At 67.2% G+C, this 56,622-nt stretch carries 57 protein-coding genes and 1 pseudogene (1 of these 58 only partly in view); 35 read left to right on the top strand and 23 right to left on the bottom strand.

Annotated features, from left to right (window positions below):
* Positions 1–214, top strand: partial view of an SDR family NAD(P)-dependent oxidoreductase gene (locus DTA22_RS28955; RefSeq protein ID WP_037237881.1) — the final stretch only. 533 nt of this gene lie to the left of the window's left edge; only the last 214 of its 747 coding nucleotides appear in the window; the start codon falls outside the window, past its left edge; it ends in the stop codon at positions 212–214.
* Positions 215–562: 348 nt separating this feature from the next.
* On the opposite strand, the gene DTA22_RS28950 is transcribed toward DTA22_RS28955, so the two are convergent.
* Together DTA22_RS28950 and DTA22_RS28945 are read right to left on the bottom strand one after the other, a co-directional pair.
* On the bottom strand, positions 563–1,747 hold the full coding sequence (locus tag DTA22_RS28950; protein WP_112301751.1) for a L,D-transpeptidase: 1,185 nt from the start codon (positions 1,745–1,747) through the stop codon (positions 563–565).
* Between the two features lie 32 nt (positions 1,748–1,779).
* Complete coding sequence (locus DTA22_RS28945; RefSeq protein WP_112301750.1) at positions 1,780–2,871, bottom strand: UDP-N-acetylmuramate dehydrogenase; 1,092 nt, start codon at positions 2,869–2,871, stop codon at positions 1,780–1,782.
* Positions 2,872–2,897: 26 nt separating this feature from the next.
* On the opposite strand from DTA22_RS28945, the gene DTA22_RS28940 reads away from it, so the two are divergent.
* From DTA22_RS28940 to DTA22_RS28925, 4 genes are all read left to right on the top strand, one after another.
* Positions 2,898–3,395: a DUF2505 domain-containing protein gene (locus DTA22_RS28940; RefSeq protein WP_112301749.1), complete on the top strand. Its 498-nt coding sequence runs from the start codon at positions 2,898–2,900 to the stop codon at positions 3,393–3,395.
* Between the two features lie 51 nt (positions 3,396–3,446).
* Positions 3,447–3,947, top strand: coding sequence for a DUF2505 domain-containing protein (locus DTA22_RS28935; protein WP_005560412.1), 501 nt, complete (start codon positions 3,447–3,449; stop codon positions 3,945–3,947).
* A 21-nt stretch (positions 3,948–3,968) separates the two neighbouring features.
* The gene (locus tag DTA22_RS28930) at positions 3,969–4,766 is read left to right on the top strand and encodes a hypothetical protein (RefSeq protein WP_037237886.1); all 798 of its coding nucleotides are present in this window, start codon (positions 3,969–3,971) and stop codon (positions 4,764–4,766) included.
* Between the two features lie 337 nt (positions 4,767–5,103).
* Positions 5,104–6,651, top strand: a complete 1,548-nt coding sequence (locus DTA22_RS28925) for a TROVE domain-containing protein (RefSeq protein WP_112301910.1) — start codon at positions 5,104–5,106, stop codon at positions 6,649–6,651.
* 18 nt (positions 6,652–6,669) lie between these two features.
* Here the strand turns inward: DTA22_RS28925 and DTA22_RS28920 are convergent, their stop codons facing one another.
* Positions 6,670–7,287, bottom strand: coding sequence for a type IV toxin-antitoxin system AbiEi family antitoxin domain-containing protein (locus tag DTA22_RS28920; RefSeq protein ID WP_037237890.1), 618 nt, complete (start codon positions 7,285–7,287; stop codon positions 6,670–6,672).
* 113 nt (positions 7,288–7,400) lie between these two features.
* On the opposite strand from DTA22_RS28920, the gene DTA22_RS28915 reads away from it, so the two are divergent.
* Entirely contained in the window at positions 7,401–8,168 is a 768-nt protein-coding gene (locus tag DTA22_RS28915; protein WP_037237892.1) for an LmeA family phospholipid-binding protein, read from the top strand.
* 12 nt (positions 8,169–8,180) lie between these two features.
* On the opposite strand, the gene deoC is transcribed toward DTA22_RS28915, so the two are convergent.
* Positions 8,181–8,846, bottom strand: a complete 666-nt coding sequence (gene deoC, locus DTA22_RS28910; protein ID WP_112301748.1) for a deoxyribose-phosphate aldolase — start codon at positions 8,844–8,846, stop codon at positions 8,181–8,183.
* A 57-nt stretch (positions 8,847–8,903) separates the two neighbouring features.
* Between deoC and DTA22_RS28905 the strand changes: the two genes are divergently transcribed.
* Both DTA22_RS28905 and purU read left to right on the top strand, forming a co-directional pair.
* Complete coding sequence (locus DTA22_RS28905; RefSeq protein WP_112301747.1) at positions 8,904–9,737, top strand: class I SAM-dependent methyltransferase; 834 nt, start codon at positions 8,904–8,906, stop codon at positions 9,735–9,737.
* A 13-nt stretch (positions 9,738–9,750) separates the two neighbouring features.
* Positions 9,751–10,635, top strand: coding sequence for a formyltetrahydrofolate deformylase (gene purU / locus DTA22_RS28900; protein ID WP_009474774.1), 885 nt, complete (start codon positions 9,751–9,753; stop codon positions 10,633–10,635).
* Here purU and DTA22_RS28895 read toward each other — a convergent pair.
* On the bottom strand, positions 10,628–11,320 hold the full coding sequence (locus DTA22_RS28895) for a GntR family transcriptional regulator (RefSeq protein WP_037237897.1): 693 nt from the start codon (positions 11,318–11,320) through the stop codon (positions 10,628–10,630). The two genes, purU and DTA22_RS28895, sit on opposite strands and share 8 nt — an antisense overlap.
* Before the next feature lie 193 nt (positions 11,321–11,513).
* Here DTA22_RS28895 and DTA22_RS28890 point away from each other — a divergent pair, with 193 nt between their 5' ends.
* Genes DTA22_RS28890 through DTA22_RS28880 form a run of 3 tightly spaced genes read left to right on the top strand, consistent with a single transcriptional unit; the run spans position 11,514 to position 14,417 of the window.
* Positions 11,514–12,266 (top strand): HpcH/HpaI aldolase family protein, encoded by a 753-nt coding sequence (locus DTA22_RS28890; RefSeq protein ID WP_112301746.1) that lies wholly within the window; start codon positions 11,514–11,516, stop codon positions 12,264–12,266.
* Positions 12,263–13,615, top strand: a complete 1,353-nt coding sequence (locus DTA22_RS28885; RefSeq protein ID WP_112301745.1) for an MFS transporter — start codon at positions 12,263–12,265, stop codon at positions 13,613–13,615. Before DTA22_RS28890 ends, DTA22_RS28885 begins: the two co-directional genes overlap by 4 nt.
* A 1-nt stretch (position 13,616) precedes the next feature.
* Complete coding sequence (locus tag DTA22_RS28880) at positions 13,617–14,417, top strand: carbon-nitrogen hydrolase family protein (RefSeq protein ID WP_112301744.1); 801 nt, start codon at positions 13,617–13,619, stop codon at positions 14,415–14,417.
* A gap of 70 nt (positions 14,418–14,487) precedes the next feature.
* Here the strand turns inward: DTA22_RS28880 and DTA22_RS28875 are convergent, their stop codons facing one another.
* The 7 genes from DTA22_RS28875 to DTA22_RS28845 all read right to left on the bottom strand — a co-directional run bounded on the left by DTA22_RS28875 (position 14,488) and on the right by DTA22_RS28845 (position 19,695).
* Positions 14,488–15,519: an alpha/beta fold hydrolase gene (locus DTA22_RS28875; RefSeq protein WP_112301743.1), complete on the bottom strand. Its 1,032-nt coding sequence runs from the start codon at positions 15,517–15,519 to the stop codon at positions 14,488–14,490.
* Positions 15,520–15,521: 2 nt separating this feature from the next.
* Complete coding sequence (locus tag DTA22_RS28870; RefSeq protein ID WP_112301742.1) at positions 15,522–16,307, bottom strand: MerR family transcriptional regulator; 786 nt, start codon at positions 16,305–16,307, stop codon at positions 15,522–15,524.
* Positions 16,307–16,516, bottom strand: coding sequence for a hypothetical protein (locus DTA22_RS28865; RefSeq protein WP_112301741.1), 210 nt, complete (start codon positions 16,514–16,516; stop codon positions 16,307–16,309). Before DTA22_RS28865 ends, DTA22_RS28870 begins: the two co-directional genes overlap by 1 nt.
* 108 nt (positions 16,517–16,624) lie before the next feature.
* Positions 16,625–16,918 carry a DUF2516 family protein gene (locus DTA22_RS28860; protein ID WP_005251878.1) on the bottom strand — a complete coding sequence of 98 codons (294 nt, stop codon included), beginning with the start codon at positions 16,916–16,918 and terminating at the stop codon, positions 16,625–16,627.
* Between the two features lie 72 nt (positions 16,919–16,990).
* Positions 16,991–17,821, bottom strand: a complete 831-nt coding sequence (gene tadA / locus DTA22_RS28855) for a major lipid droplet protein TadA (RefSeq protein WP_112301740.1) — start codon at positions 17,819–17,821, stop codon at positions 16,991–16,993.
* Positions 17,814–18,320 carry a helix-turn-helix domain-containing protein gene (locus DTA22_RS28850; RefSeq protein ID WP_005261063.1) on the bottom strand — a complete coding sequence of 169 codons (507 nt, stop codon included), beginning with the start codon at positions 18,318–18,320 and terminating at the stop codon, positions 17,814–17,816. The genes tadA and DTA22_RS28850 overlap by 8 nt, the downstream gene beginning before the upstream one ends.
* Positions 18,321–18,423: 103 nt before the next feature.
* Positions 18,424–19,695: a DUF445 domain-containing protein gene (locus DTA22_RS28845; RefSeq protein ID WP_037237978.1), complete on the bottom strand. Its 1,272-nt coding sequence runs from the start codon at positions 19,693–19,695 to the stop codon at positions 18,424–18,426.
* Between the two features lie 190 nt (positions 19,696–19,885).
* Between DTA22_RS28845 and DTA22_RS28840 the strand changes: the two genes are divergently transcribed.
* Complete coding sequence (locus tag DTA22_RS28840; RefSeq protein ID WP_210752718.1) at positions 19,886–20,581, top strand: TetR/AcrR family transcriptional regulator; 696 nt, start codon at positions 19,886–19,888, stop codon at positions 20,579–20,581.
* A gap of 48 nt (positions 20,582–20,629) precedes the next feature.
* On the top strand, positions 20,630–20,938 hold the full coding sequence (locus DTA22_RS28835) for a DUF4873 domain-containing protein (RefSeq protein ID WP_112301739.1): 309 nt from the start codon (positions 20,630–20,632) through the stop codon (positions 20,936–20,938).
* Here the strand turns inward: DTA22_RS28835 and DTA22_RS28830 are convergent.
* Complete coding sequence (locus DTA22_RS28830) at positions 20,925–22,400, bottom strand: flavin-containing monooxygenase (RefSeq protein WP_112301909.1); 1,476 nt, start codon at positions 22,398–22,400, stop codon at positions 20,925–20,927. The two genes, DTA22_RS28835 and DTA22_RS28830, sit on opposite strands and share 14 nt — an antisense overlap.
* Positions 22,401–22,435: 35 nt before the next feature.
* On the opposite strand from DTA22_RS28830, the gene DTA22_RS28825 reads away from it, so the two are divergent.
* Positions 22,436–23,296, top strand: coding sequence for a polyphosphate kinase 2 family protein (locus tag DTA22_RS28825; RefSeq protein WP_112301738.1), 861 nt, complete (start codon positions 22,436–22,438; stop codon positions 23,294–23,296).
* Positions 23,297–23,317: 21 nt separating this feature from the next.
* Here DTA22_RS28825 and DTA22_RS28820 read toward each other — a convergent pair whose 3' ends face one another.
* Positions 23,318–23,548 carry a hypothetical protein gene (locus DTA22_RS28820; RefSeq protein ID WP_012689035.1) on the bottom strand — a complete coding sequence of 77 codons (231 nt, stop codon included), beginning with the start codon at positions 23,546–23,548 and terminating at the stop codon, positions 23,318–23,320.
* Positions 23,549–23,644: 96 nt separating this feature from the next.
* Here DTA22_RS28820 and DTA22_RS28815 point away from each other — a divergent pair, with 96 nt between their 5' ends.
* The 3 genes from DTA22_RS28815 (at position 23,645) to DTA22_RS28810 (ending at position 25,763) form a co-directional block, all read left to right on the top strand.
* Complete coding sequence (locus DTA22_RS28815) at positions 23,645–24,202, top strand: DUF2231 domain-containing protein (RefSeq protein WP_037237920.1); 558 nt, start codon at positions 23,645–23,647, stop codon at positions 24,200–24,202.
* Positions 24,203–24,218: 16 nt separating this feature from the next.
* Positions 24,219–24,374, top strand: coding sequence for a DUF6131 family protein (locus DTA22_RS36370; protein WP_005251863.1), 156 nt, complete (start codon positions 24,219–24,221; stop codon positions 24,372–24,374).
* Between the two features lie 174 nt (positions 24,375–24,548).
* On the top strand, positions 24,549–25,763 hold the full coding sequence (locus tag DTA22_RS28810) for a glycosyltransferase (RefSeq protein ID WP_409372734.1): 1,215 nt from the start codon (positions 24,549–24,551) through the stop codon (positions 25,761–25,763).
* Between the two features lie 22 nt (positions 25,764–25,785).
* On the opposite strand, the gene DTA22_RS28805 is transcribed toward DTA22_RS28810, so the two are convergent.
* Positions 25,786–26,094 carry an STAS domain-containing protein gene (locus DTA22_RS28805; protein ID WP_255221643.1) on the bottom strand — a complete coding sequence of 103 codons (309 nt, stop codon included), beginning with the start codon at positions 26,092–26,094 and terminating at the stop codon, positions 25,786–25,788.
* A gap of 358 nt (positions 26,095–26,452) precedes the next feature.
* Complete coding sequence (locus DTA22_RS28800) at positions 26,453–27,217, bottom strand: GAF and ANTAR domain-containing protein (RefSeq protein WP_037237926.1); 765 nt, start codon at positions 27,215–27,217, stop codon at positions 26,453–26,455.
* A gap of 221 nt (positions 27,218–27,438) precedes the next feature.
* On the opposite strand from DTA22_RS28800, the gene DTA22_RS28795 reads away from it, so the two are divergent.
* Together DTA22_RS28795 and DTA22_RS28790 are read left to right on the top strand one after the other, a co-directional pair.
* On the top strand, positions 27,439–27,873 hold the full coding sequence (locus tag DTA22_RS28795) for an ATP-binding protein (RefSeq protein WP_112301736.1): 435 nt from the start codon (positions 27,439–27,441) through the stop codon (positions 27,871–27,873).
* Complete coding sequence (locus tag DTA22_RS28790; RefSeq protein WP_037237929.1) at positions 27,870–28,667, top strand: RNA polymerase sigma factor SigF; 798 nt, start codon at positions 27,870–27,872, stop codon at positions 28,665–28,667. Before DTA22_RS28795 ends, DTA22_RS28790 begins: the two co-directional genes overlap by 4 nt.
* A gap of 1 nt (position 28,668) precedes the next feature.
* Here DTA22_RS28790 and DTA22_RS28785 read toward each other — a convergent pair whose 3' ends face one another.
* The 4 genes from DTA22_RS28785 to aceA all read right to left on the bottom strand — a co-directional run bounded on the left by DTA22_RS28785 (position 28,669) and on the right by aceA (position 34,515).
* Positions 28,669–29,709, bottom strand: a complete 1,041-nt coding sequence (locus DTA22_RS28785; protein ID WP_112301735.1) for an NAD(P)-dependent alcohol dehydrogenase — start codon at positions 29,707–29,709, stop codon at positions 28,669–28,671.
* An 82-nt stretch (positions 29,710–29,791) separates the two neighbouring features.
* Positions 29,792–32,086, bottom strand: coding sequence for a 5-methyltetrahydropteroyltriglutamate--homocysteine S-methyltransferase (gene metE / locus DTA22_RS28780; protein WP_112301734.1), 2,295 nt, complete (start codon positions 32,084–32,086; stop codon positions 29,792–29,794).
* Between the two features lie 123 nt (positions 32,087–32,209).
* The gene (locus tag DTA22_RS28775; RefSeq protein WP_005261077.1) at positions 32,210–33,106 is read right to left on the bottom strand and encodes a 3-hydroxybutyryl-CoA dehydrogenase; all 897 of its coding nucleotides are present in this window, start codon (positions 33,104–33,106) and stop codon (positions 32,210–32,212) included.
* A 119-nt stretch (positions 33,107–33,225) separates the two neighbouring features.
* Positions 33,226–34,515: an isocitrate lyase gene (gene aceA, locus DTA22_RS28770; protein ID WP_037237932.1), complete on the bottom strand. Its 1,290-nt coding sequence runs from the start codon at positions 34,513–34,515 to the stop codon at positions 33,226–33,228.
* A 332-nt stretch (positions 34,516–34,847) separates the two neighbouring features.
* On the opposite strand from aceA, the gene DTA22_RS28765 reads away from it, so the two are divergent.
* From DTA22_RS28765 to atzF, 14 genes are all read left to right on the top strand, one after another.
* Positions 34,848–35,207 (top strand): FmdB family zinc ribbon protein, encoded by a 360-nt coding sequence (locus tag DTA22_RS28765; protein ID WP_112301733.1) that lies wholly within the window; start codon positions 34,848–34,850, stop codon positions 35,205–35,207.
* A 21-nt stretch (positions 35,208–35,228) separates the two neighbouring features.
* Complete coding sequence (gene fmdA / locus DTA22_RS28760; protein ID WP_037237936.1) at positions 35,229–36,488, top strand: formamidase; 1,260 nt, start codon at positions 35,229–35,231, stop codon at positions 36,486–36,488.
* Positions 36,489–36,627: 139 nt separating this feature from the next.
* Positions 36,628–38,040: an acetate metabolism transcriptional regulator RamB gene (gene ramB, locus DTA22_RS28755; protein WP_007301354.1), complete on the top strand. Its 1,413-nt coding sequence runs from the start codon at positions 36,628–36,630 to the stop codon at positions 38,038–38,040.
* Between the two features lie 261 nt (positions 38,041–38,301).
* Positions 38,302–39,555 carry an urea ABC transporter substrate-binding protein gene (gene urtA, locus DTA22_RS28750; RefSeq protein ID WP_112301732.1) on the top strand — a complete coding sequence of 418 codons (1,254 nt, stop codon included), beginning with the start codon at positions 38,302–38,304 and terminating at the stop codon, positions 39,553–39,555.
* A gap of 44 nt (positions 39,556–39,599) precedes the next feature.
* Complete coding sequence (urtB, locus tag DTA22_RS28745) at positions 39,600–40,484, top strand: urea ABC transporter permease subunit UrtB (RefSeq protein ID WP_005251836.1); 885 nt, start codon at positions 39,600–39,602, stop codon at positions 40,482–40,484.
* Positions 40,481–41,599 carry an urea ABC transporter permease subunit UrtC gene (gene urtC / locus DTA22_RS28740; RefSeq protein ID WP_112301731.1) on the top strand — a complete coding sequence of 373 codons (1,119 nt, stop codon included), beginning with the start codon at positions 40,481–40,483 and terminating at the stop codon, positions 41,597–41,599. The genes urtB and urtC overlap by 4 nt, the downstream gene beginning before the upstream one ends.
* A complete protein-coding gene (gene urtD / locus DTA22_RS28735) occupies positions 41,596–42,441 on the top strand; it encodes an urea ABC transporter ATP-binding protein UrtD (protein ID WP_037237940.1) in 846 nt (281 codons plus the stop codon). The genes urtC and urtD overlap by 4 nt, the downstream gene beginning before the upstream one ends.
* The gene (gene urtE, locus DTA22_RS28730; protein WP_112301730.1) at positions 42,428–43,141 is read left to right on the top strand and encodes an urea ABC transporter ATP-binding subunit UrtE; all 714 of its coding nucleotides are present in this window, start codon (positions 42,428–42,430) and stop codon (positions 43,139–43,141) included. Before urtD ends, urtE begins: the two co-directional genes overlap by 14 nt.
* Positions 43,141–43,839 (top strand): GntR family transcriptional regulator, encoded by a 699-nt coding sequence (locus DTA22_RS28725; RefSeq protein WP_005251830.1) that lies wholly within the window; start codon positions 43,141–43,143, stop codon positions 43,837–43,839. Before urtE ends, DTA22_RS28725 begins: the two co-directional genes overlap by 1 nt.
* A 99-nt stretch (positions 43,840–43,938) precedes the next feature.
* Complete coding sequence (locus DTA22_RS28720) at positions 43,939–44,775, top strand: SDR family NAD(P)-dependent oxidoreductase (RefSeq protein WP_037237944.1); 837 nt, start codon at positions 43,939–43,941, stop codon at positions 44,773–44,775.
* On the top strand, positions 44,772–45,305 hold the full coding sequence (locus DTA22_RS28715; protein ID WP_037237946.1) for a carboxymuconolactone decarboxylase family protein: 534 nt from the start codon (positions 44,772–44,774) through the stop codon (positions 45,303–45,305). The genes DTA22_RS28720 and DTA22_RS28715 overlap by 4 nt, the downstream gene beginning before the upstream one ends.
* A 33-nt stretch (positions 45,306–45,338) precedes the next feature.
* Entirely contained in the window at positions 45,339–46,778 is a 1,440-nt protein-coding gene (locus DTA22_RS28710) for a short-chain fatty acid transporter (protein WP_112301729.1), read from the top strand.
* Positions 46,779–46,870: 92 nt separating this feature from the next.
* Positions 46,871–50,521 (top strand): urea carboxylase, encoded by a 3,651-nt coding sequence (uca, locus tag DTA22_RS28705; protein ID WP_112301728.1) that lies wholly within the window; start codon positions 46,871–46,873, stop codon positions 50,519–50,521.
* Complete coding sequence (gene atzF / locus DTA22_RS28700; protein ID WP_112301727.1) at positions 50,521–52,266, top strand: allophanate hydrolase; 1,746 nt, start codon at positions 50,521–50,523, stop codon at positions 52,264–52,266. The genes uca and atzF overlap by 1 nt, the downstream gene beginning before the upstream one ends.
* Here the strand turns inward: atzF and DTA22_RS28695 are convergent.
* Positions 52,263–53,120 carry an SDR family oxidoreductase gene (locus tag DTA22_RS28695; protein WP_112301726.1) on the bottom strand — a complete coding sequence of 286 codons (858 nt, stop codon included), beginning with the start codon at positions 53,118–53,120 and terminating at the stop codon, positions 52,263–52,265. The two genes, atzF and DTA22_RS28695, sit on opposite strands and share 4 nt — an antisense overlap.
* 122 nt (positions 53,121–53,242) lie before the next feature.
* Between DTA22_RS28695 and DTA22_RS28690 the strand changes: the two genes are divergently transcribed.
* Positions 53,243–53,653, top strand: coding sequence for a winged helix-turn-helix transcriptional regulator (locus DTA22_RS28690; protein WP_037237956.1), 411 nt, complete (start codon positions 53,243–53,245; stop codon positions 53,651–53,653).
* Here DTA22_RS28690 and DTA22_RS28685 read toward each other — a convergent pair.
* Positions 53,646–54,095: a DUF5709 domain-containing protein gene (locus DTA22_RS28685; protein ID WP_112301725.1), complete on the bottom strand. Its 450-nt coding sequence runs from the start codon at positions 54,093–54,095 to the stop codon at positions 53,646–53,648. The two genes, DTA22_RS28690 and DTA22_RS28685, sit on opposite strands and share 8 nt — an antisense overlap.
* 112 nt (positions 54,096–54,207) lie before the next feature.
* Positions 54,208–55,608: a dihydrolipoyl dehydrogenase gene (gene lpdA / locus DTA22_RS28680; RefSeq protein WP_011594956.1), complete on the bottom strand. Its 1,401-nt coding sequence runs from the start codon at positions 55,606–55,608 to the stop codon at positions 54,208–54,210.
* Between the two features lie 124 nt (positions 55,609–55,732).
* Between lpdA and DTA22_RS28675 the strand changes: the two are divergent.
* Positions 55,733–56,622, top strand: a pseudogene (locus DTA22_RS28675) (S9 family peptidase); the annotation flags it as partial.

Here is a 56,622-nt window from a genome sequence, read left to right as displayed (position 1 = left end):
TGGCGCGGTGGAAACCGAGTTCTCGCTGGTGCGATTCGAAGGCGACCAGGAGCGTGCCGACAAGGTCTACGAGGGAATCACCCCGCTCGTCGCCGCGGATGTTGCGGACGTCGTCGGGTTCGTCGCGTCGCGACCCTCCCATGTGAACATCGACCAGATCGTCGTCAAGCCACGAGATCAGGCTTCGTCCGGGCGTTTTCACCGCACGACGTAGACGCGTTCGCGGCGGTCCGCCGGTCCTGGTGTTCGAGCACCAGGACCACGGTCCACAGTCCCGCCACGATCGTCACGACCCCCAGCAACATCCATCCCATCCCACAGCCCCCTGCCGATCAACGACTTTCGACCGAAACGGACTGTCGGGGTCGTCCGTCGACCCCTCGACAGCGGACGACTCCCCACAGTTGTGTGAACCGAGAACACGCCGCCATTGACGCGTCCTCATTCAGGTAGACGCGGCGGCCCCGGTTTCGGTTCCACCGGGTGCGAAAAAAAGTTCGTCGACCGGGTCAGGCACCGCACGTGAGTGGCAATGGGTGCCCGGGCACCCATTGCCACTCACCTATGCGAGGGCGGAGAGAGACTGCCATTCGGGCCAGCTGACGGCCCAGTCGTAGATGTCGCCGTCGGCGGCCGAGAGGTCGATGGACGTTCCGGTCACCTCGACGGGATCGCCGTACATCGCGGTGCCGAAGTACTGCTGGGCGTCCTCGAGGGACAGGTTGATGCAGCCGTTGGTGACGTTCGACGAACCCTGGACGCCGATGGTCTCGGGGTTCGCGTGGATGAACTCACCGTTGTTGGAGATGCGGACCGCCCAGCGCTCGCGCACGTTCTCGTAGAACGGCGGGTTGGACATGAGGAAGTCCTCGTGCTTCTCGGTCACCATGTGGATGCCGCTGCGGGTGACGTTGCGGGCCTCGTTGCCTTCGCCGTAGCTGACGGGGATGTCCATGATGGTCTCGCCGCCGCGCACCACCTGCATGCGGTGGCTCGGCGCGTTCGCGATCACGATCTGGCTGCGCCCGACGGTGAAGTTCAGCGACAGGTCCTCCGCGCCGAACGCTCCGTCGCCGAAGTCCAGTCCGTACAGCTTGGCGTCGAGGCTCACGGTGGTGCCGGGCGCCCAGTAGTTCTGCGGGCGCCAGTGTGCGCGCGACCCGTTGTCGTCGGGCAGCCACGCCCACGAGCCGGGTGTGGGCGGGTTGGTCGTGACGGTCATCGCCTTCTCGACCGCCGCCTTGTCCTCGATCGACTCGTGGAACTGGACGATGATCGGGGCAGCGATCCCCACTTCCTGACCGTCGCCGATGTTGAGGGTGGCGCCGATCGTCTCGTCGGGCTCGACCGTGGTGAAGCTGCCGTCGACGGCGACGGACTTGCCGTCCGTGCCGAGCGCCGTGCCCTTCCACGTGTACGTGGCGCCGTAGCCCAGCGCCTCCCCGACGGTGAACGTGGTCCGGTCGGGTGACAGCACACCCTGCACGGCACGCCCCTCGGCGTTGACGAGGGAGATGTCGGTGAATGTGCCCTGCGACGCGGTCGCGGAGATCGGCGCCACCGGATTGACGTCCTCGGTGCCCGACGCCGGATTCTGGGTGACCTCGACCGCAGGCTCGGGCGGCGCGGTGGCGGTTCCCGACTCGGTGCCGACCGTGCATCCGGTCAGCAGAACGAGAAACGCGATCAGCGCCGTCGCGATCAGCGCGACGCGCGACCGACTTGTCCGAGAACCCAGTTCATGCACAGCTAACAGGTTACCTGCGCTACGGACCTGTCTCAGATCGCGCAGCCCACCGTCACGGGTTCGGGTTCGAGCCGGACACCGAACGCCGACTGGACGCCGTCCCGGACATCGCGAGCCAATGCCAGCAGGTCTTCGCTCTTCGCGGCACCTCGATTGGTCAACGCGAGCGTGTGCTTGGTCGACAGCCGCGCGACTGCGTTCTCGCCGGGATACCCCTTCGAGAAGCCGGCCCGCTCGATCAGCCACCCCGCAGACAACTTTGTTCCACCGTCGGCCGGGTACTGCGGAACGACGGCGTCGCCGAGGCGGGTCTCGATCGCGGCGAGGACACCCGCCAACTCGCCGTCGGGCACGACGGGGTTGGTGAAGAAGGAGCCCGCGCTCCAGGTGTCGTAATCCTCGGGATCGAGCACCATGCCCTTGCCCCGCCGCAGGTCCAGCACGGCGTCGCGGACCTGCGCCGACGGCAACCGGTCGCCCTCGGCACCGTTCAGCGCCGCGACCAGTTCGCGGTAGCGCAGCGGCTCGCCGAGCCCGTCGGGATGCACGGTCAGTTCCACGGCCAGCACCAGGGCCGCATCGGAATGCTTGAGGACGCTCGTGCGGTAACCGAGACCGAGAGCCTCGGGTTCGACCCAGCGCGACTCACCGGTGCGTCGATCGAGGAGGTGGACCCGCCGCAGCATCGACCCCACCTCGACGCCGTACGCGCCGACGTTCTGCACCGGGGTGGCCCCGGTGGAGCCGGGAATCCCCGACAGGCATTCGAGCCCGCCCAGCTCGGCGGCGACGGTCTGCGCGACCACCTGGTCCCACTCGGCGCCTGCCTCGGCAGTGACGAATCCCTCCTCCAGACCGACGGTGGTGTTGCACACACGCACGACCACACCGTCGAATCCGTCGTCCCCGACCACCAGATTGGAGCCGCCGGCGAGGATCAGCGTCGGGATGTGCGCGGCGTCGAGCAGCCGCACCACGTCGACGAGGACCTGCGTGGTCGGACACTCCGCCACGATCCGCGCCGGCCCGCCCACGCGCAGCGTGGTCATCCCCGACAGTTCGAGGTTCTCGGACACGAAGGCGCCCGAATCGACGAGTTGACTGACAATGCTCACGTCCCACACAACCGCAAACGGTAGCCTCACGGATCGTGAGTCGCCGCATCGAGCATTCGTCGTCCTATGCGTTTCCCGTCGCCCAGGTCCATGCGGGCCTGATCACCGAGCAGTACTGGCGCGACCGTCTCGACCGGGTCGGAGGACCGGGGGCAACCCTGGAAGAGGTCACGACCGGCCCGGGCACCATCTCGGTGGCCATGTCGCAGTCGATTCCCGCCGAGCACCTGCCCAGCATCGTCTCGAAGGTCCGGTCGGGCGATCTCGTGATCAAGCGCACGGAGACGTGGGGCACGCTCGACCGCGATCACGCCGAGGGCACGTTCACGGCCGAAGTCCAGGGTGCGCCCGCGACGATCTCGGGAACCCAGACCCTGACGGCTACCGGTTCCGGGTCGAACGTGCAGGTCGAGGGCAAGGCCGACGTGAGGATCCCGCTGATCGGCGGCAAGATCGAGAGCGCGATCGCGGACGAGGTCCTGCGCCTGATCGAGAAAGAGCAGGGCTTCACGCAGCAGTGGCTCGGGGCCTGACCTGGGGCGGGTGTCCCTTGTGTTCTGTCACAGCCGGTAACCTTGGCGATCATGGCTCGCCGCATCGACTACTCAGCCCGTTACAAGCACACCCCGAAAGAGGTGTACAACGCGTTCACCAACCGTGACTACTGGGATGCGCGCATCGAGGAGATGCGGAAGTACTCCGAGAACCACATCGAGCACTTCGACGTGAACGACGACGGGATCGACATCGTCCTGCACCACATCCTGCCGCGGTCGGAACTCCCCGAGATCGCGCAGACCGTGATGAAGAAGGACATGGTCATCACGCGCAAGGAGTCGTACACGCCCTTCGGTGAGCCGACCACGGGCACGTACGAAGCGTCGATCCCCGCGGGCCCGGGCAGCCTTACGGGCACCATGAAGTTGTTCGCCACCGAGACGGGCTGCACGTTCCGTACCTCGTCCGAGGCCAAGGTGTACCTGCCGTTCATCGGCGGGAAGCTGGAGCAGCTGATGCTCGTCAATCTCATCGACCTCTTCCGCGCCGAGGCCGAGATCACCGAAACGTGGTTGTCGCAGCACTAGAAACCACCGCACGGATTTCCCATGACTTCAGCGACGCTGAAGCGGCCTCACGGTGTCATCACCCGGGGTACGACAGGCATCAATCGGCTGCGCCGCAGCGACCGCTGGCTCGTCCACGACGCGCTGGTGCGCCGGACGCTGCACGCTTCCGCCGACCCGCTCGTCGTCGACCTCGGGTACGGCGCCCGGCCGCACACCACGTTCGAGCTCGCCGACCGGCTGACGGCCGTGCGCGGCGACCGCCGGGTGGTCGGGCTCGAGATCGATCCCGAGCGTGTGGTCGAGAGCCGGAACGGAGTCAGTTTCGCCCGCGGCGGGTTCGAGCTCTCCGGACTGCGCCCCGTCCTGGTCCGTGCGTTCAACGTGCTGCGGCAGTATCCCGAGGATGCGGTCGGGCCGGCGTGGGCGCGGATGCAGTCCGGGCTCGCACCGGGTGGGCTGATCGTCGACGGCACGTGTGACGAGCTGGGCCGCCGCTGCGCGTGGGTGCTGCTGGACGCCACCCGCCCGCTGTCGCTGACGCTGGCGTGGGATCCGTTCGCCGTGGACAGGCCGTCGGACATCGCCGAACGGCTGCCCAAGGCGCTGATCCATCGCAATGTCCCGGGTGAGCCGGTCCACGCCCTCCTCGCGGCTGCGGATCGCGCGTGGGCCACCGCGGCGCCGCACGGCTCGTTCGGACCGCGGGTGCGGTGGCGGGCCGCCCTCGAACTGCTGCGCGCGCAGGGACTTCCCGTGCAACCCCAGCGCCGCCGGCTCCGCGACAACATCCTCACCGTTCCCTGGGACGTGGTCGCGCCCGGTTCCGGCACGAATTAATTCACGCGACATCCCCCGACGCGCCCCGTAGAGTCACTTCACGAAACATGTTGTGCCGGTGCGCAGGCGAGGGCTACTTCGACTGTGGATCGCGTGGTCGCCGGTTCGAATCCGGTCAGGGACGCGGGTCCCTGTAGCTCAGTGGTAGAGCGCGTCCGTGCCTCCGCCGACTCCGAACTCGGCACGACATGCGTGCGCGCCACCCGGTGCGTAGACGACGGATACTTCTCAGGTGAAGTGCGCAAGCACGCGGTTCGACTCCGCACCCCGTCGTCGCCTCGACCTCGGGTGGCGCGCACCCTCGGGCACCGACACCTCCCGGAAGGAGGAACACCCCATGAGCAAGTTCAACCTGAAGACGCTGCGCCGCAACAAGGTACAGAGCCCGATCACGTCGGAAACGCAACCGGCCGGCCGCACGTTCGAGGGCGGCAGCGGCTACGCCCGCGACGCGAAGAGCGAGTTGTTCCTCCTCGCGGTCACCAACATGGTGGGTGAGCACACGTTCTACGAGTCGGCTCCGGACCGCGACGACCGGTTCGTCGAACTCATCCACGAGGTCACGCTGTCGGACCCGGAGTGGGCCGCCCGCCTGATCGGGTGGCTGCGCCGCGACGCGCATCTGCGTTCGGCGTCGGTGGTGGCCGCAGCCGAGTTCGTCCGGGCCCGGCTGGGCGCCGGTCTGCACGGCGGCAACCGCGCCGTCATCTCCTCGGCGCTGGAGCGGGCCGACGAGCCGGGTGAGATCCTCGCCTACTGGATTGCGCGCCACGGTCGTTCGATCCCGAAGCCGGTCAAGCGCGGTGTCGCCGACGCCGCCGTCCGCCTGTACTCGGAACACTCACTGCTGAAGTGGGATTCCGATGCCAGGGACGTCCGCTTCGGCGACGTCCTCGAGCTCACCCATGCGGCACCGTCGGCGACGTGGCAGGGCGAGCTGTTCCGGCACGCGATCGATCGGCGGCAGGGACGCGAGAACCCGGTCCCCACCGGCCTGCGGATGCTCACGGAACGGGCGGCGCTGGCGGCGCTCCCGCCGGAGGATCGGCGTGCCGTCCTCCGGACCCCGGAGCGGCTGTCGGCGGCCGGCATGACGTGGGAGACGCTCGCCGGCTGGCTGCAGGGGCCGATGGATGCCGCGGCATGGCAGGCGGTGATCCCGTCCATGGGATACATGGCGCTTCTTCGCAACCTGCGGAACTTCGACGAGGCCGGGATCCCCGACCACGTCGCGGAACAGGTGGCGGCCCGGATCTCCGATCCGGGTGAGGTCGCGAAGTCGCGGCAGCTGCCGATGCGGTTCCTCGCGGCCTACCGGAACGCGCCGAGCCTGCGGTGGGGACATGCTCTCGAGCGTGCGCTCGGGGCGTCGCTGTCCGCGGTCCCGTCGCTACCCGGCCGCACCCTGGTGCTCGTCGATCGGTCCGGATCGATGTTCTACAGCCGCGTCTCGGCGCGGTCGGATCTGACGCGGGCGGACGCGGCCGCCGTGTTCGGCACCGTACTGGCGGCGCGGGCCGAGCGGGCGAACCTGGTCGAGTTCGGCACGGACAGCCGGTACGTGCCGTTCAAGCACCAGCCGGTGCTGCGGGTCGTCGACAGTTTCGGCGACCTGGGCGGCACGGACACGGCGTCGGCGGTGCGGAAGCACTACCGCGACCACCATCGCGTCGTCATCGTCACCGACGAGCAGGCGGCGTGGGGCGATCCGACCCGGCACGTCCCGGCCGACGTCCCCGTGTACACGTGGAACGTGGCGGGCTACCGCCACGGACACGGACCGACGGGGTCCGCGAACCGCCACACGTTCGGCGGACTGTCGGACGCGGGATTCTCGATGATCCCGCTCCTGGAGGGCACCCGGAACGGCGAGTGGCCGTTCTGATCCCGGAACGGTGACCGGTCAGGTGCAGGTGGCCAGTGCGTGTTCGACGCGCTGCGCCACCTGCGCCGGCAGCGAACCGCACTCCCCGTGCAGCGCTCGCGCATTCAGTCGCCCGATCGCGACGCCGTCGGCGACCACCTCGTCGAGCAGTTCCTGCGAGATGCCGCTCGCGGCGAGGTCGAGTGCCGTGCACAGCGGTGTCGTGATGCGCAGGGGGCCGACCTGCTCGCAGTCCTCCGGGCGTAGCGATCGCCGGTGCAGCGCCAACTGCTGCGTCGGCGACGGAGGTGACAGCACCGTCGAGAGGTGGATGAACCGCGGGTACAGGTGCCCGAGCCCGTGAAGTTCGGCGGCACTCTGGTGGGAGACCGCGGCAGCGGCACCGAACCAGGTGCACCACTTCGCGAACTCCTCGAGATCGGAGTGCGGACAATCCTTCAAGCGGAACAGATCTCGCTCGACCTTGACCCACGAACCGTCGGCGACGCGCTCGCCGATCTCGTCAGAGGCGAAACCGAGGCGCAGCACTTGCGCAGTGGTGAAGAAACCCGCCTGAGCCGTCGCGACGCGCGTCAGTTCTTCACCGACACCTTCGCGCTCCGGGTCACCGGGACGTGGAGCCAACCATCCGGACATTCCCCTAGATTACTGGGCAATTGTGGCACGCATCACAATTTCTGCGGATCCCGACGACACGCCTCCGACGCATTCACAGAATTTGTTCAGAGTTGTCGGGAAGAATCGCTGCAATGGCAGCCCGAACGAACTCCGCACCCCGAAGTAACCGTGTGCTCGTCATCTCCCTTGTCGTCATCGCCGCGCTCGTGGCGGTCCTCGTCGGCGGCGAACTCTACGTGCGCAACAGAGTGAAGACCTGCATGGCAGACCAGTTCGAGAGCCAACTCGGCTCGCAGGTGGACGTGGGGCTGAGCTGGAAGCCGGTCCTGCTCCAGTCGGTCGACAAGAACGTCCCGTACATCACCATCGACAGCGACGACACCAAGTTCGGCCCCGCGCAGGGAATGCAGGTGCACGCTCAGGTCAACGACATCCGGATCGAGAACACCGCGGACAGCAGCGGCACCATCGGCAGTTCCGACGCGGACATCACCTGGTCGACCGCGGGCATCCTCGCGACGCTGCAGCAGCAGGCGTTCGGTTCGCTCATCAGCGGTGTCACCGCCGATTCCAATGCCGGGACGTTGAGGTTCTCCGTCGGCCCGGCCGGGCTCGCGGATCTGACCGTCAAACCGGAGGTCGTGAACGGGACCGTCAAGGTGCAGACGGTGGGTGCGGAGATCCTCGGTTTCGGTCTTCCCACCGATCTCGTCGACGGGGTCGTCCAGACCCTGACCTCGAGCCTGCAGACCTACCCTCTGGGCATGCAGCCGACATCGCTGAAGGTCACCGACGACGCCATCGAGATCACCCTCGAAGGCGGCGCCTACACGATGCCTGCCGCCGGCACCCAGCAACAGCAGCAGGAACAGCAGAGCAGCTGCGGCCTCCTGGTCTGATCGCCCGCCGGGTCAGTCGGGCAGCCCGTCCAGGACGGCACGGGTTCCCGACAGTCCCAGCCGCGTCGCACCGGCCGCGATCATGTCGAGCGCGGCCTGCGCGGTGCGGATCCCCCCGCTCGCCTTCACACCGATCCGCCCGCCGACGGTCTGCGCCATCAGCCGCACCGCCTCCACGGTCGCTCCCCCGGCGGGATGGAACCCGGTGGACGTCTTCACGAAGTTCGCGCCGGCCCGTTCGGCGGCCCGGCATGCTTCCACGATCGCCTCGTCGCTGAGGGCGGCGGTCTCGAGGATCACCTTCAGGACGGTGTGATCGCCGACTGCCTCGCGGACGGTGAGGACGTCGGCCAGCACCGCGTTGAAATCGCCGGCGACGGCGGCACCGATGTCGATCACCATGTCGATCTCCTGCGCACCCTGATCCACGGCGAGCCGGGCCTCGGCCCCCTTGACCAGCGAGTGGTGCTTTCCCGACGGGAACCCGACCACGGCAGCGGTCACCAGACCGGGCGCCTTGACCGGCAGCATCGACGGCGACACGCAGACGGCGAGCACACCGAGGGAGCGCGCCTCGTCGATCAGCGCCTTCACGTCGTCGGTGGTGGCCTCGGGCTTGAGGAGCGTGTGGTCGACGAGGTCGGCCACCTGGGAGCGGGTCAGTGCAACGTCGGACATACCTGTGAGCTTCGCACAATGCCTTCCGGGGCTTGCGGCACGGCCTAGCATCGCCGTATGAGTGATCCGGGATCGATCTTCGACGAGGCGCGGCTGGAATTCGACCGGCTGACGACGGCCGTGTGGGCGCCGGCCGGGCAGTCACTCGTCTTCCAGCTCGGACTGCGTCCCGGCGATGCCGTCCTCGACGTGTGCTGCGGCGCAGGGTCTTCGGCGCTCCCCGCGGCCGCTGCCGTGGGACCGTCGGGACTCGTCCACGGCGTCGACCTGGCCGACGAACTCCTCGAGCAGGGGCGGCTGAAGGCATCGGAGCGCGGACTGCAGAACGTCGAGTTCGTCTGCGCGGACGCCACCACCTGGGAGCCGCCGAGCACGGTCCCGGAAGCGGGCTACGACGCGCTCGCCTGCTCGTACGGCGTGTTCTTCCTGCCCCACATGGATGCCGATTTCACCCGGCTCGCGGGCCTCGTCCGTCCCGGCGGGAAGGTCGGGATGACGGTGTGGCGGCGGGGGGCGCTGCGCGACTTCGCGGACGCATTCCACGACGCCGTGGCCCGGCATCGGGAACCCGAGCCCGAACCGGCCGGGTCGCCGTTCGATCCCCTCGAGCGCATCGACACCCCGGACGCGCTCCACCAGTGGCTGGGCGAGCTGGGCGCCCACTCGACCGAGGTACGGGAGCTGTCCAACATCATTCCCGCGACCCCGGAGTTCTCCTGGGACCTCGTCCTGGGTGGGAACTTCCGCCGCGCGCTCGCCCCGTTCGACGACCGGACGGTCGAGCAGATTCGCCTCGATCTCCTGCAGTTGCTCACCGAGCGCGCGATTCACGACGTCGACGCGAGCACCCTCGTCGGCACCGCCGTGGTGAACGGCCGGAGCGCGACCTGAAAGACTGTTGACCATGAGCGCTGCTTCGACCGAGGATCACCGGTACGTTCTTTCTCTCGGCTGCCCCGACCGCACCGGCATCGTCGCCCGGATCTCGACGTTCCTCGCCGAGGTAGGCGGCTGGATCGTCGAGGCGGCGTACCACGCGGACGCCGACACCGGCTGGTTCTTCACTCGTCAGGCTGTCCGTGCGTCTTCGGTCGACATGTCGATCGAGGAACTCAGGGAGCGATTCGCGGCCGTCGCCGCCGAACTCGGACCCGAGACCGAGTGGACGGTATCCGACACCGGTGAGCGCAAGCGGGTGGTGCTGCTGGTGAGCAAGGAGGCACACTGCCTCCACGACCTGCTCGGCCGCGCGGCCGGCGGCGAGTTGCCCGCCGACATCTGCGCGGTGATCGGCAACCACCGCGACCTCGAGACCGTCACGCGGCAGCACGGCATCGACTTCCATCACGTCCCGTTCCCGAAGGACCCCGCCGAACGCGGGCCCGCGTTCGAGCAGGTGCGCGAACTGGTCGACGCCCACGACCCCGATGCCGTCGTGCTGGCGCGTTTCATGCAGGTGCTGCCGTCGGAACTGTGCGAGCACTGGGCCGGCCGGGCGATCAACATCCACCACAGCTTCCTGCCGTCCTTCGTCGGCGCCCGCCCGTACCACCAGGCCTTCGCCCGCGGTGTGAAGCTGATCGGCGCCACCTGCCACTACGTGACGGCCGAACTGGACGCGGGTCCCATCATCGAGCAGGACGTGATCCGCGTCGACCACGCCGACGAGGTCGCGGACATGGTCCGGCAGGGTCGAGACATCGAGAAGCTCGTGCTGTCCCGCGGCCTGCGCTGGCATCTCGAGGACCGCGTCCTCGTGCACGGTCGTAAGACGGTGGTGTTCAGCTAGTTTCGTCGTCCCGCAACTGGGACGGCAGCAATGCCATCACTTCCGGGACGGGCCGGAGGTGGGCGGTGAGGATCTCCAGCGCCTTGTCTGCGTCGACGGCGTCGAGTGCGGCGACGAGCGCCCGGTGCTGGGCGTTGATGGTGCCGAGCCGCTGGGGTCCGACGTTCAGCGCGCGGACGGCGACGCGCTGCTGCCGTGATCGCAGCGAATCGTAGAGTTCGGTCAGCACCGAATTCTGCGCGGCGCTGACCATGGTCAGGTGGAATTCGCGGTCGAGGCCGGACACCGCGAACCAGTCCTGCTCGCGTCCCGCGGCTTCCATCGGCTCGATCAGATCGACCATGTGCGCGGGTGCGCCGACTCCCCGCGCGCACAGGGTGGACACCGCGTGGCCCTCGATCAGCAGCCGGGTCTGGTAGACCTCTTCGAGTTCGCGGGCGGTGACCGTGCGCACCTGCGCACCCTTGCGCGGAAGCAGCGTGATGAACCGTTCGGCGGCAAGGCGGTGAAACGCTTCGCGCACCGGAGTGCGTGACACTCCCATCGTCCCCGAGACCCAGAGTTCGTCGAGGAATCGGCCGCCTTCGATGGACCCGCGGATGATCTCGTCCCGCAACCAGACGTAGACCCGATCTCGTGCCGGTCCGGATTCACCGGTGGGCCCGGCGAGCGTCGATGCCGACATCGCGATCCCTTCGTCAGACGGCCCATCGGATTGACGGACTCGTAACAAATTGATCATACAAGCTATGGACACACCAAGGATCCTCTGTGTATACATGAAGTATATAAATCGGATGTGCGAGCGGTCACAACGCCGTAACCGCCAGTAGCCATCCGTTCCGGAACGGGACCCCCAGAAAAAGGAGACCACCAGCATGTACAGCACCCCCGCCGATCGGCGTTACGCGATCTGGCTGTCCGACCCGAGCTTCGCCGCAGCGGAGATCGCGCGCGGCATCGGCTACGGCGCCGTGGTCCTCGACATCGAGCACGGATCCTTCGACCTCGCGGATCTCGAACGGTTCATCCCGTTCCTGCGCAGCATCGGCATGGAGGTCCTGGCGAAAGTACTCGGGCCCGAACGCGGCCCCATCCAGCAGGCACTGGACTTCGGCGCGACAGCTGTCGTCATCCCCCACATCGAAAATGCGGCTCACGCAAAGGAAGTCACGGCATTCGCGAAGTTCCCTCCACTCGGCGACCGGAGTTTCGCGGGCGGCCGCACCACCAACTACGGCGGTTTCACCGACGAGTGGGTCACGGAGCAGGATTCGTTCACCCGCTGCTACCCGATGATCGAGGACGCCGGAGCGATCGAGAACATCGCCGAGATCCTGGCACTCGACACCGTCGACGGCGTGTTCGTCGGACCGTCGGACCTCTCCCTCCGCCGCGAACGCGGGGCATACTCACGCGAGGAGGGTGACTTCACCGACCTCGCCGCGGTGGCCACGGCCGCCGCCGAGGCGGGTAAGCCCTGGGTGCTCCCGGCATGGAGCGTGGAAGAGAAGGAGTTCGCGGTGCAGCACGGGGCCGACCAGATGGCGCTGATCATGCAGCACGGTGCGCTCGCCGCAGGATTCGCGGCACCGTTCGAGCAGATCAAGCAGATCAGGGAGTCACGATGACGACCCAGACGTCGGGACCGGTATCCCCCGACCGCGCGGAAGCGGCGGCCCACCCCGGCGTGGGCCGTGCCCGGTGGACCATCGCCGGCGTTCTCGGGGTCGGAATGTTCGTCAACTACATCGACCGCGTCAACCTCTCGATCGCCGCCCCGGAGATCATGCGGGACTTCGATATCAGTGCGTCGCAGATGGGCATGGTGTCCTCGGCGTTCCTCTGGACGTACGCGATGCTCCAGATGCCGATCGGATCGTTCATCGACAAGATCGGCGTCCGCTGGGTCAACCGGGCCGCGGCGTTCCTGTGGGCGGTCGCCTCGTTCGCGTCCGCGGCCGCGGGTGGTCTCGGCATGCTTCTCGTCGCCCGTCTGGTCCTCGGCATCGGCGAGGCGCCGACGGTGCCCGCGGGGTGGAAGGCGATCGGTCAGTGGTTCCCGCGGCAGGAGCGCGGAACCGCGACGGCCATCTTCGACGGGTGCGCAAAGATCTCCAACGTGATCGGCATCCCGATCATGGCCTTCCTCGTCACCACGTTCAGTTGGCACGCGGCGTTCATCTTCACCGGCATCCTGTCCGTCGGCTACCTGGCCGTGTGGTGGCTGCTCTACCTCACCCCGAAGCAGGCACTCGCCAAGGGACGTCTCAGCCAGGCGGAATTCGACTTCATCCGAGCCGGCGGTGCGGAGGACGAAGACGCCGAGACGGCCGGGTCTCTGAACGGACTCGGTTATCTCCTGCGCCGACGCAAGACTTGGGGCCTGGCCCTCGGCTACGCGTCGTACACCTACGCGTACTACGTCCTGCTCACCTGGCTGCCGGCCTATCTGGAGAAGCAGTTCGGTGTGAACCTGCTCAAGGGCGGCATTTACACGATGATTCCGTGGCTGGTCGCCGTCATCGCGCAGTTCCTCATCGCGGGCATCCTGATGGACCGATGGCTGGCCCGAACCGGCGACGTCACCAAGGTCCGTCGAACCGTGCTGGTGGTCAGCCTGCTCGCGTCCCTCGCGGTGACGGGCGCCGCGTACGCGGGATCGATCGCCGTCGCGCTGATCTTCCTGTCGATCGGCGCAGCCGGACTGGCGGTGTCCGTTCCCGCGGGTTCCAGCATCGTCGCCCTGATCGCCCCGCAGGGGTACACCGGATCGCTCGGCGGAATCGTCAACTTCATCGCCAATCTCCTCGGGATCGCGGCGCCCATCGTGACCGGCATGGTGGTCGACTCCACGGGCTCGTTCGCGGGTGCCTTCATCGCGACCGGAGCGGTCTTGATCGGCGGAATCTTCTGTTACACCGTGGTGCTCGGCAAGATCGAACGAATGCCCGCACCCGTCACTTCGGAAAGGCACTGACATGGTCGACATCGCAATCGCACAGTTCGCACCGGGTTCGGACAAGCAGGACAACCTCGGCCGGATCGCGAAGTTCGCCGAGGAGGCGGCGGCGGGGGGCGCCCGGGTACTGGCCGCACCCGAATACGCGATGTTCACGGTTCCGACCATGGACGAGCGGTTCGTGGACTCCGCGGAATCCCTGGACGGCGAGTTCGTCACCGGGCTCCGCGGGATCGCTGCCCGGCACGGGTTGACCCTCGTCGCGGGGATCAACGAAGCGATCCCGGGCGAGCGCCGCATCTTCAACACCCTCGTCGCGGTCGCCCCCGACGGCAGTATCGCCGCCGCATATCGGAAGCTGCACCTGTACGACGCATTCGGTTACACGGAGTCGGACTTCGTGCAGGCCGGCGCGATCGGCGACCCCGAGACGTTCACCGTCGACGGCGTGACGTTCGGCATGCAGACGTGCTACGACCTGCGGTTCCCGGAGGTGACCCGACGCATCGTCGACGCGGGCGCGGACGTCCTGGTCCTGCCCGCCGAGTGGGTGCCCGGCCCGCTCAAGGAAGACCACTGGACCACACTCGTCCGCGCCCGTGCCATCGAGAACACCATCTACGTCGCCGCGGCCGATCAGAGCGCCCCGGCAGGTTCGGGTGCGTCGATGATCGTGGATCCGATGGGGGTGGTGATCGCGTCCCTCGGCGAACGGGTCGGGACGGCGATCGGCGCCGTCTCCCCCGAGCGCATCGCAGAGGTCCGTGCCAAGAATCCGGCGCTGTCGCTGCGCCGCTTCGGCGTGGTCGCCAACCAGTAGATTCCGACGGATTCGTCAGGCTCACACACCATTGCGTGTGAGCCTGACGAATTCGCGGGCAACTGTCGGATCAGAGGTTGCGGAGCCGGACGATTTCCTTGTCGAACTCGTCGATGCTCTCGACGGAACTCATGTGGCCGACACCGGGCAGGACGATCAGCCGCTCGAGGTGACCCGCCTCGTCCAGGACACGAGCGAGCTTGCGGGCGTGGACCGGTGGGGTCAGCCGGTCCATGGAACCGACGAGCACCGTGGTCGGGACTTCGAGGTTGTCGAGAGCCTCGTGGATGTCGAGGCCGCTGAGCGCGGCACCCCAACCGCCGCGGATGCGCGGCTTGCAGTCCCGGACGATGTTCTCGCAGAACTGGACTTCGGCGCGGGAGGCGTTCGGCGACATCGACACGTACTGGAGTGCGCGCGTCATCACCGGCGACGACACCAACGGGACCGGGGTGCTCAGGACGGCGCGTCCGACCGGAACCGGCACTCGCGGAAAACGATTCGGCAGCGGGATGACGGTGGTCTCGGCGATGAGCCGGTCGCAGGCGGTGCTGGCGAGCAGAACAGCCGACGCGTACTTCTTCACCTCGTCGGGGTGCCTGCCGGCCCACGCCATGATGCTCATGCCACCCATGCTGTGACCCACGAGCACGGCCTTCTTGTCGTCACGCACCGTCGCCTTCAGCACCTCCGACAGGTCGTCGGCGAGGACGTCGGGGCCGAGCGGGAGCGAGCCGACCGTGCTGCGGCCGTGCCCGCGCTGGTCGTAGGTGATGACCCGGTACTCGCCCGCGAGCGCGTTCACCTGCGGGTACCAGTATTCGGTGGAACAGGTCCAACCATGGCTCAGCACAATGGGATCACCGTCCACCGGCCCGTAGGCGCGGACGTACAGCGTGGCCCCGTCGTCGGTGAGGATCTCCGTCACGTCCGGGCGCAGGTTCGGGGTGCGCAGCAGCTCGTTCGGCGCCACCTCGGTCGACAACGTCAACCCACGGGTGGCGCGCTTGTGGCGGATCGCCGCTGCCGCGGCGACGACGGTGCCCACTCCGGCTGCGCCGGCGAGTGCCCGGAAGGCGATGGTGCGCGAACTGCTGGTCATTCCTACCCCTGTCCTGTCCAACTTGCTCTGTCGGTGTCTGTGCTCGTCGCCGGACTAGGCGTCTCAGCGAGTTGCCTGGCCGCCCGTTCGAGCGCCTTCGAGATCTGCTCCTCCATCGCCTCGTCGAACAGCGACTGGACGGCGTCGTGCGCGAGGGGACGCATCTGGTCGACGAGCCGCGCGATGTCCGAGACCGTCGACTCGTCGAGTTCGAGCGGCTCACCCTCGGCGGCGAGGTAGCGGTCGGCGACGACGGCGACGAACCGCGCGGCGACGTCCGAGAGGTCTTGCCGCACCGCCGCGGTCTGTTCGAGGACGTCTTCGAGCGGGATGCCGGCGTCGACGAGTACCTGCGCCGCCTCGACCAGTCGCGGATCGTTCACCGCGTAGTCGTCCCCGGCGGGAACGAGCACACCCAGTTCGGTTCCCCGGGCGATGTTTGCCTCGGTGGTCTGCCCACCGAACATGCGTTTCAGCTCGGCGATCGTGAGGCGGGCCGCTCGCCTGCGCTTCTTCCACCGGCTACCCGGGTCGTCGGTCTCCAGAACGTCCTTGACCTGGAGTCCGTAGTGCGCAGCCGTGAGGAGTTCACTGATGGTGGCGAACGTGTAGCCGCGATCGAGCATGCGCCCGATCAGGTGCAGCCGGGCGAGATGCGATTCGTTGTACCACCCCGTGCGCCCCTGCTTCCGTGGCGGCGGAAGCAGTCCGCGGTCCTGGTAGACGCGCACGTTGCGCACGCTCACCCGCGCCTCGCGTGCAAGGTCGTCGATCCGGTATTCCTTCATCAGACGATGTGCGCCCGTCGGAGCAGCAGCCGGGACGGGCCGCCGACGAGTCCCACCTCGTCGAGAAATTCGATGGTCTTCGAGCGGCCCTCACACAGCGTGTCGTGGTAGTGCCGGATCGACTTCGCGGCGCTCCTCGCCTGGTCCACGTGGAGACCCGCGGCCGGGTGGGCATCGCTCGCCGAGTCACGCATGTGGATCACGGACATGTCAGCTCCTCGGTAGCCGTGTCACCACAATAGCATTGTCACAATGTCCATTGTCATCGTCTGGGCGCGCGAGGTCTGCGCCTTCGCGTGCTCATGGGGTGGGAGCGGCTACCAGCGAGGCCCGCGCTGCACGTCGTCGACGCGCGGGCGCACGTCCACGAGGTAGACGCACACCGCGACGACCGCGACGATGCCGAACAACTGCACGGCGGGGAACAGCAGGAGGACGAGGAACGCGACGGCGAGAATGCTCAGCCAGATCGGTTTGCTCAACTTGTCCACCGCGGTGAACGCGTCTTTGCGCTGGCGAGCCGCGTGGAACAGCGCGTATGCAGCACCGCCCAGGGCGACGATGCGAATCACCAACAAGATCACCGAGACGACGCCGTCAACTTGAATCACAGCCCCATCCTACGAGGTCGACACGCAAACGGCCCCCGCACCGAACGTGCGGGGGCCGAAAAGCGTGAAGGATCAAGCCTTCTTGGCCGGAGCAGCCTTCTTGGCCGGAGTGGCGGCCTTCTTGGCCGGAGCCGGGGCGGGAGTTGCCGCAGCCTTGGCCGGAGCAGCCTTCTTGGCGGGAGCGGCATGCTTGGCCGGGGCAGCCTTGTCGGCGCGAGCCTGGACGTCGGCCGCGGTGGCGGTGACGCGATCGGCAGCGTCCTTCGACGCTTCCTCGGCCTGGTCGCCCAGGTCGAGAACCTTCAGGGCAGCCTCGTCGCCGGCGTCGGCGATGGCCTCGCCGAGTCCCTCGGCGGTGTCGGAGATGCGACCCGAAGCGCGGCCCGCGAGCTTCGCGGCCTGCTCGCCGACGGCGCGCGTCTGGCGTGCAACGGTGCCGAGAGCTTCCTCGGTCAGCTCGACGGCGTCGCCGAAGGCGGTCTCGGCGCGGCCGATGCCCTCCTCGACGACCGGCTGCTTGCGGATGCGCTCGACGGTGTCCTCGCCACGCTCGGCGAGAGACGTGTACAGGTCGGATGCGACCTTCAGGTAGGCCTCGGCGACCTTGCGCAGCTCGTCGGCGGTGAACTTCTCACGCAGCTCGGCAAGCTCCTCGGGCAGCTCGGACGGCAGTCCGGCGAGACGGTCGCGAAGGTTCTCGACACCCTCGGTGACCTCTTCCTGGAGTCCGGCGATGCGCTCCTTGGCGCCGCCGACGCGCTCCTCGACGTCACCCTGGGTGGACTCGGCGCGCGAGCGGACCTGGGCGACGACGTCGGCCACGGCCTGCACGACAACGTCTCCGGCGCCTACGGCCGCGTACAGCGAGGTCTTGACGCTGTCGATGGTCTTCTGGTCAGTCATCGGCTTTCTCCTGTTCAACGGTGGGGGGTTCTGGTTCCGGCGTCTGGGAATCAGAACGCTGGTGTTCTTCTGTCCGAAGCTCGGACGTCCGGGATTCGGCCGCTTCCGCCGATTCGTTCTCACGACAGAACGACTCGTAGATCTCGAGCAGCACTTGCTTCTGCCGCTCGGTAATGGCCGTATCCGCGAGCAGAGCGTCACGGAGGGGACCGTGTGGCCGCTGCTCGAGGTAACCCGCCTGGACGTACAGGACCTCCGAAGACACCCGGAGACCCTTGGCTATCTGCCCAAGCACCTCGGCCGAGGGCTTGCGCAACCCACGCTCGATCTGACTCAGATACGGATTACTGACACCGGCCAGCTGCGCCAGCTGCCGCATCGACACCTGGGCCGCTTCGCGCTGGGCACGAATGAAACCTCCGATGTCGTGAGCGGCGTTGCTGACTACGCGAGCTGCCAGATCTCCTGCACCGGCCGCGTCGCGATCATCGCTTGCCATCAGTCCTCCGTGTTGCTGGGCAGAACCAAGCCTAAAGCAGGGTGCTAGCAATTGCAAGCACTCTGTTAGCACCCAGCTAGCGGACCCTCCGCCGAGGCGATGGTCAGCCGAACATCAACGTCGAGAACGTGTAGATCAGCAGGCCCGCGATCGAACCGACCACGGTGCCGTTTATGCGGATGAACTGGAGGTCCCGTCCCACCTGCAGCTCGATCTTCTTGGACGCCTCCTCGGCGTCCCAGCGCTCGACGGTGTCGGAGATGATCCCGGTGATCTCGTCGGTGTAGTGGACGACGACGTAGCGCGTGCCGGCGAGTACCCACCCGTCGACCTTCGTCCTCAGCTCGTGGTCGTCGCGCAGCCGTTCGCCGAACCGCACGACGTTCTCCGCGACCTTCGTGCGCAGCGTGCTGTTCGGGTCGTCGACGGATTCCATGATCAGGCGCTTGGCGACCGTCCACGTCGCCGCGGCGAGGCCGGTCACCTCCTCGCGGCCCATGATCTCTGCCTTGATCTTCTCGGCCTTCTCCATGGTCGCCGGGTCGTTCTGCAGGTCGTCGGCGAAGTCGACGAGGAAGCGGTTGGCCGCCTGCCGCACCTCGTGCTCCGGGTTGGATCGCACCTTCCAGGTGAATTCGACGAGCTCGCGGTGGATCTTCTCGCCGAGCATGGCGTCGACGAACTTGGGCGACCAGGCGGGCGAATCGCGGCTGACGATCCGGTCGATGGTCTCCTGGCTCCCGAGCGCCCACTGGTGCGCCCGCTCGGCGAGCAGATCCAGGATCGGCAGCTGCCGGTTCTCGCGCAGGAGTTCGCCGAGCACGCGCCCGATCGGCGGCCCCCACTGGGGCTCGGCCAGCCTGCGCACCAGTGTGCTGTCGATGATCTGCTGCACGTCCTCGTCGCGAAGGATCTCGACGAAGCCGCGCAGGATGGTGGCCGTCTCGGCAGCGACGCGCGCGGCATGCTTGGGCTGCGCCATCCACGTGCCCAGCCGCAGCGGGATCTCCGCGGCCTCCACCTTGGCGGACACCACTTCGGGGGCGAGAAAGTTCTGGCCGACGAAGTTGCTGAGGCTCGCCCCCAGCTGGTCCTTCTTGCGCTTGATGATCGCGGTGTGCGGGATCGGCAACCCGAGCGGATGCCGGAACAGGGCCGTCACCGCGAACCAGTCGGCCAGCGCACCGACCATGCCTGCCTCCGACGCGGCCCGCACGTAGCCGACCCACGCCCCCGCACCCCGCGATTCCTGCCACCTGCACACCAGGTAGACCACGGTGGCGAACACGAGGAAGCCCGTCGCGACAGCCTTCATCTTGCGGAGATCGCGGCGCTTCGCGTCGTCGTCGAAGGCGGAAAGGCTCAATTGGTCCACAGACGCCATTGTGCCCAAGGTCGGCGTGGAGGCGGCTGCCCAGCCGCCGGACGCGCGCCCGCACAGACGGCGTTGTGCCGGGCGACAAGACCCGAGCACTAAGCTGACAGGAGATCGCGACACGAAACGGATGTGAAGAGAGTCAGTGGCGAACGACGGCGTGAAGGATCCTGAGCAGGTGACCGACTCGATGACGAAGCTGGACAAGGCAGCAAAGCCGGATGGGCGCAAGCGCCGCTGGCGTGAGCACAAGATCGCACGCCGAGAAGAACTCGTCGACGGCACGATCGCCGCCATCCGCCTGCGTGGACGGGACATCGGGATGGACGAGATCGCATCCGAGATCGGTGTCTCCAAGACGGTGCTGTACCGCTATTTCGCGGACAAGAGCGACCTGACGAACGCGACCATGGCGCGCTACGTGGAAACCACGCTCGCCCCGCGGATCTACGAGGCCATCGGCGGAGATCTCGACGACTTCGAGCTGACCCGCGCCACCATCACGGCGTATGTCGAGACGGTGGCGTCGGATCCCGACGTCTACCTCTACATCATGGCCAACGGTTCCGGCCCCGGCCGCGAGACGGTCGCCGACTCGGAACGGATGATCGCGGAGGTGCTCTCCACCGTGCTCGGCGAGCGGCTGCGGCAGATGGAGATGGACTCCGGCGGCGCCGTCCCCTGGGCGTACGGAATCGTCGGCGGTGTGCAGCTGGCGACGCACTGGTGGATCTCCAACCGGTCGATGTCGGTCGAGGATCTGATCAACTACCTCACGATGATGACCTGGGGTGGCGTCACCGGCATCGCTGCCGTCAACGGCTCACCTGCGCGATTCAACGCGATCCCGCACCCGCTGCTGCCGCCCGCGGCCGAGGCCGACTGAGCCCGATCCTTTCTTGTGTAACTGACAGTTACAGGTAAGCTTGCCCGTGTGAACGAACACGAGGAAGAAGAAGGGGGCTACCGCGGCCCCGCCGACGTCGTCGTCGGCGACCGTCCCGCCGTGACCGTGCAGGTCCAGTTGGCGGGAAACTTCGAACCCATCAGCGGTCGGTACGTCTGGCACGGCCGCGTCCGCACCCTGACGGACGCCCTCGGTGTAGCTGCAGACCTGTCCGCGGGCACGGAATTGCAGATCACCAGCCCGGAAGGAACGGCGACAGCCCGGATCACCGGGGTGGACCTCTGGGGAAGCCATCTCGTCGACGGAGTGACGCCCCCGCCGTTCAGCCGGGTGTGAACTCGAAGTCCGCCGGTTCCACCGACCGCGTCCGCCGCCAGTAGCGCACGGTCGAACCCGGCCAGATCGTGCGGTTGACGCCGTGCGAATCCAGGTACCAGCTCATGCACCCGCCGGTGGACCACACGCCCTGTGCCAATTTCCGTTGGATGTCGGTATTGAAGCGGCTCTGCACCGCGGGCCGGACGACGGCGGAATCGGCGCCGCGCCGGTCGACGAGATCCATCAGTTCCAATGCATAACGAATCTGCGCCTCGATCATGAAGACCACCGAATTGTGACCGAGCCCGGTGTTGGGTCCGAAGAGGAAGAACGCGTTGGGGTAACCCGCGACGGTGATACCGAGGTGGGTGCGGATCCCGTGCTCCTCCCATTCGTCGGCGAGGCGCCTGCCCCCGGCCCCGGTGAGCTCGACATTGTCGAACCCGTCGGTGACGTGGAATCCGGTGGCGTAGATGATCGCGTCCACGGCCCGCTCCACCCCGTCTCCCGCGACGATGCTGTGCGGGCGGACCGTGTCGATACCTTCGGTGATCACGACCGTCTTCGGTGAGATCAGCGCCGGGTAGTACACGTCCGACCCGAGGATCCGCTTGCAACCGATGCGATAGGACGGGGTCAGCTTCCGGCGCAGTTCGGGATCGGTGACCGTCCTGTTCAGGTTCCTCCGCGCCGCGCTCTCGATCGGCCGCATCAGCCGGGAGTGCCCGTTGAACCCGAGCGCGAGCGATTCGTATGTCCAGTAGACCGCGGTACGCACCATCCGACGGACCAGCGGGACCCGGCCGAACAGGCGCCGCGCCTCCGGCGGAATGCCGAAGTTCAAGCCAGGTATCACCCAGGGCGGCGTCCGCTGGTACACCTGCAACTCGGCGACGTCGCCCACGATCTCGGGAACGAACTGGACGGCGCTGGCGCCCGTGCCGATCACCGCGACCTTCTTGCCCCGCAGGTCGTAGTCGTGGTTCCACTCCGCCGAGTGGAATGCCGTGCCCTCGAACGTGTCGGCGCCGGGCAGATCCGGGATGTTCGGAATGTGGAGGGCACCGATCCCCGACACCACGAACTGGGCGACGTACTCGTCGCCCGACTCGGTGCGGACATGCCACCGTCGCTGTTCGGCGTCCCAGTTCCCGCCCGTCATCGTGCGGCCGAAATGGATGTTGCGCCGCAGGTCGTACTTGTCGGCCAGGCCGCGCAGATAGTCGAAGATCTCCTCCTGACCCGACCACATCCGCGTCCAGTCCGAGTTCGGCTCGAACGAGAACGAGTACAGGTGCGAGGGGACGTCACACGCACAACCCGGGTACGTGTTCTCCCGCCAGGTGCCGCCGACCTCCTGCGCCTTCTCCAGCAGAATGAAGTCGTCGCGTCCCCGCTTACGCAGCTGGATGGCCGTGCCCAGACCGGAGAAGCCCGTCCCGATCACCAGGACACGACACCGATGCACCTTGCCGCCCACCACTCCATGTAACGCTCCTGTGGCACTGTTTGCACATGGCAGACAAGGCACGCGGACTCTGGAAGACGCCGGCGATCGAGGTCCTGCGGGCGCGCCCCGGTCAGCGGATCGCCGAACTCGACTGCGGGAGCACACCCGGATTCGTGGGCGGCAAGTCGGACGGGCTCGCGCTGTTCGAGGAGCGCGGGACGGTGCTGTCGTCCCTCCAGGAGAAGCTCTACGCCAACGGACGATCCGGCGACAGCCGGTCGGTGCTCCTCGTGCTCCAGGGCATGGACACCGCGGGTAAAGGCGGGATGGTCCGCCACGTCATCGGACACGTGGATCCGCAGGGCGTGGATCACGCGTCGTTCGGCGTGCCCACCCCCGAGGAGAAGGGCCACCACTTCCTGTGGCGAATCGACAGGGCCCTGCCCCGCGGCGGGCAACTCGGTGTGTTCGACCGATCGCACTACGAGGACGTGCTGGTGGTCCGGGTTCACGATCTCGTGCCCGAGGAAATCTGGAGCGGCCGCTACGACGAGATCAACCAATTCGAGAAGGAACTCGTCGCCGGCGGCACGACGCTGGTGAAGGTCGCGATGTTTGTGTCGCTCGACGAACAGAAGTCACGGCTGCTCGAACGGTTGGAACGCCGGGACAAGTACTGGAAGTACAACCCCTCGGACGTCGACGAACGCAGGCTGTGGCCCGCGTACCAGGACGCGTATCAGGCGATGCTCGACGAGACGTCGACCGATTACGCGCCGTGGTACGTGGTTCCGTGCGACCGCAAGTGGTACAGCCGGATCGCGGTCACCGAACTGCTGATCGACGCCCTGGAGAAGCTCGACCTCGATTGGCCGCCCGCCGCTTTCGACATCGAAGCGGAGAAGCGGAGGCTCGCGGAATCCTGAGGACGCCCGGAAATGCCGCCGTCAGAAGAGGTGCGGCGTTTCGTGGTGCAGCCTGTGATCGTGACGCACGGTGCCGCCGTACAGCGCCATCGCTCCGGCCAGCGCGACGACGCACAGAGATCCGGAGATCACCGCCCAGCCGCCCTGCCCCGAGCCTGCGGCGACGAGGAACCCGCCGAGACAGACCACCGACAACAACACGAGAGCGAAGCTGACCCAAGCAGCGAAGAGATTGAGTTTCACGGCACTCACCTCACCTTCGAGAACGTGGTCCCGACGCTACGCCCGACCTGCATCGACGACAAGGTAGGCCGGTTTTCTTCGCGCTGCCCTGGGTAACCGGGATTCATGAACCTCGAGAGCCTGTTCCGGAAGGCGGAATCCGCCGGGTTCCTCGACGGCGGCAGCCGGTTCCTGCAACAGCGGATCCGGGGGGCGCTCGGGTCGACCGGCGCGGGCGCGGTGTTGCGCGGATCCTGGCTCGGCCACCCGGTGCATCCCGTTCTCGTCAGCCTCCCCATCGGGGCGTGGGTCGGCGCGACCGTCTTCGATCTGGCACTGCGCGATCACGTCGGCGCACGCAGGCTGATCGGCCTGGGACTGCTCGCCGCTCCCCCGACGTTGGTGACCGGCTGGGCGGACTGGGCCGAACGCGATACGCGTCAGCGCCGCGTCGGCTTGATCCACGCCGAGGCCAACGCCATCGGCATCACGGCCATGCTCGCGTCCTATCTTCGCCGCAGGCACGGAACGGACGCACGCGCTGTCGTCACGAGCACCGCGGGACTACTCGCGATCGGCGTCGGCGGCGCGCTCGGCGGGCATCTGACCTACGCAATGGGCGCAGGAGTCGACGGGGTGCGGGAGGATCCGGGATCGGACACTCTCCTCGCCCCGGTGGGATGAAGAATCGAGGAACGTCATGATCGTGCTCGGACTGATCTTGCTCCTGATCGGATGGCTCACCGGTCTCACCTGGCTGTGGACCATCGGCATCATCCTCCTGGTGATCGGCGCGATCCTGTGGATTCTCGGCGCCACCGGGCGTGCGGTCGGCGGCAGGCGGCGTTGGTATTAGAACGCAACACCGGCCGGCCCGTGCCACCTGTCCTGTGACAGAGTGCTAGCCGGTCGGTTTACAAACCCGAAGTTCGGGAATCCCCGTGGCATGACGGCCACTCATCGCGAACCCAGACCTCCCGTGTGCGGCGGGCAGACGATGAGAACGGCAGCCGTCGGCAACTCGAGACGATTGAGGATTTCGATGGTCTCGGCCAACGCCAGTCCTCTCGACGTCTCGGACGGCGCCGACGTCGGGGGGCAGAGCATTCACCTCGCCGAACTGTCGGCCGCCCTCACGCGAGAGGGGCACGACGTCACCGTCTACACCCGGGCGGACAGCGCGGACGCCCCGGAGCGGGTCACCACCCCGGGCGGGTACACCGTCGTGCACGTGCCGGTCGGGCCGGCGCGCCGGATGTCCGAGGCCGAGATCCTGCCGCTGATGGGGGCATTCGGCAGCTTCCTCAAGACCGAATGGGAATCCGAACGGCCCGACATCGTCCACGCCCACTACTGGATGTCCGGGATCGCGACGCAACTCGCCGCCCGCACGCTCGGCATTCCGGTGGTCCAGACGTTCCACGCGCTGGGAGTGGTCGAGCAGCGATTCGAGCGCGCGGATTCGTCGAGCACCCACAACCGAATTCACTTGGAACAGTTGATCGCCCGCGGAGCCACCCGGGTGGTGGCGACCTGCACCGACGAGGTCTTCGAACTCTCCCACCTCGGCCTGCCGCGCTCGCGGACGTCCGTGGTTCCGTCCGGCGTCGACGTCGCCGAGTTCACGCCCGACGGCCGCGCCGACGAGAAGGGCAAACGTCATCGCCTCGTCATGGTCGGCCGGCTGGCGCCGAGCAAGGGGTTCGACACCGCCATCGAGGCGCTCATCCACTTCCCCGACACCGAACTCGTCATCGCGGGCGGGCCGGCCGCAGACGACGTCGCCGACGACCCCGAAGCATCGCGACTGCTGACGCTGGCCCGCGAGGCGAAGGTGCGCAACCGGGTACGGATCGTCGGGCGCGTGCCGAGAAACGCCATGCCCTCGTTGCTGCGCTCGGCGGATGCCGTCGTGTGCACCCCGTGGTACGAGCCGTTCGGCATGGTTCCGCTCGAGGCGATGGCTTGCGGCACCCCGGTGGTGGCGTCCGCCGTCGGGGGTATGCGGGACACGGTGGTCGACGGCATCACCGGACGCCTCATCTCACCGCGCAACCCGGTCCGCCTGGCCGAGGCCCTGCGACAGATCTTCGACGACGACGCCCTGCGCACGGGATACGGCATGGCGGGCTGCGATCGCGCCCGCGCCCGCTACTCGTGGGACCGGGTCGCCACCGACACCCTCCGTGCCTACGGCCGCTGCGTGTCGGCCCCTCCGCGCACGAGTCGAACCGGCGCCCACTGACGTCGGGCGCCGGTTCGGACGGTCAGGCCGTTCGGCCGTGCCAGGCCCCGAGGGCACTGTCCACGGAAGCGAAGCAGGGGTAGCTCGACTCCTGACCCGCGGCTCTGAGCAGCCGATACACCGGCCGGCCGCAGATCATCGCCCACGTCCGCCCGTCCCGGACGTTCGTCGCGTGCACAGTGTCGAGCACCGACAAACCCGCGGTTCCGATGAAATCCACCTTCGACATGTCGAGGATGAACTGCCCCTCGGGCGAGATCCGCGTGCACACGTAGTCGCGGAACTCCGGTGCACTGAACAGGTCGATCTCGCCTCGCACCCCTACCAACATCACCCCGGAACCGAGTCGCTCGGAAGTGAATTCCGCGCTCGCACAGCGTGTCGGAGCGGAACCGACGGCCGAGAGCGTTACCCTCGGCTTGTACGTGGTACCGAACTCCGTGCCCGAACACGCCATTTCAGGTTCTGGGACCCCTGGACCAACAGACATGGCTCACCCCATCTCGAACATTGAGTGGGGAAGCGGAGCACCTGCAGACAGACCCGACCTCGGACACATGACACCGTCTGCTACGGCAGCGCTTCCCGACATCGGCTGTGTGTTCAACCTCGATTCGAGACTACTCCCGCCTGTGATGTGTCACAAGGAAATAACAGATACTCGAGCTCTCATTTGCCCTGGTGAGCGATTACAAACCGTTACGCACGGTTGTACGCGCCGAAACAGCCGCGACGACACGTTCTGCGACGACGCGCAGTTTGACGTTCTCCCGCTGCGAACGCGTGACGAGGACGTCGAACGCGGTCTCGGCGTCGAGACCTCGCAACGCCATCACGATTCCCTTGGCCTGGTCGATGACGGCGCGGGACCGGAGGGCGATACGAAGTTGCTCGATCAGATTCCTCGCCTCGCTGTACCGCCGCGCGGTGCGCACCGCGACCGCCGCCGCCTCGACGTACAGCTCGAGCACGGACTCGTCCATTTGGTGGAAGGCGTGCGGCAGCACTCCGTACAGATTCAGCGCGGCGGACTGCTCGGCGACAGGCAGGGGTATCGACAGATAACTGTGGATGCCGGCCGGTTCGGAGTTCGCGGCGTACGCCGGCCACCTCTCGTGCGCGGCGGCACGGTCGGCCCGCACGGTGTCGCGGGAGCGTACGGCGTCGAGTGCCGGGCCCTCGCCGAAGCGGTACTGCAACTCATCGAGATCCATGACCTCGTCCGGCGTCGCGGCCACCGTGACGGGGCCCGTCGCCCGGAGAACGGTGATCGAGGCCATCGCCGCGCCCGGGAACGCCTGGACCACCCGGCGGCACAGCGTGTGCAGCACGACGTCGGTCTCGTCCTCCGGCTCGAGCAACTCGAGCACGGAGTCGAGCGACACGGCGACCGCGTCGGCGTCCGCGGTCTCGACGTCACTCGTCAACGTGTGCAGGTGAATCTCGTCAGGCATCCCACTCGTCTCCCGTGACCACCATGACCCTGCCGAGGGCCTCAGGAACGCTGATCGTGCCGCCAACACTACCCGGGCAAACGTACTGATCGGACTGGTTTGATCGGTCCTGTTCTGCGGTATTCCACCTGCGGTGTCGCCGGATCGCTACCCTGACTTCTCAGCAGCGCGAGCCGACCCACCGCCCGCCGACAGCACGGTACGCCCGACCCGGAGGTCTCATGGCCATCGCCAAGACAATCGAACCCGACCAGGATCACACACATCCCGTCGTCGAACTGCGCGTGCGAGCAACGCCCGATCAGCTCTCCGTACTGCGCGCCCTGGCAGCAACCGTTGCCATCCACGAAGATTTCGACCTCGACTCCATCGCCGACATCAAACTGGCCATGGACGAGATCTGTACCCAGCTGATCGTCCGCGCGACACCGGGCGCGGTCCTGGTGTGCCGGCTGCAGTATCTCGACGACACCCTGCGAGTCGACGTATCGAGCACCACCACCTCGGTCGACTCCCTCGGCGAGCGCTCGTTCGCCTGGCACGTCCTCAACGCCCTCACCGATTCGGTCGATCTGAAACAGGAGCCCGACCCCGCCACCGCGGGTTTCGTGACCACCATGGAATTCACCAAGGTGAAGAACGGCCTGAGTCTGTGACGTCCCATACTCACAGTGGGGGGCACACGGCCCGTTGGCCGGACGAGTATCAGGACGTCACAGCACTCTTCGAACAGATGGCCGCCCTCGACCTGCACGATCCCCGGCGCAGCAGGCTGCGCGACGCCGTCGTGACGCGCTGTCTTCCCCTCGCCGAGCACATCGCCCGCCGTTTCGACGGCCGCGGCGAGGCGCACGACGATCTGGTTCAGGTCGCGCGCCTCGGGCTGGTCAACTCGGTGGACCGGTTCGACGTCGAGCGGGGATCCGACTTCGTGTCGTTCGCCGTCCCCACCATCATGGGTGAGGTGCGACGCCACTTCCGCGACACCGGGTGGGCCGTTCGAGTACCCCGCCGGATGAAGGAACTGCACCTCGCGCTCAGCCAGGCCGTCGCCGAACTGTCCCAGAGCCTCGGCCACGCCCCCACCGTCAGCGAACTCGCCGAACACCTGGACCTCGAACAGGAGGAGGTGGCGCAGGGACTCCTCGCCGGCAACGCCTATCAGACCGTCTCCGTCGACAACACGTCGTCGGACCGGACCGGCGAGCTGTCCATGGTGGAGACGCTCGGCGACTACGACGCCGCGATGGACGACGTCGAGAATCACGAAACCCTGCGGCCCCTGCTCCAATCGCTGCCCGAACGGGAGCGGACCGTCCTCATGCTGCGGTTCTTCGGCAACATGACACAGACCCAGATCGCCGACCGAGTCGGTATCTCGCAGATGCACGTGTCCCGCCTGCTGGCGAAGACACTGGCATCACTGCGAGATCAACTCGGCGACGCGTAGGTCAGATCGTTGCCGTGTCGATCACGAATCGGTACCGCACGTCGCTGCCGACCACGCGGTCGTACGCGCCGTCGATCTCGTCCGCCGAGATCACCTCGATCTCGGCACCGATGCCGTGCTCGGCGCAGAAGTTCAGCATCTCCTGCGTCTGAGCGATGCCGCCCACCATCGAACCGGCCAGGCTGCGGCGGTTGGCTGCGAGACTGAACGCGCGCACCTCGATGGGCTTCTCCGGCAACCCCAGTTCGACGAGGGTGCCGTTGATCGCGAGCATCGACAGGTACGCGTCGATGTCGAGATTCACCGAGACGGTGTTGACGATGAGGTCGAATTCTCCGCGCAACTGCCTGAACGTGGTCGGATCCGAGGTGGGGTAGTAATGGTCGGCACCGAATTTCAGGCCGTCGTCCTTCTTGCCGAGCGACTGGCTGAGCACCGTGACCTCGGCTCCCATCGCGTGCGCGATCTTCACACCGACGTGTCCGAGGCCGCCCATCCCGATGACGGCGACCTTCTTGCCCGGTCCGGCTCCCCAGTGTGCGAGCGGTGAGTACAGGGTGATCCCCGCGCAGAGCAGCGGCGCAGCGACGTCCAGTTCCAGGCCGTCGGGGATCGACAGGACGAATCGTTCGGTCACGACGATGTGCGTCGAATAGCCGCCCTGCGTCCACTCGCCGTCGCGCCCCTTGGCGTTGTACGTGCCGGTCACCCGGTTGGCGCAGTACTGCTCCTCGTCGGCCCGGCAGGCGTCGCATTCGCCGCAGGAGTCGACGAAGCAGCCGACACCGACCCGGTCGCCGACCCGGTGCGTCGTGACGTCGGAACCCACCGCGCTCACCACGCCCGCGATCTCGTGACCGGGCACGACCGGATAGTGCGTGCTGCCCCACTCGTTGCGGGCGGTATGGATGTCGGAGTGGCAGATGCCGGCGTACTTGATCTCGATGAGCACGTCGAGCGGTCCGAGCTCGCGGCGTTCGATGGTGGTTTTCTCGAAGGAGCCTTCGCTGGACGTGACTGCGTATGCGGCTGCGGTAACCATGCTTACATGCCTACATGTTTGCGCGACCGAACGCACGTTCGGGGCCACCGCTGACGCGGTGACCCCGAACACGCCTGAGGAATCAGTCCTCGAATTCTTCCTTCTCGGACCGCCGGCGCAGGCGCCTCGCCGCCGCCACCATATTGCGCAGCGACGGCTCGAGCTGCCAGTAGTGACGCGTCTTCAGACCACCGTCGGGGTTGGCCCACAACCGCTCGAGCGAGACCGACTCGCTCGCCTCCGTGAGCAGTTCGTCCAACTCGTCGATGTCCGGAATCCGGGCCGACCGACTCTCGTACACGCCCGGACCGACGCCGTGGGTCAGCGCCCGCTCCTTGATGGCACCGAGCACCCACGTGATGGAGCGCGTCGCCACGATCGCCGTCACGTCCGCATCGAGCCGTTCGATGGCGTCGACCACCGACGCCCGGCTCGTGTACGTCAGATGCGTGTGGATCTGCGTCTCCGGCTTCGCCCCGCCCGTCGCGAGACGGAAGGCGTCGACCGCCCATTCGAGATAGGCCTCGCGGCCGTTCTCGCGCAACGGCAGCAATTCCCGGATCGCCGGCTCGTCGACCTGGATGATCGCGATACCCGCAGCCTCGAGGTCGGCGATCTCGTCACGGATCACCAGCGCCAACTGATCGGCCGTCTCGTACAGCGGCTGATCCTGGCGGACGAACGACCGCGCGATCATCGTCACCGGACCCGTGAGCATGCCCTTGACCGGCTTGTCCGTCAGCGACTGCGCGTACGAGATCCACTCGACGGTCATCGGCTTCGGCCGCGACACGTCCCCGTAGAGGATCGGCGGACGTGTACACCGCGAGCCGTAAGCCTGCACCCAGCCGTTGTGGGTGAAGGCATACCCCTCGAGAAGCTCCGCGAAGTACTGCACCATGTCGTTGCGTTCGTGCTCACCGTGCACGAAGACGTCGAGACCGATGTCCTCCTGCAACCGGATCGTGCTTTCGATCTCGGCCTGGATCCGCTTGTAGTACTCGTCCCACTCGAGGCGACCCTCACCCAGCTCGTACCTCGCCTGCCGGATCGCATCCGTCTGCGGGAACGAGCCCAGCGTCGTCGCAGGAACCAGCGGCAGGTTCAGGCGCTCCTGCTGGGCGACCCGCCGCTCCTCGTACGGAACCCGGACGCGGTCGCCCGGCTTGATCGCGTTGACCCGTGCGCGCACCGCATGCTTGAGCTTGAAGTGCACCGACGTGGGACGCTTGCGCCACTTGTCGGACGGACCCTCGGTGAGCGCCTTGGCCAGCGACACCACCTCGCCGACCTTCTGCTTCGCGAACGCGAGCCGGTCCGCGACATCACCGGGGATGTCGTACTCGGACAACACGTCGTACGGCACGTGCAGCAACGACGTCGACGTCGAGACCACGAGATCCGGCACGACATCCTTCAGCGTGTTCAGGTACGTCAACGTGTTGTACCGGTCGACGCGCCACACGTTGCGGCCGTCGACGACACCGGCGTAGATGCGCTTGCGCTTCATGCCCGGGATCTTCGCCAGCTCGTCGGCGCTCAGCCGGTGACTGACGAGGTCGAGGCCGAGAGCCTCCACCTTGGTGGCGGCGAGAATGGCGAGGGCCTCCCCGAGATGCCCGTACGGACCGGTGACGAGGATGCGGGGACGCAGCGGTGCGTGCGACAGCGTCTCGTACGCCTTGGCCAGCGCGCCCAATTCTTCCGGTGTGCGGTCCTCGGTGAACGACGGCTCGTCCAGCTGGACGCACGTGGCGCCGGCCTTCGCGAGCTGCTCGAACAGCCGCTCGTACTCCGGCAGCAGCTTGTCCAGCAGGTCGAGGGTCGAGAAGCCGTGCCGCTTCGACGTCGGACCGACCTTCGACAGCAGGAGCAGCGACACGGGTCCCAGCACGACGGGACGCAGTTCGATCCCGCGCGCCTTCGCCCGCTCGAACTCGTCCATCACGGTCTCGGACCGCAGCGAGAACTCGGTGTTCTCGTCGAGTTCGGGCTGACGGTAGTGGTAGTTGGTGCCGAAGAACCGCACCAGTTCGAGCGGCGGGAAGTCCGGCCGGCCACGTGCCATCGTGAAGTAGAAGTCCAGCGGATCGAGCTGGCTCCCGAGCGCTGTGAACCGCTCGGGCACGGCACCGAACAGCAGCGCGTTGTCGAGTACGTGGTCGTAGTAGGAGAACGTGTTGCCCGGGACCTGGGTCAGACCGGTCGCGGCGAGCTCACTCCACGTCTCCTCCTGGAGGTCCCGGGCGACGGCGACGAGTTCTTCCTTCGTGCTCGTGCCGTGCCAGTAGGACTCGAGGGCACGCTTGAGTTCGCGGCGAGGTCCGATGCGGGGATACCCCAGGATGCTGGATCCGTATGCTGCGGTGCTGGACATGCGGTCGACCTTTCTGGGCTCAGTCCAGTGGCTGAGAATGCCTCTGGGCTCGATGCACCTGTGCGCCTCTCACAACCGCCAGTGGTCGTGAAAGGCGCACAGGTGTAGTCGCCTACCTACCTACTAGCTGGCCTTCTTGCTGGCACGGCCGTTGTCGCCGTACTCGTAGAAGCCCGCGCCGGACTTCTTGCCGACCAACCCGGCCTCGACCATGCGCAGCAGCAGCGGCGGCGCCGAGTACAGGGGCTCCTTGAACTCTTCGTACATGGAGTCGGCGATCGACTTGACCGTGTCCAGGCCCACCAGGTCGGTCAGCGCGAGCGGACCCATCGGGTGTGCGAGGCCGAGAACCGTTGCCTTGTCGATGTCTTCCTTGGTGGCGAACCCGGACTCCACCATGCGGATCGCGGAGAGCAGGTACGGCACCAGGAGGGCGTTGACGACGAATCCGGAGCGGTCCGCGGAACGGACGACCTGCTTGCCCAGCACATCGCTCGCGAACGCCTCGGCCCGCTCGGACACCGACTTGCTCGTCTTGAGCGTGGTCACCAACTCGACGAGGGGAAGCACCGGAACGGGGTTGAAGAAGTGCATCCCGATGACCCGTTCCGGGGACTTCGTGGCGATGCCCAGCTTCATGATCGGGATCGACGACGTGTTGGACGCCAGCACGGCGTTCGGATCCGTCACGACCTGGTCGAGTTCGGTGAAGATCTCGCTCTTCACCTTCTCGTCCTCGACGACGGCCTCCACGACGAGCTGCCGGTCCGCGAAATCACCGAGATCGGAGGTGAACCGCAACCGCCAGGCAGCCTGCTCACGTTCCCGCTCGGTGATCTTGCCGCTGCTCACTCCGCGGTCGAGCGAACGCAGGATGCGCGAACGTCCCGCCGCCGCAAGTTCGCGGGTCTGCTCGAACACCAGAACGTCGACGTGCGCGCGAGCGCACACCTCTGCGATTCCGGCACCCATGATCCCGGCGCCGATCACGCCGACGCGCTGAATCTTTTCGCTGGTCACGTCAGCTCCTTTTCGTCTAGTGGAGTCGTCGCCCGGGGAGGGGCCCTGTTACAGGCCCCTCCCCGGGGTCGGGTTGATCAGGTGAAACCTTGATCGGTCGAAGCCTTGGAGGACAAGGCTCAGTGGAACTGACCCTCTTCGGTGGAGCCCTTCAGGGCAGCCGTCGAGGTGTTGGGGTCGACCGTGGTGGCGATGCTGTCGAAGTAGCCGGCACCGACCTCACGCTGGTGCTTGATGGCGGTGAAGCCACGCTCCTCGGCGGCCTTGAACTCGCGCTCCTGCAGGTCGACGAAGGCGGTCATGCCCTCGCGGGCGTAGCCGTGCGCCAGGTCGAACATGCCGTAGTTGAGCGAGTGGAAGCCGGCCAGGGTGATGAACTGGAACTTGAAGCCCATCGCGCCGAGCTCCTTCTGGAACTTCGCGATGGTCGAGTCGTCCAGGTGCGCCTTCCAGTTGAAGGACGGCGAGCAGTTGTAGGCGAGCAGCTGGTCCGGGAACTCGCTGCGAACGGACTCGGCGAACTTCTTGGCGACCTCGAGGTCCGGCACGCCGGTCTCCATCCAGATGAGGTCGGCGTACGGGGCGTAGGCCTTGGCGCGAGCGATGCAGGGCTCGATGCCGTTCTTGACACCGAAGAAGCCCTCGGCGGTGCGGGTTCCGTCCAGGAACTGCTGGTCGCGCTCGTCGACGTCGGACGTGATGAGGGTCGCGGCCTCGGCATCGGTGCGGGCGATGACCACGGTGGGAACGTCCGCGACGTCGGCGGCGAGGCGAGCCGAGGTCAGGGTGCGGATGTGCTGCTGCGTGGGGATGAGCACCTTGCCACCGAGGTGGCCGCACTTCTTCTCCGACGCGAGCTGGTCTTCCCAGTGCGAACCGGCGACGCCGGCCGCGATCATGGCCTTCTGCAGCTCGTAGACGTTGAGAGCGCCACCGAAGCCTGCTTCGCCGTCGGCGACGATCGGGGCGAGCCAGTTGTCGACGGAGGTGTCACCCTCGACCTTGGCGATCTCGTCGGCGCGCAGCAGCGCGTTGTTGATGCGGCGCACGACCTGCGGGACCGAGTTGGCCGGGTAGAGGCTCTGGTCCGGGTAGGTGTGTCCGGACAGGTTCGCGTCACCGGCGACCTGCCAACCGGACAGGTAGATGGCCTTGAGGCCTGCACGGACCTGCTGAACGGCCTGGTTACCGGTCAGCGCGCCCAGCGAGTTGATGTAGTCCTCGTTGTTCACGAGGTCCCAGAGGATCTCGGAACCACGGCGTGCGAGGGTCTGCTCTTCGACAACGGTGCCCTGGAGCTTGGTGACCTGCTCCGCCGTGTAGTTGCGGGTTACTCCCTTCCAGCGCGGGTTGGTGTCCCAATCCTGCTGGATTTCAGCTGCGGTCTTCGGGGTGCCGGTGGTCGACATCAAGACTCCACTCTCTTCGATCTGCTGGTCCGGTACGGATGTACTGCTTCACATCCTTGCCAGGCCCTTCGTATGTACTTACCGAGAATGACACAAGCAAAAAGTGCCGTCTACCTGTTGCTACTGCCAATCTTGGCTAGCTTTTCACAGCCGATTGCAAAGACTGTTAATAAAGTTCGGCGCCACACCTGCCCGATCGGAGAGGAAAAATACTCGCCAGTAGCAAAAAGCCGCAGGTGGTGAACCAAATGCACGCAACTCGCCGTACACAGATATTTCCGCCCCTGCGACCCTCGCCTTCCCGCCGCGGCACACCCCTCGACGCGCCCGTTGTGACTGCAATCACCAATCAGGTCGGTTACCGTGACCTCGAATGGTCTCCTCCGGCGAAGGGCACCACGATGCCGCTGTACGAATACCGATGCGCCGCCGACTGCGGCCCGTTCGAGCGGTCGTTCCCGATGGCCGACGTACCCGGCACCACCCGCTGCCCCCGGTGCGACCGCGACGCCGTCCGGCGCGTGTCCCCGCCGCGACTCGGACACGGGTCGTCGTCCGCGATGAACCTCCTCGACCGCACGAAGAGGTCGGCTCACGAACCGGACGTCGTGACCGGTCCGCCGCCCTCGACCACGGCCGGGCGTTCAGCCGTCACGAGCAATCCGCTGCACCGCCGACTTCCTCGTCCCTGACCGGCTACCGAAGGAGCGCACATGCCCGAACTGCTGTTTCCGCTCGATTCCTCGAAGAAGTTCACCGATCAGGCGATCGTCGGCCACAACCGCTGGCACCCCGACATCCCGGCCGCGGTCACGGTGAAACCGGGCGACTCCTTCCGTGTGCACTGCCGCGAATGGTTCGACGGCGCCATCCACAACGACGACTCCGCCGACGACATCCTGAATGCGCCCCTCACCACGGTCCACACACTGTCGGGACCCTTCGCCGTGGAGGGCGCGAAACCCGGCGACCTGCTGATCGTCGACATCCTGGACGTCGGACCCATCCCCCAGGAGGATTCCGGCCCGCTGGCCGGCCAGGGATGGGGATACACGGGGATCTTCTCCCGCCACAACGGCGGCGGATTCCTCACCGAGCAGTTCCCCGACGCCTACAAGGCGGTCTGGGACTTCTCCGGGCAGACCGCCACGTCGCGGCACGTCCCGCACGTCTCGTTCACCGGCATCGTCCACCCCGGACTGATGGGCACCGCGCCGTCGGCCGCCCTCCTGTCGAAGTGGAACGCGAGGGAGGGCGCGCTCATCGCCACCGACCCGGGCCGGGTTCCCCCGCTCGCCCTGCCGCCCGAACCGCAGGACGCCGTCCTCGGGTCCCTGCCGGACGCCGACTTCGACCGCGTCGCCGGCGAGGCCGCCCGCACCGCGCCTCCACGCGAGAACGGCGGCAACCAGGACATCAAGAACCTCACGAAGGGCAGCCGCGTCTTCTACCCGGTGTTCGTCGACGGCGCGAACCTGTCCGTCGGCGATCTGCACTTCTCCCAGGGCGACGGTGAGATCACGTTCTGCGGCGCCATCGAGATGGGCGGATTCATCGACCTGCGCGTCGACATCATCAAGGGCGGCATGGACACGTACGGCGTGTCCGAGAACGCGATCTTCATGCCCGGCAACACGGACCCGCAGTACTCGGAATGGCTCGCGTTCTCCGGAACGTCCGTCACCCTCGACGGGGAACAGAAGTACCTCGACTCGCACCTGTCGTATCAGCGCGCCTGTCTCCACGCGATCGACTACCTCACGAAGTTCGGGTACAGCCCCGAACAGGCGTACCTCCTGCTCGGCGCCGCGCCGATCGAGGGCAGGCTGTCGGGTGTCGTGGACATCCCGAACTCCTGCTCGACGGTGTACCTGCCGACGGCGATGTTCGACTTCCCCGTCGCACCGTCCGCGTCGGGTCCGTTCCAGATCGACCCGGGCGTCGGCGCGCCGCGCTCGGAGAACAAGACCTGAACTGCGGGCGAATGTACCTTTCAGCGCCTCCAGTGCGACCACAGGTACGTTCGCCCCGCGGCACCGCGTCCCGACCCGCGCGAGTAAATCTTGCGAAGGTTCCGTTCGCACATCTGACCTGCGCCGGTACCATTGCCGTATGTCCAAGACCTTCGTCGGCACCCGGTTGCGTCAGCTCCGAACCGAGCGTGGACTGAGCCAGGCGGCGCTGGCGAAGACGCTGGAGATCTCCGCCAGCTACCTCAATCAGATCGAGCACGACGTCCGGCCGCTGACGGTGCCGGTGCTGCTGCGGATCAGCGAGGTGTTCGGCGTCGACACCACGTTCTTCTCCTCCCAGGACGACACGCGCCTGATCGCGGAGATGCGCGAGGTGGCGCTGGACCAGGAGATGGGCATCGACGCGGACGCCCAGGAGATCGCCGAGATGGTGGCGTCGCATCCGGGTCTGGCGAAGGCCATGGTCAACATGCATCGCCGCTTCCGCAACACCACCGCGCAGCTGGCTCTCGCCACGGAGGACCGCTACAGCGACGGCAGCGGCAGCGGCTCGATCACGATGCCGCACGAAGAGGTTCGCGACTACTTCTATCAGCGGCAGAACTATCTGCACGAACTGGACACGGCGGCGGAGGAACTGACCGCGCGCATGCGATTCCACCGCGGCGACGTCGGCGGTGAGATCGCCCGCCGGTTGCAGACAGTGCACGACGTGCAGATCGTCAAGCGCATCGACCTCGGCGAGAACGTCCTGCACCGGTACGACCCCGAATCCCGGCTGCTGGAAATCTCGCCGCACCTGTCGGGCGGGCAGCAGGTGTTCAAGTTCGCGACCGAGCTGGCGTTCCTCGAGTACGGCGACCTGCTCGACAAGCTGGTGGCGGAGGGCGGCTTCACCAGCGACGAGTCCGTGGCGCTCGCCCGGCTCGGGCTGGCCAACTACTTCGCTGCGGCCACGGTGCTGCCCTACGGACAGTTCCACGACGTGGCCGAGGACTTCCGGTACGACATCGAGCGGCTGTCCGCGTTCTACTCGGTGAGCTACGAGACGATCTGCCACCGCCTCTCGACGCTGCAGCGTCCGAAGCTGCGCGGTGTCCCGTTCATGTTCGTCCGCGTCGACCGGGCCGGGAACATGTCGAAGCGGCAGTCCGCCACCGGGTTCCACTTCTCCACCAGCGGCGGCACGTGCCCGCTGTGGAACGTATACGAGACGTTCGCGTACCCCGGCAAGATCATGAACCAGATCGCGCAGATGCCGGACGGCCGCCGGTACCTGTGGATCGCCCGCACCGTCGAACGTCGAGCCCAGCGCTACGGTCAGCCCGCGAAGATCTTCGCGATCGGACTCGGCTGCGAGATCCGGCACGCCCACCGCCTCGTCTACGGCGACGGTCTCGACCTCGACGATTCCAACCCGGGCACTCCTATCGGCGCCGGCTGCCGGGTATGCGAACGCGTCAACTGCCCGCAGCGCGCCTTCCCGCCGCTCGGCAAGCAACTCGACATCAGCGAGCACCAGAGTTCGGTCTCCCCGTACCTGATCCGCTGACGCACCCAGTGTCACATCGGTTCAATCCGACTGAACCGGTGTGACATTGGCCGTAGCGGAAGCAGTATCCGGACCCGCCGGGAGCACTGTGAGCGCTTGTTCACGCAACCGTAATTCGCGTCACGAACACGTCACCGACAGACATTCAGGCGCAACAACGGCCGCTTAATGTTCGCCCCACGAATACACCTCTGTATACGTGGGGCGGATACATGTCCCGGGTTGCGGAGGTCCCAAGTCCTCCGACGGAAAGGCCCGTACATGCGCACCTTCTCCAAGCGCGCCCTCGCTGCACCGACCGCGCTCGCCGCCATCGGGCTCGTGCTGACCGGTTGCGGCAGCAAGGCGTCCGACACGGCCGGCGAGTCCACCGCGGCGTCCTGTGTGGACACCTCCGGGGACACGATCAAGGTCGGGTCGCTGAACTCGCTGTCCGGCACGATGGCCATCAGCGAGGTGACCGTCCGGGATTCGATCGCACTCGCGGTCGACGAGATCAACAACTCGGGCGGCGTGCTCGGCAAGAAGATCCAGATCGTCGCGGAGGACGGGGCCTCGGAGCCCACCGTGTTCGCCGAGAAGGCGGAGAAGCTGATCAGCAGCGACTGCGTCGCAGCCGTGTTCGGCGGCTGGACGTCGTCGAGCCGCAAGGCGATGCTGCCGGTGTTCGAGGACAACAACTCGCTGCTCTACTACCCCGTGCAGTACGAGGGGCTCGAGGATTCGAAGAACATCTTCTACACCGGGGCCACCACCAACCAGCAGATCGTGCCCGCCCTCGACTACCTGAAGGAAAAGGGCGTCAAGTCGCTGTACCTGGTGGGCAGCGACTACGTGTTCCCCCAGACCGCCAACCGCATCATCAAGGCGTACGCGGAGGCCAACGGCATCGAGATCAAGGGCGAGGACTACACCCCGCTCGGCTCCACCGACTTCTCCACCATCGTCAACAAGGTCCGCTCCGCAGATGCGGACGCCGTCTTCAACACCCTCAACGGCGACTCCAACGTCGCGTTCTTCCGCGAGTACGCGAACGTCGGCCTGAAGCCCGCCGACATGCCCGTCGTCTCCGTGTCGATCGCCGAGGAGGAGGTCGGCGGTATCGGCGTCCAGAACATCGATGGCCAGCTGACCGCCTGGAACTACTACCAGACCATCGACACGCCGGAGAACAAGAAGTTCGTCGACGCGTACAAGGCCCGGTACGGCGCGAACAAGCCGACGTCCGACCCGATGGAAGCCGCGTACACGTCCGTGTACCTGTGGAAGAACACCGTCGAGAAGGCGAACTCCTTCGCCACCAAGGACATCCAGGACAACGCGGACGGCGTCACGTTCGCCGCGCCGGAGGGACTGGTCACCATCGACGGGTCCAACCACCACATCACCAAGACCGCGCGCATCGGCGAGATCCGGAACGACGGCCTGATCTACACGGTCTGGGATTCGGGCACCCCGATCCAGCCGGACCCGTACCTGAAGTCCTACCCGTGGGCCGAGTCGCTGGGTAGCTAGAACACGGTCCGACGAGCACGAGGGAAGAGAGAGGACATACATCGATGGATGTAGTGATCGGGCAGCTGTTCACCGGGTTGAGTATCGGATCGATCCTGTTGCTGGCAGCGCTGGGGCTGTCGTTGACGTTCGGCCAGATGGGCGTCATCAACATGGCCCACGGCGAATTCATCATGGCCGGCTCGTACACGGCATACGTGGTGCAGCAGGTGGTGTCGAGCGCCACCGGTTCTCTGTTCATCTCTCTGCTCGTCGGCTTCGTGGTCGGTGGCGCGATGGGTGTCCTCCTCGAGGTCACCCTCGTCAAGCGGATGTACCACCGGCCGCTGGACACACTGCTGGTGACGTTCGGTGTGGGGTTGATCCTGCAGCAGCTGGCGCGGGACGTCTTCGGTGCGCCCGCAGTCAACGTCGCCGCACCGGAGTGGCTCTCCGGCGGTGTGGAGATCCTGGGCGCGGTGGTGCCGAAGACGCGCCTGTTCATCCTGGTGCTGGCCGTCGTGGCCGTCGTCGCATTGTCGCTGGCAATGCAGAAGTCCCCGATGGGACGTCGCATCCGCGCCGTCGTGCAGAACCGCGACCTCGCGGAGACCAGCGGGATCTCCAGTCGCCGAACCGATGTGACGACGTTCTTCATCGGTTCCGGCCTGGCGGGCGTCGCGGGTGTGGCGCTCACCCTGATCGGCTCGACGAGCCCGACCATCGGGCAGAGCTACCTCATCGACGCGTTCCTGGTGGTCGTGGTCGGCGGCCTGGGTCAGATGAAGGGCGCGGTGATCGCCGCGTTCGCCCTCGGCATCCTCAATTCGTTCGTCGAGTACTCGACCACGGCGTCGATCGCCAAGGTCATCGTGTTCGTGGTCATCGTGGTGTTCCTCCAGGTTCGGCCGCAGGGCCTGTTCGCCGTCAAGACGAGGAGTCTCGTATGAGCATCCTGACGAGTGGCCGCTACCGCGCGTGGGCGGGATTCGCACTGGCCGCACTGCTTCTGTTCGTCGTCGCCCCCGCGGTTCTCAGCGACTTCCGGCTGAGTCTGCTCGGCAAGTTCCTGTGCTTCGCGATCGTCGCGGTCGGTATCGGCCTGGCGTGGGGCCGCGGCGGCATGCTCACCCTCGGCCAGGGTGTCTTCTTCGGGCTGGGCGCCTACATGATGGCGATGCACCTGAAGATCGCCGACGCCGAACTCCGCGGCGACACCGTGCCCGACTTCATGCAGATCGCGGGCATCCGCGAACTGCCGGGCTACTGGGTGCCGTTCACGTCGCCGATCGTGACGATCCTGGGAATCCTGCTGATCCCGGCGCTGGTGGCGTTCGTCCTCGGGCTCGGCGTGTTCAAGCGCCGCGTCAAGGGCGCCTACTTCGCGATCCTCAGCCAGGCGCTCGCCGCCGCGTTCGCCATCCTGCTGGTGGGTCAGCAGAGCACCGGAGGAAGCAACGGTCTCAACCGGTTCCGCACGTTCTTCGGTTTCAACCTGAACGATCCGGCCAACAAGCAGATGTTGTTCTTCATCGCCGCCGGCGTGCTGCTGGCCGTGGTCGCCGTCACCCGGCAGCTGATGAACAGCCGTTACGGCGAACTGCTCGTCGCCGTCCGGGATCAGGAGGAGCGCGTGCGCTTCCTCGGATACGACCCGGCGAACATCAAACTCGTCGCCTACGTGACGGCCGCGTTCTTCGCGGGCCTCGCCGGCGCGCTGTTCGTGCCGATCGTCGGCATCATCTCCCCCGCCGACGTCGGGATCGTCCCGTCGATCGCGTTCCTGATCGGGGTGGCCATCGGCGGACGTTCCACACTCCTCGGCCCGGTCCTCGGCGCCATCGGGGTGGCGTGGGCGCAGAGCGCGTTCTCGGAGTCGTTCCCGTCCGGCTGGACGTACGCGCAGGGCCTGCTGTTCATCGTCGTCGTCGGCTTCTTCCCGGCCGGTGTCGCGGGACTGTTCGCGCTACTCAAGCGGAAGAGGAAGGCGTCCGCCGACGAACCTGCCCCGCCCGGACCGGAAGACGAAACCGAGGCGACGGAACGAATGGAGATGGCCCGATGACGATTCCTGCCACGGCCAAGGAGCCCGTCCTCGGCGGCAACGCCGGAATGTCCAGCGAGTACCTCGAGGTCCGGGACCTTCGGGTCAGCTTCGACGGCTTCAAGGCGGTCGACGGCGTCGACCTCACCCTGATGCAGGGTGACCTGCGGTTCCTCATCGGCCCCAACGGCGCCGGCAAGACCACTCTCGTCGACGCCATCACCGGGCTCGTCCCCGCGACGGGTTCGGTCACGAAATCCGGTGTCGAGTTGGTCGGCAAGAAGGTGCACCGCATCGCCCGGCTCGGCGTGGGCCGCACGTTCCAGACCGCGAGCGTGTTCGAGGAATTGACGGTTCTCCAGAACCTCGACATCGCGGCGGGCGCGGGCCGCTCGGCACTCACGCTGCTGCGCCGACGCAAGACGGTGCTCCCCGCCATCGAGGAGGCGCTCGACGTCACGGGTCTCGGCAAACTCCGCGACACCCCGGCGGGAATCCTCGCGCACGGGCAGAAGCAGTGGCTCGAGATCGGGATGCTGCTGGTGCAGAACTGCTCCGTCCTGCTGCTCGACGAACCGGTGGCAGGCATGAGCCACGACGAACGCGACGAGACGGGAAACCTGCTGCGCCGCATCGGCGGTGAGCGGACCGTCGTGGTGGTCGAGCACGACATGGACTTCATGCGCGCGTTCGCGACGTCGGTGACCGTGCTGCACGCCGGGAAGGTGCTGAGCGAGGGAACCGTGGAGCAGGTGCAGGCCGATCCACGTGTGCAGGAGGTGTACCTCGGGACCGCCGCGGCCGGCGCCGCGCCCGAGTTGCAGCCCGAGGTTTCGAAGGAGGACAGCGATGCTCGAGCTTGACGACATCCGGGCCGGATACGGCCGAACCGAAGTGATCCACGGAGTCTCCCTGACGGTCCCGTCGGACGGTGTGGCCGCGGTGATGGGACACAACGGCGCGGGCAAGACCACGCTTCTCCGGGCCGCGGTCGGACTGATCAAGGTCAACTCGGGGCGGGTGCTGTTCGACGGTGAGGACGTCACGGCGCTTCGGCCGAGTGCCCGGGTGGCGCGCGGCCTCGCCTACGTGCCGCAGGGCCAGCAGTCGTTCGGTCAGCTGACCACCGCGGAGAATCTTCAGGTGGTGGCCGACGGCCGCAAGCGCGGAAAGGAACTCGTCGGCGAGGTGCTGGATCTGTTCCCGGCTTTGCGCGGCCTGCTCGACCGTCGTGCCGGTCTCCTCTCCGGCGGGCAGCGTCAGCAACTCGCCATCGCGCGGGCCCTGATCACGGAACCGACGATGCTGATCCTCGACGAACCGACGGAGGGGATTCAGCCGTCCGTCGTGGCCGAGATCGAGCGCACCATCGTGGAACTCACCCGCCGCGGCGGTCTGGGAGTCCTGTTGGTGGAGCAGCACATCGGGTTCGCGCTCGAATCCGCCGAGAGCTATTACGTTCTCGAGTCGGGGCGGGTCACCTCCTCCGGCGCCGGTGGCGCCGCACCCGATTCCGACGTCCGTACCGCGGTCTCCGACGTCCGCGCGGCGATGGCCATCTGATGGCACGCCGAGAACCGGCCGGCTCCCTCAGCGATCACGTGTATCTGTCGCTGCGCACCGACCTGATGAGCGGCCGGATCCCGCCGGGACAGCGTCTGGGCGAGGAGCGTCTCGCCGACACCTACGGGGTGTCGCGAACGCCGGTGCGGGAGGCCCTGGCCCGGCTCCTCGCCGACGGACTCGTCCAGCGCGACGTGGGCGGGTTGTTTCCGTACCGCCCTCGCATCGACGAGCTGGCCGGACTGTACGAACTGCGCATCACGCTCGAGCTCCAGGGAATAGCCCGGGTCCGCGCCGACGAGTCGCTGTCGCACGACCCGGACGTTCTGGGCCCCGAGCTCGACCGGTGGTACGCGTTGCGGAAGGAGAACCCCGAGCCGGACGCCGGGTTCGTGGCCCTCGACGAGCAGTTCCACACCGTGCTGTTGCGGTCGGCGGGCAACCGGGCGCTGTCCGATGCGCTCGTCAACGTGAACGCGAAGGTGCGGCCGGTCCGGATGTTCGACTACCTCACCCCCGACCGCATGAGCGCGACCATCGACGAGCACATCTCGGTGGCCGAGTTCGCCCTCGACGGCAAGCTGGATACCGCGTACGACACGCTGCTCGCGCACATCAGCGAGTCGCGAGAAGTGGTGATCGAGCGCGCTGAGCAGGCACTTTCCCTCGCACGGATGGCGTGGGCGATCCGCGATTGAGACAGTTGTCCAACTCGGTTGGACATTTTTCCCACCAACGAACCGAGCGGGTGCTAGCGTCTTGCTACCGCTCGGTAACACAGGTTGGGAACTCGCTTCATGTCACGCACTCTCGAAGAGAATCTGGTCGGACGCCGCGTCCTGATCACCGGCGCAGCCCGGGGTATCGGCGCCGGACTCGCCAGACGACTTCACGAGCGGGGCGCCCGTGTCGGGCTGCTCGGCCTCGAACCCGAACTTCTCGAACAGACGGCCACCACGTGCGGCCGGGCGCCGTGGCGTCGATGCGACATCCGCGACCGCCGAGCGGTCGAGGACTCGGTCGACTACCTCGCCGACCGCCTCGGCGGCCTCGACGTCGTCGTCGCGAACGCGGGCGTGACGCCGCCGGCACGCATCGTCGAGGGCGATCCGGACGTGATGCGGTACGCCATCGAGGTGAACGTGATGGGGACGTACCACACGCTGCGGGCCGCGGGACCGTACATCGGACACCGCAACGGGTACGCGCTCGTCGTGGCGTCGTCGACGACGTTCAGCCCCCTGCGCGGTGTGCACGGCGCGACGCGAGGCGGCGCCGAGGAACTCGGCGAGGCCCTGCGGGAAGAGATGAAGCCGCTGGGGACCCGGGTCGGTATCGCCCGGCTCGGCGAGATCGACACGGACCGGACCCTGATCGACTTCGACGGCGTCGCGGTGCCCCCACCCCGCGGCAGCGCACTGGCCCGGACCTCCTCGATCACGGTGGCGGTCGACGCACTCGAACGGGGAATCGCGGGGCGGAAGAATCGGATATACGCGCCGTCCCGGGTACCCGGGACGGATTCTGTGCGTATGCTCGCACTTCGGGCCACGGAGATGACCCGTTCGATCGAACTACGCGCGCACGCAGCCGTTCCCGCGAGGGGACGAGTAGAAGGAGAGGGGGCGGCGTGACCGCACGCATTCCACCCGGACGTCTGAAGGAACTCGGCCCCGTCAACTGGGTGCTGTGGCGAATCATCTCCCGTGTCGCCGGTGTGCCGGATGCACATCTGTTCAGTACGGTGGGCCGCACGAGGGGCCTCTTCCGGGCGTGGCTGCAGTACTCCGGCAAGCTGATGCCGGGCGGGCAGATCTCCCGGTACGAGACCGAACTGATCATCCTCCGGGTGGCACACCTGCGGAAGTGCGGTTACGAGATGGACCACCACGTTCGCCTCGGACGGCGGGCGGGCGTCACCCCGGCGCACCTCGAACAGGTGCTGGAAGGTCCCGCCGCGGAGGGCTGGGACGCGCGACGCCGCGCCATCCTCACCGCCGTCGACCAACTCGTCACCACCGACAACCTCGACGATGCCGCATGGTCGGCGCTGAGCACCCACTTCGACGACCGCAGGATGATCGAATTCTGTTTTCTGGTGACCCAGTACGACGCCCTGGCCACCACCATCGGGACTCTGAGGATCGAACGCGACTATTCGTAGGTTCCGCATCGCGTAGAGAAGAGGAACGGCCGCATGACATCCGCTACCGACGAAGTCCGTTCCGAGAAGGGGCTGGCGCGGGTCGCGCAGTCGCTGGCCGGCTGGACGGAGAAATGGTTTCCGGACGCCTACGTCTTCGCGCTCGTCGGCGTCTTCGTCGTCTCGGTGGCCGCACTGGCCAACGGTTCGTCGCCGCAGACGGTCGTGGACGCATTCGGTGACGGTTTCTGGGATCTGACGGCGTTCACCCTGCAGATGGCCATGGTGGTGCTGACCGGATACGTCGTCGCCACGTCCCCACCGGTCGCCCGGCTGATCGATCGCCTGGCCCTGGTGCCTCAGTCGGCGCGCACCGCAGTCAGTTTCGTCGCATTCCTGTCCATGTCGGTCTCCTTCCTGAACTGGGGGCTCAGTCTGGTGTTCGGCGGGCTGCTCGCCCGGGCGATCGCCCGCCGATCCGACCTGCGAGTGGACTACCGCGCGCTCGGCGCTGCGGCCTTCATGGGTCTGGGCGCCGTGTGGGCGCTCGGCATGTCCTCGTCCGCCGCGCAACTCCAGGCCACAGCCGCATCCCTGCCGCCGGCGCTGCTGGAGATCACCGGCGTCCTCGACTTCGGGACCACCATCTTCACCTGGCAGTCGCTGCTGATGTGCGTGATCATCATCGCCCTGACCGTGGTGATCGCCCACTTCTCCGCGCCGAGAGGCGCGGCCGTCACCACCGCCGAGGATCTGGACGTCGACCTGGACGACCGGCCGAAGGAGGTGGCACCCCGATCGCGACCGGGAGAGTGGCTCGAATACAGCCGGATCCTGCCGGCGCTGGCCGGTCTGATGACGTTGGGATGGCTGATCTCCCAGCTGGTGACCAAACCCGTGCTCACCGTCGTCAGTAGCCTGAACGCCTATCTGCTGGTCTTCCTGATGCTGGGGCTGGTGCTGCACGGGACGCCGCGCAAATTCCTGCAAGCCGTCGCGCTGGCCGTCCCGGCCACGGCCGGCATCCTGGTCCAGTTTCCGCTGTACGCGGCGATGGCCGCGATCCTCACGAAGGCCGAGGGCAGAAATGGCCTCACCATCTCCGAGCATCTGGCCGAGTTCTTCACGAACATCGGCAGTGGCGGCGGCTTCACCGTCGTCATCGCCCTCTACACGGTCGTGCTGGGTCTCTTCGTTCCGTCCGGAGGCGGAAAATGGCTGGTCGAGGCGCCCTACGTCATGCAGTCGGCCACCGATGTCGGGATGAACCTGGGCTGGACGGTCCAGGTGTACAACGTCGCCGAGGCCCTGCCGAACCTGATCAACCCGTTCTTCATGCTGCCCCTGCTCGCAGTGCTGGGGCTCAAGGCGCGCGATCTGGTGGGATTCACGTTCCTGCAGTTCATGTTCCACCTGCCGGTGGTCCTGCTCCTGGTATGGCTGCTCGGAACGACGTTCGACTTCGTGCCCCCGGTGCAGCCGTCCTCACCGTGACCCCGACGCGCGCAGGCCGTGAGAGGTCTTACTAACCCACGCTTTACCTCGAGAAATCTCGGTGAAACACCCCGTCCTTAGCGTATACAACCATGTCCACAGGGATGAATACGCCGCCGATCGAGTACTCCTTCGACACTCTGCTCGTCGCGAACCGGGGCGAAATCGCCTGCCGCATCATGCGATCGGCACACCTCCTCGGACTGAAGACGGTCGCGGTCCACTCGGACGCCGATTCGGCTGCCGCGCACGTCGAGATGGCCGACGTCGCCGTCCGGCTGGGCCCGGCTCCCGCCCACGAGTCGTATCTGCGGGCCGACGCCGTCGTGGAGGCCGCCCTGGCGACGGGCGCGGGCGCGATTCATCCCGGATACGGCTTCCTCTCGGAGAACGACGCGTTCGCCGCGGCAGCCGAATCCGCCGGGATCGCGTTCGTCGGCCCCACCCCCGAACAGCTGCGCACGTTCGGGAACAAGCACACGGCACGCGAGGCAGCCCGCGCCGTCGGCGTCCCGCTCGTCGCGGGCAGCGGGCTCCTCGACTCCGTCGACGCCGCCCTGTCCGCGGCCTCCGACATCGGCTATCCGGTGATGATCAAGGCGGTCGGTGGCGGCGGGGGCATCGGGATGCAGGCGTGCTTCGACGCGGCGGAACTCCGCGAAGCCTACGATCGCGTCCAGCGACTCGCCCAGGCCAACTTCTCTTCGTCCGGGGTGTTCCTGGAGCGCTTCGTCGCCCGTGCCCGGCACATCGAGGTGCAGGTGTTCGGCGACGGTCTCGGCCGCACGCTGAGCCTCGGCACCCGCGACTGCTCACTACAGCGCCGCAATCAGAAAGTGGTCGAGGAGGCCCCGGCACCCGGGCTCCCCGACGAGGTGGTGGAACAACTGCTCAGCTCGTCCCGCAGTCTCGCGTCCTCGGTGAACTACCGGTCCGCGGGAACCGTCGAGTTCGTCTACGACGTGGACCGCGGCGAGGCGTCGTTCCTCGAGATGAACACGCGACTGCAGGTCGAGCACCCGGTGACCGAGGAGGTCACCGGGGTGGACCTCGTCGAGTGGATGCTGAGGCTCGCCCGTGGGGACGGTTCCATGCTCGACGGGCTGCCCGACTCCGGACCCGAGATCAGGGGAACCGCCGTCGAGGCGCGCATCTACGCCGAGGACCCCGGCCACGACTACCGTCCCAGCGCCGGACGGCTCACAGGCGTGGAGTTCCCAGCTCACACCCGGGTCGAGACGTGGGTCGACACGGGCACCGAAGTGAGCGCCTACTACGACCCGATGCTGGCGAAGGTGATCACCCGCGGGCACCGGCGCACAGCGGCGTTCGCCGCCCTCGCAGAGGCACTCGCCGACACGCACATCTACGGGATCCAGACCAACCTGCCCCAGCTGCGGCGGATCTGCGTCGCCGACACCGTTCTGAGTGCCGAGCACACCACGCAGTCGCTGGCCGATCTGCGGCCCACCGGTCGCCGCGTCGACGTGCTCCGCGCCGGGACGATGACCACCGTGCAGGACCACCCCGGCCGAATCGGATTGTGGGAGGTCGGGATTCCCCCGTCGGGGCCGATGGACGACCTGTCGTTCCAGTTGGTCAATACCGCTGTCGGCAATCCGGTCGGCGCACCGGGGCTCGAATGCACCCTGCAGGGGCCGCGTCTCGTGTTCTCGGACGCCACCGTGATCTGCGTCGGCGGCGCCGACACCCCGGTCACACTCGACGGCGAACCTCTCGCCCTGTGGGAACCGGTGGAAGTGCCTGCCGGGTCCGTCCTCGACGTCGGCACTCCGGCGGACACGGGCCTGCGGACGTACGTCGCGTTCCGGGGCGGCATCGACGCTCCGCTGTACCACGGCAGTGCGTCCACGTTCACGCTCGGCGGATTCGGCGGCATCACCGGCAAGGCCGTCACCACCGGTGACGTGCTGGGACTGTTCGACGACTCGCTGTTCGAGAACACCACGGGTCTCGGCGCACCGCATCCCGTCCCGGAGGACTCGCGTCCCGAGTTCACCCACGTGTGGCATCTCGCCGTCACCGAGGGACCGCAACCGGCGCCCGCCTACTTCACAGACTCCGACATGGCGCAGTTCTACGACACCACCTGGAAGGTCCAGACCCACGCGAACCGGACCGGGCTCCGACTCGACGGCCCCAAGCCGGTCTGGTCGAGGACCGACGGCGGCGACGCCGGGCTGCACCCGTCGAACCTGCACGACAACCCGTACAGCGTCGGAGCGCTCAACGTCTCCGGCGACACCCCGATTCTGCTCGGCCCCGACGGCCCGAGCCTCGGCGGCTTCGCGTGCCCCCTCACCGTGGTGAAGGCGCACCGGTGGAAACTCGGGCAGATCCGGCCAGGCGACGAAGTGCGGTTCGTCGCCGTCTCCGACGACGGCGCGCACGTGCTGCGATCGTCGGATTCGTCTCGCAGACTGGATGTTCCGCCCACGGCAACCCGAACGGCCAACAGCGACGGCGGGGTCCTGTCCCGCATCGCGCCCGTACTGAACCGTCCGGAGGTCGCGTACCTCCGCGGCGGCGACGACAACATCCTCGTCGAGTACGGCGACCGGGAACTCGACCTCGGACTCCGCATGCGCGTCCACGCGCTGTCGGAAGCGCTGATCCGGCGCCGGGTTCCGGGCATCATCGACATCACCCCGGGTGTGCGCTCCCTGCACCTGCACTTCGACGCCGACGAACTTCCCGCCTGCCGGTTGCTGGACATCCTCCAGGACATCGAGGAACTGCTGCCCGCGACACACGACCTGGTTGTGCCGAGCCGCACGGTCCGGTTGCCGCTGTCGTTCGACGACCCGTCCATCGCCGAGGCCATCGACCGGTACCGCAACGGTGTCCGCGACGAGGCGCCGTGGCTGCCGTCGAACACCGAGTTCATCCGGCGCATCAACGGTCTGGACAGCGTCGACGACGTCCGCGACGCCGTGTTCGACGCCGAATACCTGGTGCTCGGACTCGGCGACGTCTACCTCGGCGCACCCCTGGCCGTGCCCCTCGACCCGCGGCACCGGCTGGTCACCACCAAGTACAACCCGGCCCGCACGTGGACGCCGTCCGACGCGGTCGGGATCGGCGGCAAGTACCTGTGCGTCTACGGCATGGAGTCGCCGGGCGGCTACCAGCTGATCGGCCGCACCGTCCCGATCTGGTCGGGCTACCGGCAGCACCGCCCGTTCGAGGAGGGCACACCGTGGATGTTCCGGTTCTTCGACCGCATCGTGTGGGAACCCGTCACCCCGGAGCAGCTGCGCGAATACCGCGAGCAGGCCGTCGCGGGGCGGTTCGACGCGGAGATCTCCGACGGCACGTTCGCGTTCGCCGACCACCTGAAGTTCCTGCGGGACAACGCCGAATCCATCGCCGAATTCGACTCCCGGCAGTCCGCGGCGTTCGAGGCGGAGAAGTCCGCGTGGCGCGCGTCGGGCGAATTCGACCGCGTCGAACAGGCTCCCGCACCCGAACCGTCCGCACGGGTCGACCTCCCGCCCGGGGCTGTCGTCGTCGAGGCTCCCATGGTCGGCAGCGTGTGGCGCGTCGAAGTCGAAGCCGGGCAACGCATCGAACCGGGTCAGAACGCCGTGGTACTCGAGGCGATGAAACTCGAGATGCCGGTCGCGTTCACCACAACCGGAACAGTCCTCGAAGTCCTCGTGTCACCGGGCGCGATCGTCGAACCGGGCACCCCTCTCGTCGTGATTGGAGCAGATAACTGATGACTGTCGATGCCGTGAACCGCGGACAGACCACCCTCTCCCCCACCGCCCGTGTCGAGGACGCCTTCCGGCGGATCGCCGAGGTGGACCGTCCGGAGGTGTGGATCACCCTCCGGCCCGCCGAGGACGTGCACGCGGACGCCGTTGCCGTGCAGGCGCGTCTCGATGCCGGCGAGCGCCTCCCCCTGGCCGGGAAGGTCGTGGCGGTCAAGGACAACATCGACGTCGCGGGACTGCCGACGTCGGCCGCGTGCCCCGAGTTCGCCTACCTCCCCGACGTCACCGCGAGCGCCGTGCGCCGCCTGGTCGAGCAGGGCGCCGTCGTGCTGGGGAAGACGAACCTCGACCAGTTCGCGACCGGGCTGGTCGGGACACGCAGTCCGTACGGCGCCGTCCGGTGCTCGTGGGATCCCGAACGAGTGTCGGGCGGATCCAGTTCGGGTTCCGCCGTGGCCGTCGCCCTCGGCATCGCCGACATCGGAATCGGCACCGACACAGCGGGGTCCGGTCGAGTTCCGGCCGCGTTCAACGGTCTCGTCGGCATCAAGGCGACACTCGGCGTCATCCCGGCCGACGGCGTGGTCCCCGCCTGCGTCGACTACGACTGCGTCACCGTCTTCGCCACCGAACTCGACACGGCCGTGACCGCCGCCCGCATCATGTCGGGCCTGGCGAGTGCGGACCCGCGGAGCCGCCCGTGGCCGTCCGACATCCGCCTGGCGGCGCCCGCGCAGCCGAGGGTCGCGATTCCCGCGGAAGGGAATCTCGCCCTGCTGGCACCGGAGTACCGCGCGGCCTTCGTCGCCACGGTGGCGTCGTTGACGGACCGAGGTGTCTGCGTCGAGGCGGTCGACATCTCCCCGCTCCTCGACGCCGCCCGACTGCTGTACGACGGCGCCGTCGTCGCCGAGCGGTACACCGCTGTCGGGAAGTTCCTCGACACCGCACCGGCAGGCGCCGATCCGGTGGTCACCGCCATCGTCGAGTCGGCGAGGAAGCCGGCGGGCTACGAGTTCGCCGCCGACCTCGACACGCTCACCCGCGTCAAGGCGCAGACGCGGGAACTGCTGGCCGGTTTCGACGGCCTCCTGCTGCCCACCACCACCGAACACCCGACCATCGCTGCCGTGCAGGCTGATCCGATCGACATCAACCGGCGGATGGGCACGTACACGAACTTCTGCAACCTGCTCGACATGGCGGCCGTCGCGGTCCCGGGCGCCCCGACCGCCGCCGGCGCACCGTTCGGTGTCATGTTCGTGGTGCCGGCGTTCGCCGATCAGGTGGCCGTGGACCTCGCGGCCCGACTCGTCGGCGTACCGGCGCCCACCCTCGTCGAGGACGGCGTCGAACTCGCCGTGTTCGGAGCTCACCTGCGCGGACAGCCCCTGCATTTCCAGCTCGAGGACATCGGCGCACGATTCGTCGATACCGTCGCCACCACGGACGCCTACCGGCTCACCGCACTCGCCACGACGCCACCCAAGCCCGGCCTCGTCCGCCGCGGCCCCGGCGCGGGAGCGGCGATCGTCGGGGAACTGTTCCGGGTGTCACCCGCCGGGCTCGGCAACTTCCTCGCCGCCCTGCCCGCCCCGATGGCGCTGACGAGCGTCGAGTTGTCCGACGGCCGCGCCGTGGTGGGCTTCAGCTGCACCCACGACGCGGTCGACGGGGCCACGGACATCACCGAGTTCGGCAGTTGGGTTGCTTACGCCCGTGAGTACTTATCAACCGCGGGCGGTTAATAAGTACTCACGGCAAGGGCGGTGGCGGCAGGGGTCGAGTTGCGGCCGATAAGCTTCTGCAGGTCGCCGCTCTCGGTGTCGAGGGCGCCGGCGGCAACTCCCGCATCGGAGTCGGCGAGCATGCTCGCGATCGGTGCGGGCAGTCCGGCGCCCTCGAGAACCGCGGCGTACTCGGCCTGCGGAAGGTCCTTGTACGAGACCGGCTTTCCGAGGACGGACGAGATGACCTCCGCCAGTTCGCCGTACGTCAGGCGCTCGTCGCCACCCAGTTCGTACACCCTGCCTGCCTGCCCGTCGGCGAGCAGGACCGCGGCGGCCGCCTCGGCATAGTCCTTGCGGGCGGCGGCGGCGACGACACCCGTTCCGGCACTGCCGAACAGCGCACCGGTCTCGGCCGCAGCGGGAATACTGCCGAGGTAGTTCTCCCAGTACCAGCCGTTGCGGAGCAGCGCGAAGTCGATTCCCGACTGCGTCAGCCGGTCCTCCGTGGCGCGGTGTTCCACAGCCAAGCCGATCGGGCTGTTCTGCGCGTCGAGGACGCTGGTGTAGGCGACGAAGCCGACATCAGCGGCCTTCGCGGCATCGATCACGTTGGCGTGCTGGGCAACCCGCTGACCGACCTCGCTGCCGGAGACGAGCAGCAGCTTGTCGACGCCGGCGAAGGCGGTCTCGAGTGCGGCGCGATCGCTGTAGTCCGCCTGCCTGATCTCGACGCCCTTGGCGGCGAGGTCGGCGGCCTTGGCCGGGGTGCGGACCACGGCGACGATGTCGCCGGCGGGGGTGCCCTGGTCGAGAAGTGCCTCGACGACGAGTCGACCGAGGTGTCCGGTTGCTCCTGTGACGGCGATGGTCATGACGAACTCCTAGCGCGTGAGGTGCGAGTTGACTGTTCAAGCTCACTTCTCATCATGCACTAATTTTTCGTAAGTGCAAATGTTTGAGTAAGCACTTCCTGTGCGTGGGGTAGACTGGACGCATGTCCGAGCTCGCACAGCCAGCACGAGAACACGAAGACGTCACCCTCGAGGCCGACGTCTTCGCGCGCGACTGCACGTCTCGCGAGACCCTGCAGACCATCACCGGTCGCTGGGGCGTGCTCGCGCTCGCGGCGCTGACCGAAGGCAGCTACCGGTTCAGCGCGCTCCGCCGACGCGTCGACGGCGTCAGCGAGCGCATGCTGTCGCAGACGTTGCAGGCCCTCGAGCGAGACGGACTCGTAGTCCGTGAGGTGCTCGAAGCCATCCCACCGAAGGTCGAGTACAGCCTGACTCCGCTCGGCGCCGAGATCGGTTCACGCCTCGTCGGCCTGATCGAGCTCGTCGAATCGCGCATGCCCGACGTCCGGACGGCACAGGAGAAGTACGAGGCCGGTCGCGGCGTCAGCTGAGTTCGTCGAAGTCGGTTTCCTCGTCGACGATGTGGACCGCGGCCTCCTCGGCCGACGCGGCTCCCCCGTCGATGCCGATGTCGGACGCCACCAGGTCCTTCTCCTGGTCCTCGCCCACTCCCTCGTCCTCTGCGACGAGCCGGCCCGACCGCAGCCGCCCGACCTCGTTGTCGTCGAGGATCTCCGCGTTGTCGTCGTCTTCCAGAGCCGGGTCCGGTTCTTCCTCCGCGAGCCGCTGATCGAGGGTCTCGCCCTCACGCTGCTCCGCGGACGTCGTCCCGTACGCGTCCAGCCCGAGCGGCCTCTCCGGAGGCGAATAGCCCTCGTCGAGAACGTCGTCCACACCTCTGTCGACCAGCGTGTCCTCCGGCTGCAACTGGTCCTCTTCGTCCAGGCTGTACTCGCCCTCGGATCCTTCTGGCGTGCTGTCCGGCATGGTCATCTTCCCCACGATGCCACCGGAACGGACGCTTCGCCATCGGATCGCGGAAGCAACCCGGTGAGAGACGAAAAGGGCCCGCACAGAGACTGTGCGGGCCCTTGCGGTGTTCGGGTCAGAAGTTGATCATGTGCCCGGCGAGACCGTGGATGGCCTCCTGCAGGGCTTCGCTGAGCGTCGGGTGCGTGTGCACGTTGCGGGCCAGCTCGTTGACCGTGAGGTCCCACTTCTGCGCGAGGGTCAGCTCGGGCAGCAGCTCGGAGACGTCGGGGCCGATGAGGTGCCCGCCGAGCAGTTCGCCGTACTTCTTGTCGGCGATCAGCTTGACGAAACCGGTCGGGTCACCGAGGCCGTGCGCCTTGCCGTTGGCGGTGAACGGGAACGTCGCGACCTTCACGTCGTATCCCTCGTCCTTGGCCTGCTGCTCGGTGAGACCGAAGCTCGCGACCTGCGGCTGGCAGAACGTGGCCCGCGGCATCATCCGGTAGTCCTCGATCGGCAGCGTCTCGACGCCGGCGATCGTCTCGGCGGCCACGACGCCCTGAGCCTCGGCCACGTGGGCGAGCTGCAGCTTCATCGTCACGTCACCGATGGCGTAGATGTGCGGCACCGACGTCTGCATCGTGTCGGTGATGCCGATCGCACCACGATCGAGCTGCACGCCGGTCTTCTCGAGGCCGTAGCCCTCGACGCGGGGCGCGAACCCGACCGACTGCATCACCTTGTCGACCACGACGGTCTCGATGTCGCCGGACTTGTTGTTCTTGATCGAGACGGTGACCTTGCTGCCGTCGTCGTCGATGCTCTGGACGGCGGCACCGGTCTTGATCGTGACGCCGAGCTTCTTGTACTGCTTCTCGATCTCCTTGGAGACGTCCGCGTCCTCGTTGGGCAGCGCACGGTCGAGGAACTCGACGATCGTGACGTCCACTCCGTAGTTCTTCAGGACGTACCCGAACTCCATGCCGATCGCGCCGGCACCGACGATGAGGATCGACTCCGGGAGATCGCGGGTGAGGATCTGCTCCTCGTAGGTGACCACGTTCTCGCTGAGCGAGGTGCCCGGCAGCAGCTTGGTGGTGGAACCGGTGGCGATGATGGCGTTGTCGAACGTCACCGTCTCCGTCCCGCCCTTGGACAGCTCGACCGAGAGGGTGTTGGCGTCGGTGAACGACCCCTTGCCGTCGTACTCGGTGATCTTGTTCTTCTTCATCAAGAAGTGAACGCCCTTGACACGCCCGTCCGCGACCTTGCGGCTGCGGTCGTAGGCTGCGCCGAAATCGAAGGACGCCTCTCCCGAGATGCCGAACGTCTTGGCCTCTTTTGTGAAGAGATGCGCAAGTTCGGCATTGCGGAGAAGTGCCTTGGAGGGGATGCAGCCGACGTTCAGGCAGACACCGCCCCAGTACTTCTGCTCGATGATGGCGGTGCTCAATCCCAGCTGTGCCGCGCGGATAGCAGCGACGTACCCACCGGGACCGGCTCCGAGGACAACGACGTCATAGTGTGAGGTCACGGTTGTTCAGGGTAGTCCCGTCCGAAATCGCTGTCTCCACGCGGTCGTATTACCCGCCGGTAGCCTCATCCGTCACACCTTTGCCGCCGCGACCAGGCACGACACCGCCTGCAAGAATGGCGCCATGACGGATCCCTTCCTCTGGCTCGAAGATGTCACCGCGGAACGGTCACTCGACTGGGTGCGGGAGCGCAACGCCCGCACGCTCGCCGAGTACACCGAGAACGCCGAGTTCTCCGCGCTCGAGAGCCGGATCCTCGACGTGCTCGACACGGACGACCGGATCCCCTACGCCGGCATGCGCGGTGAGTACCTGTACAACTTCTGGCGCGACGGCGACCACAAGCGCGGCATCTGGCGGCGCACCACCCTCGAGCAGTACCGCACCGACAACCCGGAGTGGGACGTCCTGCTCGACGTCGACGCCCTCGCCGAACGTGAGGGCGAGAACTGGGTGTGGGCAGGGGCCAGCGTGCTGCGACCCGAGCAGTCGCGTGCCCTGCTGTCCTTCTCCCGCGGTGGCGCCGACGCGTCCGTGGTGCGCGAATTCGACCTCGAGACGCGCGAATTCGTCGGCGGCGACCACGCATTCGACGTCCCCGAGGCGAAGACCAGCATCAGCTGGATCGACACGGACACCGTGTACGTCGGGACCGACTTCGGCGACGGCTCGATGACCGATTCCGGCTACCCCAGGATCGCGAAGCGCTGGCACCGCGGCACCCCGCTCACCGAGGCGGTCACCGTCTTCGAGGGCGAGACCACCGACGTGTCCGTCGGCGCGTCGTACGACGACACTCCCGGATACGAGCGGCACTTCGTCGGCCGGTCCATGGACTTCTACAACTCCGAGCGCTACCAGCTGCTCCCGGACGGGTCGAAGGTCCGGATCGACACCCCCGACGACGCGGGCTCGTCCGTGTACCGCGACTGGTTGACCATCCGTCCGCGCACCGACTGGGAGGTGGACGGCACCGTCTACCCGGCCGGGTCGCTGCTCGCCGCGAACTACGC

Origin of the sequence: Rhodococcus wratislaviensis (assembly GCF_900455735.1) — a bacterium.
Classification (GTDB): domain Bacteria; phylum Actinomycetota; class Actinomycetes; order Mycobacteriales; family Mycobacteriaceae; genus Rhodococcus_F; species Rhodococcus_F wratislaviensis.
Note: the sequence above shows the minus strand (reverse complement) of the source record. Positions and strands in the feature narration are given on the sequence as shown.

Coding starts and splice junctions, on each gene's coding strand:
- DTA22_RS28800 (WP_037237926.1), bottom strand. CDS start 27,217: ATGCCTGACGAGATTCACCTGCACACGTTGACGAGTGACGTCGAGACC.
- DTA22_RS28895 (WP_037237897.1), bottom strand. CDS start 11,320: ATGTCGGCATCGACGCTCGCCGGGCCCACCGGTGAATCCGGACCGGCA.
- urtD (WP_037237940.1), top strand. CDS start 41,596: ATGACGATTCCTGCCACGGCCAAGGAGCCCGTCCTCGGCGGCAACGCC.
- atzF (WP_112301727.1), top strand. CDS start 50,521: ATGACTGTCGATGCCGTGAACCGCGGACAGACCACCCTCTCCCCCACC.
- urtC (WP_112301731.1), top strand. CDS start 40,481: ATGAGCATCCTGACGAGTGGCCGCTACCGCGCGTGGGCGGGATTCGCA.
- DTA22_RS28890 (WP_112301746.1), top strand. CDS start 11,514: ATGTACAGCACCCCCGCCGATCGGCGTTACGCGATCTGGCTGTCCGAC.
- DTA22_RS28930 (WP_037237886.1), top strand. CDS start 3,969: ATGACTTCAGCGACGCTGAAGCGGCCTCACGGTGTCATCACCCGGGGT.
- aceA (WP_037237932.1), bottom strand. CDS start 34,515: ATGTCGACCACCGGCACCCCGAAGACCGCAGCTGAAATCCAGCAGGAT.
- DTA22_RS28690 (WP_037237956.1), top strand. CDS start 53,243: ATGTCCGAGCTCGCACAGCCAGCACGAGAACACGAAGACGTCACCCTC.
- DTA22_RS36370 (WP_005251863.1), top strand. CDS start 24,219: ATGATCGTGCTCGGACTGATCTTGCTCCTGATCGGATGGCTCACCGGT.
- DTA22_RS28815 (WP_037237920.1), top strand. CDS start 23,645: ATGAACCTCGAGAGCCTGTTCCGGAAGGCGGAATCCGCCGGGTTCCTC.
- DTA22_RS28905 (WP_112301747.1), top strand. CDS start 8,904: ATGAGTGATCCGGGATCGATCTTCGACGAGGCGCGGCTGGAATTCGAC.
- metE (WP_112301734.1), bottom strand. CDS start 32,086: ATGTCCAGCACCGCAGCATACGGATCCAGCATCCTGGGGTATCCCCGC.
- DTA22_RS28695 (WP_112301726.1), bottom strand. CDS start 53,120: ATGACCATCGCCGTCACAGGAGCAACCGGACACCTCGGTCGACTCGTC.
- DTA22_RS28875 (WP_112301743.1), bottom strand. CDS start 15,519: ATGACCAGCAGTTCGCGCACCATCGCCTTCCGGGCACTCGCCGGCGCA.
- DTA22_RS28840 (WP_210752718.1), top strand. CDS start 19,886: ATGACGAAGCTGGACAAGGCAGCAAAGCCGGATGGGCGCAAGCGCCGC.
- urtA (WP_112301732.1), top strand. CDS start 38,302: ATGCGCACCTTCTCCAAGCGCGCCCTCGCTGCACCGACCGCGCTCGCC.
- DTA22_RS28880 (WP_112301744.1), top strand. CDS start 13,617: ATGGTCGACATCGCAATCGCACAGTTCGCACCGGGTTCGGACAAGCAG.
- deoC (WP_112301748.1), bottom strand. CDS start 8,846: ATGTCCGACGTTGCACTGACCCGCTCCCAGGTGGCCGACCTCGTCGAC.
- DTA22_RS28685 (WP_112301725.1), bottom strand. CDS start 54,095: ATGACCATGCCGGACAGCACGCCAGAAGGATCCGAGGGCGAGTACAGC.
- purU (WP_009474774.1), top strand. CDS start 9,751: ATGAGCGCTGCTTCGACCGAGGATCACCGGTACGTTCTTTCTCTCGGC.
- DTA22_RS28915 (WP_037237892.1), top strand. CDS start 7,401: ATGGCAGCCCGAACGAACTCCGCACCCCGAAGTAACCGTGTGCTCGTC.
- DTA22_RS28935 (WP_005560412.1), top strand. CDS start 3,447: ATGGCTCGCCGCATCGACTACTCAGCCCGTTACAAGCACACCCCGAAA.
- ramB (WP_007301354.1), top strand. CDS start 36,628: ATGTCCAAGACCTTCGTCGGCACCCGGTTGCGTCAGCTCCGAACCGAG.
- urtE (WP_112301730.1), top strand. CDS start 42,428: ATGCTCGAGCTTGACGACATCCGGGCCGGATACGGCCGAACCGAAGTG.
- uca (WP_112301728.1), top strand. CDS start 46,871: ATGTCCACAGGGATGAATACGCCGCCGATCGAGTACTCCTTCGACACT.
- DTA22_RS28865 (WP_112301741.1), bottom strand. CDS start 16,516: ATGTCCGTGATCCACATGCGTGACTCGGCGAGCGATGCCCACCCGGCC.
- DTA22_RS28825 (WP_112301738.1), top strand. CDS start 22,436: ATGGCAGACAAGGCACGCGGACTCTGGAAGACGCCGGCGATCGAGGTC.
- DTA22_RS28710 (WP_112301729.1), top strand. CDS start 45,339: ATGACATCCGCTACCGACGAAGTCCGTTCCGAGAAGGGGCTGGCGCGG.
- DTA22_RS28920 (WP_037237890.1), bottom strand. CDS start 7,287: ATGTCCGGATGGTTGGCTCCACGTCCCGGTGACCCGGAGCGCGAAGGT.
- DTA22_RS28785 (WP_112301735.1), bottom strand. CDS start 29,709: ATGGTTACCGCAGCCGCATACGCAGTCACGTCCAGCGAAGGCTCCTTC.
- DTA22_RS28805 (WP_255221643.1), bottom strand. CDS start 26,094: ATGTTGGTAGGGGTGCGAGGCGAGATCGACCTGTTCAGTGCACCGGAG.
- DTA22_RS28885 (WP_112301745.1), top strand. CDS start 12,263: ATGACGACCCAGACGTCGGGACCGGTATCCCCCGACCGCGCGGAAGCG.
- DTA22_RS28870 (WP_112301742.1), bottom strand. CDS start 16,307: ATGAAGGAATACCGGATCGACGACCTTGCACGCGAGGCGCGGGTGAGC.
- DTA22_RS28850 (WP_005261063.1), bottom strand. CDS start 18,320: ATGGCAAGCGATGATCGCGACGCGGCCGGTGCAGGAGATCTGGCAGCT.
- tadA (WP_112301740.1), bottom strand. CDS start 17,821: ATGACTGACCAGAAGACCATCGACAGCGTCAAGACCTCGCTGTACGCG.
- urtB (WP_005251836.1), top strand. CDS start 39,600: ATGGATGTAGTGATCGGGCAGCTGTTCACCGGGTTGAGTATCGGATCG.
- DTA22_RS28925 (WP_112301910.1), top strand. CDS start 5,104: ATGAGCAAGTTCAACCTGAAGACGCTGCGCCGCAACAAGGTACAGAGC.
- DTA22_RS28795 (WP_112301736.1), top strand. CDS start 27,439: ATGGCCATCGCCAAGACAATCGAACCCGACCAGGATCACACACATCCC.
- fmdA (WP_037237936.1), top strand. CDS start 35,229: ATGCCCGAACTGCTGTTTCCGCTCGATTCCTCGAAGAAGTTCACCGAT.
- DTA22_RS28720 (WP_037237944.1), top strand. CDS start 43,939: ATGTCACGCACTCTCGAAGAGAATCTGGTCGGACGCCGCGTCCTGATC.
- DTA22_RS28725 (WP_005251830.1), top strand. CDS start 43,141: ATGGCACGCCGAGAACCGGCCGGCTCCCTCAGCGATCACGTGTATCTG.